This is a genomic window from Aeromonas sp. MR7, from assembly GCF_963899385.1.
GTDB lineage: Bacteria > Pseudomonadota > Gammaproteobacteria > Enterobacterales > Aeromonadaceae > Aeromonas > Aeromonas bestiarum.
Window position 1 is genome coordinate 112,368 of record NZ_CAWQXH010000043.1, and the last position, 56,821, is coordinate 169,188.

The following is a 56,821-nucleotide window of genomic DNA, read 5'->3' on the forward strand; positions in this document are numbered from 1 at the left end:
GCCGCTGCCGATACCAAACGGGATGCGGTAGTCGCTGCTCTGCTCACCCAGGCTCACGGTCAGGTTGCCCTGAGCGCGGCTTGGAATGCGAACCTGCTGGGTACCCGCCAGATTGGCGTGGACTGAGGCCACGACATCGCCAGACTCGTCACGCACTTCCAGCATGGGGTTGGCCTTGCCATCCACGGCGGCAGTCGCATGCCAGTTTACAAACAGCACGCCCGGCGCGGCATTGAAGTCAGCGGGGACGGAAGCCTGAGCAAAACCGGCGGTCATCAGGCCTGCAACGGCCAGCATCTTGATTACGTTTTTCATGTTCATTCACTCTCTTGGTTTTTATGTCATTGCCAAGGCCGTGTCGGCCTGAATCAATGCATCCGTGCAAGAGGTTATTCAAATAGTATGTTGTTCTTTCACCGACATCCGACACCCTGTTTGATGGTGTCACAGCCTGGAACGACCTGTTATTTGGCCGCTTGGCGTTCCTGCCTAAGCGTTGAGTGAATATTAAACACCTCTGCCCACCTTTGTTAGCGAGATAAACTGGCCTAGATGTTCAAAAAATCTGAAGTGGATGTACATCCCGAGTTCAGCGAACGACGGCCAAGAAAAAGGGCAGAAGAGCCTGCCCTTGGTGTTGGAAAGTACACGCTGACGGAAGCGCTAGCAGCCCGCCAGCTCCTCTGCCGTCATGGGCCGCAGCACCTTGCAGGGATTGCCGACGGCAACCACGTTGGCCGGAATATCCCTGGTGACCACAGAGCCCGCACCTATGACGCTGTTATCCCCTATGGTGACGCCCGGGCAGATGACTGTGCTGCCACCGATCCAGACGTTGTGACCGATGCGCACCGGCTTGCCGAACTCGACTCCGGCCACCCGCGGCACTACCGCCACCGGGTGGGCGGCGGTGTAGATCTGCACCCCGGGCGCCAGCAGCACGTTGTCACCGATATGCACCTCGCAAACATCGAGGATGGTGCAGTTGACATTGGCGTAGAAGTTCTCCCCCACGAAGATGTTGGCACCATAGTCGCAGAAGAAGGGCGGGTTGATGGCACAGGAAGCGCCGCGGCTGCCGAGCAGTTCCCGCAGCAGGGCATCCCGCGCCGGTTTCTCCTGCCAGCTGGTATTGAAGCTGTGATAGAGCCGGCGACAGCGCTCGCGCGCCACCTTGAGCTCGGGGTCGCCCGCATCATAGGGCTGACCCGCCACCATCTTCTGCCACTCGGGGCCAGGTACGGCTTGCCGAGCCTCTGTTGCCGCCATGGGCGTTGCCTGTGTCATCGTCTATTCCACCAGCCAGATAAGGGATTCATAAGGGCGCAGCATACAGGACTGCGGCCGAGCCGGGCTATCGGGGTAGTTGCCAAGCAGCAGACGCCCCTCGCCAGTCGGCATCTGCGCAGGCAGCACGAACTCCGTCGACTCGCCGTAGAAGTTGCTCACCACCAGCAGGGTTTGGCCGTTGGCACTGCGGGTATAGGCCCAGATCCGCTGATGACCCGCCAGCAGCTCCCGATAATCTCCCCTGGTGAAGATGGGGTAGCTCTTGCGAAGGGCAATCAAATCACGGTAGTGCCAGAACACCGAGTTCTGGTCGGCCAGCGCCGCCTCGGCGTTGATCTCGGGGTAATTGGCAGCAGGTTTGAGCCAGGGCGAACCTTGGGTGAAACCGGCGTTGGGAGCGGCGCTCCACTGCATGGGGGTACGGGAGTTGTCGCGGGACTTGGCGCCGAGAATGGCGAGGATCTCGGCCTCTGCCATGCCTTCGGCCTGCTTGATGGCGAAGATGTTGCGGCTCTCCACATCCTGATAGTCGTCGATGCACTGATAGCCGGGATTGGTCATGCCGATCTCCTCCCCCTGATAGATGTAGGGGGTGCCCTGCAACCCGTGCAGCGTGCTGGCCAGCATCTTGGCGGCGACCACCCTATGTTCGCCCTCGTCGCCAAAGCGGGAGACAATGCGCGGCTGATCGTGGTTGCACCAGAACAGCGCCGACCAGCCCTTGCCGTGCATGCCGCTCTGCCAGTGGTTGAAGATGTGCTTGAGCTCTAGGAAATCGAACGGCGCCTTGGTCCACTTGTCGCCGTTGGGGTAATCCACCTTCAGATGGTGGAAGTTGAACACCATGGAGAGTTCGGATCCATCGAGGGCGCCGTAGCGCTGGCAATGTTCCAGACTGGTCGATGACATCTCCCCCACCGTCATGGCCCCTACGGGGGCAAAGACATCGCGACTAACGTCTTGCAGGAATTCGTGGATGCGCGGCCCGTCTGTGTAGAAGCGGCGGCCATCGCCAATCTCGTCATTCGGGAACGCCTGATCCTTGGAGATGAGGTTGATGACGTCGAGCCGGAAACCGTCCACCCCCTTCTGCGCCCAGAAGTGGATGATGTTTTTCACCTCGGCGCGAACCGCCGGATTTTCCCAGTTGAGATCCGCCTGCTCGCGGGCAAACAGGTGCAGGTAGTACTGACCTGTGATTTCATCCAGCTCCCAGGTGCTGCCGCCAAACTTGGACTGCCAGTTGTTGGGCACGCCGCCGTCCACCGGATCGCGCCAGATGTAGTAGTCGCGGTAGGGGCTGTTCTTATCCCCCAGCGCCGACTTGAACCAGGCGTGCTCGGTGGAGGTGTGGTTGACCACTATGTCCATCACGATGCGGATGTCGCGCTCGTGGGCGGCAGCCAGCAGCGCATCGAAATCGGCCATGGTGCCGTAGACGGGGTCGATGGCCAGGTAGTCTGCGATGTCGTAGCCGTTGTCCACCTGCGGAGAGACGTAAACCGGGGTCAGCCAGAGGGCATCGACCCCCAGGGTCTTGAGATAGTCGAGGCGGGCCATGATCCCCTTGAGATCGCCGGTGCCACGGGCAGTGGAATCCTGAAAGCTCTTGGGGTAGATCTGGTAAATCACGGCGCTCTGCCACCAGGGTGTTTGGCTCATGGGTCTTTCTCTTGTCTCGAATATGAAATGGAGAGGGCGACCCGCTGGTCGCCCTGATGCGTTGAGTCAGGCGCTGGCCTGGGCCAGCTTGCCAGCCGCTTGCTGGCGCTTGTAGAGCAGCAGGGTCAGCACCACCGGCACCACTATGGCCACCAGCATGGCGACTGAGTAGACGGCCCAATACTGGGGCTGGATGGAGAGGATGCCCGGCAGGCCGCCCACCCCTATGCCGTTGGCCATCACACCGGCGAAGCCGCAGATGAGGGCCGCGAGGCTCGAGCCCACCATGGCGCACAGCATGGGGAACTTGTATTTGAGGTTGATGCCGTACATGGCCGGTTCGGTCACGCCCAGGTAGGCGGAGATGGCGGCAGGCACGGAAATCTCCCGCTCGTTCTCCTTGCGGCTGATAAGTATGATGCCCACCACGGCAGACGCTTGTGCGATGTTGGAGAGTGCGATCAGCGGCCAGATCGGGGTGCCACCCATGCTCTGCATCAACTGCAGATCCACAGCGTTGGTGGTGTGGTGGATACCCGTGATGACCAGGGGCGCATAGAAGAAGCCGAACAGGGCAGCGCCTATGGGAGCGAAGGAACCGGTCATGGCCGCCTTGGCGGCGAAGCCGACGCCTTCACCAATCCAGCGACCGAACGGGCCGATAAAGGCGTGGGCCACGATCACCGCCAGCAGCAGGGAAATGAAGGGCACGATCACAAGATAGAGATAGGCCGGAATGATGCGCTTGAGGTTGGTCTCCACCCAGGCCAGGAATACCCCCGCCAGCAGGGCCGGAATGACCTGGGCCTGATAACCCACCTTCTGGATGACGAACAGACCGAAGTCCCACACCTCGGGGGTCTGCTGGCCGATGCCGTAGGCGTTCATCAGTTGCGGGGAGACTAGGGTGATACCGAGCACGATACCCAGGATCTCGGAGCCGCCCATCTTCTTGACCGCAGACCAGCAGACACCCACCGGCAGGAAGTGGAAGATGGCCTCGCCCAGCAACCAGAGGAAGGCGTGGACCTGAGCCCAGAACTGGCTGATCTCGGTGAGGGAATGAGTGCCATCGTCGAACATCTTGATGTCGCCGATGACGTTGCGAAAGCCCAGGATCAGACCGCCGGTGATGATGGCGGGCAGCAGGGGCACGAAGATCTCCGCCAGATGGGAGATGCCCCGCTCCAGCGGGTTCATGTTCTGGCGCGCCGCCTGCTTGGCGGCCTCCTTGCTGCCACCACTGACACCTATCTCCTCGGTCAGCGCCTTGTACCACTGCTCCACCTCGTTGCCGATCACCACCTGGAACTGGCCGCCCTGAGTGAAGCTCCCCTTCACCGCAGGTATGGTTTCGATGGCCTTGCTGTCGGCTTTGGCCGGATCGTTCAGGACGAAGCGCAATCGGGTCAGGCAGTGACTGACGGTGGCGATGTTCTCCTTGCCGCCGATCTTGTCGATCAGGGTGGCAAGCTGCTGTGTGTTGATCTTGGACATGAGTCTTCCCTCTGTGACTCCATTGATATTGGTCTGCATCGCCCTTTTGAACCAGTCTGCTGGTCTGAGCGTTTTTGGTATCGTTCCCATTTAGCATGCAGCCAATTTGAACGGATCAAAATGGGAACGTTCCCATTTCGTGGTCAACATCACAAAAAGCGCGTTTTTTGTGCAGGACTAAGTGATGGGGCTCACAGTGTGTGGCAGGGGGCTATGGTCGCCAGCGGGCGGTGATCCTGCTCGATCTGGCTGAGCAGCTGACGGGCCGCCTGCTCCCCCGCTCCCTTGTAGCCAAGATCCAGGCTGAGGGCGTTGGGAAAGAGGAAACTGAGCATGGGGTTGTTGCCAAGGCCTGTCACCAGTACCTCGCTACGCCCTTGTTCCTGAAGGTATTTTGCAGCACCTATGGCGAGGGTGTCACTGGCGCAGACCAGCGCCTGGGTGGCGGGGGTGAGCAGCTCGGCCGCCAGCCGGTAGCCGCTCTGCAGGCTGAGATCGCCGAGGGCACTGCGCGCCGTCAATCCCTGTTCGACGCAGTAGCCGAGATAGGCATCAAGCCGGCGCTGACCCGTGGTGAGATCCGAAGTATCCACCCCCAGATAGGCGATGTCGCCTACTCCGCGGGTCGTCAGCTCGGCCAGCATGGTGCGCACAGCCCCGGCATCGTCGAAGCAGACAGAGGAGAACCCGGGATGGTCCCGGGCCACCAGCACCAGCTTCTCTTTCAGCGGCACCATGGCGTCGTAGTCCAGATCGTTGAAGGCAAACAGGATAATGCCATCCACCCCGCGCCGCTCCAGCACAGCCAGATGCTCCTGCACCTTGGCGGGGGAGAACTTGCTCTCCATCAGCACGGCGTCATAGCCACGCTGATAGAGGGTCTCCAGCATGCCCCGCACCGCCTGATTCTCCGAGCTGGAGTCGAGCCGGGAGACGATGATCCCCACCACCTGCTGGCTCTGGCTGCGCATGGCCCGCGCCGACTTGCTCGGCACGAAGCCGTGTTCGGCGATGACCTGCTCCACCCGCTCGCGGGTCGCCTGTTTCACCTTGGGATCCTGATTGAGCACCCGGGAGACGGTCGACTTGCCGACGCCCGAGAGGCGGGCGATATCGAGGATGGTCAGTTTCTTGTCCATGAATTGGCTCACAGGAGGCTCGGCGGTGGAATTGCCCACATTGTTGTGATTAAGCCCTGTGAATACAAGCCCATGGCGTTAGAATGCCTTTTTTGCCCCGGCGAACGTCGTGCCGCTCGTCATCGCACAGGATGCGCATCATGGGTCTGTTGGTCAGTCTGCTTCTATCCCTCTCCGTCACGGGCCCCGTCTATCACACAGGACATCCATCATGAGTCTGCTGGCCAGTCTGATCTTCCTCCTCTCCATCACCGGCCCCGTCTATCGCACAGGACATCTATCATGAGTCTGCTGGCCAGCCTGCACTTCTCCCTCTCCATCACGGGCCCCATCTGCGTGGTGCTGCTGCTCGGCATCTGGCTCAAGCAACTGGGCCTGCTGCCCGACAGCTTCGTCGAGTCCGCATCCCGTCTGGTGTTTCAGGTCACACTGCCGGCCCTCTTGTTCCTCAGCATGGTGCGCACCGATTTTTCCACCATGCCGAGCCCCTGGCTCATCCTCTACGGCTTGCTCGGCACCCTCGCCGGCTTTCTGATCCTTGAGGTACTGGCGGCCCGCTTCATCCCGGAGCGGCATCAGCGCGGCATCTTCGTGCAGGGCAGCTTTCGCGGCAACATGGGGATCATGGGGCTGGCCTACGTGCAAAACGCCTATGGCGCCGAGGGGATAGGCGCCGCCGCCCTGCTGGTGGGCTCGGTGACCGTGCTCTACAACATACTCGCCGTGATCACCCTGACCCGCAGTCTGGGAGGCAGCAAGGGGATCAAGCCGATCCTCAAGGGGATCGCCAAAAATCCGCTGATCATCGCCATTCTTTCCGCCCTGCCGTTCGGCCTGCTCGGTATCGAACTGCCCCAGCTGGTGATCACCACGGGCAACTACTTCGCCAACATGACGTTGCCGCTGGCCCTGCTCTGCACCGGCGCCAGCCTCAACCTCAAAGCCCTGCGCGGCGGCGCCATGCTGACCGGCTGGGCCACCGCCAACCGGCTGTTCTTTATCCCTGTGCTGCTGGTAACGGGGGCCTGGGCGCTCGGCTTCAGCCCGCAGGCCCTCGGCATACTGTTTCTCATCAGCTCCACCCCCACAGCCGCCGCCAGCTATGTGATGACCCGCGCCATGGGCGGCGACAGCGTGCTGGCAGCCAACATCATAGCCACCACCACGCTGGGTTCTCTGGTCAGCACCAGCCTGGGCGCCGCCCTGATGAACTACCTGGGGCTGATGGGCTAGTGGAGAGCGTGCTGGCCGTCCACACTCTCATCGCCACCACCACGCTGGGCTCATTGATCAGTACCAGCCTGGGTGCCGCCCTGATGAACTACCTGGGGTTGATGGGATAACCAGCAGAAAACCTGCTGCCCCTCATCCCCTCATCACCCCCTTGACCTTGCCGCGGGCGGCAGCTTTAGGCTGACAACACATCAACAGAGGAGATATCCCATGACCATCGAACTCACTGTGTCCGGCATGTCCTGTGGTGGCTGTGCCGCCAGCCTGCAAAAAGCCCTGCTGGCCCAGAGTGCAGTAACCCAGGCTCAGGTGGATTTTGCCAGCAGCAAGGCCGTCATCGAGAGCGAACTGAGCAAGGCGGAGCTGATCGCCCTGATTGAAGCCAAGGGCTTCTCGGCAAGTTAAATTATCTCTATAGAGGTATAAAACAGGTTAAGGTTCTGTATCCAGCTGTTTTTTGGTGAGAGTCATCACAGACCCCCTCAACAGAAAGCGCAAACTTGCTGCAATTTTTATCACTCAGAAGGATTTGCAGCATGACTCTCCCTATCCGCAAGACACTGCTCGCCGCCGTCGTTGGCCTGACCCTCTCCCCCCTGGCCATGGCACTGCCGCAGGTTCATATCCTGGCGACCGGTGGCACCATAGCCGGTGCGGGACAGTCCGCCACCCAATCCAACTATGAAGCGGGCAAGGTGGCCATCGAGACCCTGATCGCCGCCGTGCCCGAGATGAATAACGTGGCCGAGGTGCAGGGGGAGCAGGTGGTCAAGATCGGCTCCCAGGACATGAACGACGAGGTGTGGCTCAAGCTGGCCAAGCGGGTCAACGAGCTGCTGGCCAAGGATGACGTGGACGGCATCGTCATCACCCACGGCACCGACACCATGGAAGAGACCGCCTACTTCCTCAACCTGACCGTCAAGAGCGACAAGCCCGTGGTGCTGGTCGGCGCCATGCGCCCCTCCACCGCCATGAGTGCCGATGGCCCGCTCAACCTCTACAACGCCGTGGTTACCGCCTCCGACCCCAGCTCCAAGGGCCGTGGCGTCATGGTCGCCATGAACGATACCGTGCTGGATGCCCGCGACGTCACCAAGACCAACACCACAGGGGTGCAGACCTTTGCCGCCCCGAACTTCGGCCCGCTCGGTTACATCCACAACGGCAAGATAGACTACCAGCGCAGCCCGGCCCGCCTGCACACCAGCAAGACGCCGTTTGACGTGAGCAAGCTCGACAAGCTGCCGCAAGTGGGCATCGTCTACAACTATGCCAACGCCACCGATCTGCCGGCCAAGGCCATGGTGGATGCCAAGTTTGACGGCATCGTCAGCGCCGGGGTGGGCAACGGCAACCTCTACCACACACTGTTCGACACCCTGGCCAAGGCGAGCAAGGATGGCATCCGCGTGGTGCGCTCCGCCCGCGTGCCGACCGGCGCCACCACCCTGGATGCCGAGATCGATGACGCCAAGTACGGCTTCGTGGCCGCCGGCACCCTGAACCCGCAGAAGGCGCGCATCCTGCTGATGCTCTCCCTGACCCAGAGCAAGGATCCGGCCCAGATCCAGCGCTGGTTCCAGCAGTTCTGATCCCGGGGTTCAACCCGCTAACGTAAATCCATGAAAAAAGGGCAGGATTGGATCCTGCCCTTGCTCATGGAGTCATCTTCACATAGAGCGCGCCGTCAGCTCACCATCAACCAGCCGCAGAAGCCCAGGTACACCAGTCCCACGCAGGCCAGCCTGCCCGCCGTCATCCGCCCACGGCTGAAGCCCCACCACAGCAGTACCACCGCCAGCAGGGTCACCAGCGAGGAGACCATCATGGTGCTGTCGAGCAACCAGGGGGTGAACAGCAGGCAGAATGCCTTGGGTATGGTGCCCTGGATCATCATGGCACCGGAGATGTTGGCCAGCGCCAGCCGGTTCTTGCCCTGACGCACCCAGATCAGCACGTTCATCAGCTCCGGCATTTCGGTCGCCACCGGGCTCAGCAGCAGGGCCGCCAGCACGGGAGAGAGGCCGAACAGCTCGCCCATGCTCTCCAGCTGATGAACGAACAGCTGCGCCGCCAGCGCGACCACCACCAATGCCACCAGGGTCTGCAGCAGCACCTTGCCGAGCGCCGGGATCTCGGCCTTGGGATCCAGCTTGAGGGGCTCTGGCAACTCGACCTCGTGGCTGTCGGTCTGTTTCAGCTCGCGCCGCACATAGACCAGATAAACCAGCACGAACAGTGGAGCCAGCCAGGTTTTGCCGGTGAAGGCCACCATGCCGAGGGCCACCGCCACCAGGAAGATACCGACAAACCAGGCCTGATCCCGGCCTATCTCGCGCTGCACCTCGCCATCTATGACCCTGTGCTCACGGCTCATGCACAGCAGCAGGGTCACGCCTACGGCGGCATAGCCTATGGTGGAGAGCACCAGGGGGCCACCGAGGGCGGCGCCTATCCCAATCTGTTGCTGGGCGGGGGCATCCCCCATCAGCAGCGCGGTCAGGGTAACTATGCATTCGGGCAGGGCAGTGCCGAGGGCCGCCAGCAGGGAGCCGGTGGCACTCTGGGAGAACTTGAAGTGATGGCCGGTCCATTCGATACCGTTGACGAAATATTCGCAGGCCAGGTATATGGTGACGGCAGAGAGCAGAAATAACAGCAGGGTGATCAACATAATAGGCAACCGCCAGGCGAGCAGAACAACCGATGGACCCGATACGGCTCGCCCGGCTGGCTTGCATATCGAGGCCAAAGGTCTTGCAGAGCGATAGATGCTATCGCCGCTCATGCCATGGATCGACAGATCCAAGAATGTTGACATGAGCCCTGCCCGGATCACGGGCGGGTTGCTACTCCCCAATGACAGTGCGGGCTTTTTACCAAGTTGACCGCCGCCTCACAAGGCAAATTAATGATCACCCACTCAATAAGTTGTAAGAGAATGTAACTCCCTCTCGGTCAGCGCCCCCGGTTTCTCCGTCCGGATCCCCACTCTTTCCCCCGGCATCCACGCCTTGGCACAACGATTGCTATGAGTTGTCTACTGTCCACAATAGTTTGGGAAGGATGAACGATGAAACGGTGGATCCAACATTTCTATCAACTGAACCGCCTCAACTGGCTCATGGTCTGGTTGCTACTCTGCTGCAGCATCATATTGCTGTTTCCGGCCGGCCTGATGAAGGGAGCCGTCAGCCAGTGGGCCACGACCCACGCCGCCTGGCTCGGGGTCGGCATGCTGATCGCCATCTCCTACTTCTGCAGCCAGGGCTTCCTGATCGCCTGGGAGTGGGCCTGTGACGAATGGCAATCCCGCCGCCAGCAGGATCAGCTGGCCCAGATGATCGCCTTCCTCGATTTCAACGAGAAGGCGGTGTTGCGCGAGTTCGTGCTGCAACGCAAAAGCGTCATAAACTTGCCGATCACCGAGCCTGCCGTCAAAAACCTGATGGACGCCGGCGTACTCACCTACGCCTACGGCAAGCCGGTGCGGGAGAAAGAGGACGAGAACCAGATCCGGGCGCTGATGATAGCGCTGCCCGCGCGGCCGCTGCTCACCTACAAGGTGCTGGGCCTCTCCCGTGGCAAGATGAGCGACGAACAGGTGGAGCAGATCATGAGCGCCAGACCCAAGTTCGCCCAGAAGGGCTTCCAGCGCTAACTTGCTGCCATCCTTCAAATAAAAGAGCCGGACTGTGTCCGGCTCTTTGCTATCTGGCTGTTTTTATTCGGTTCTGTCCTTGAGACAGCCGGTACAGACCGGTGGATCTGCCGTTAGTCGGTTCTGGCTTTCAAGTAACCGGCGCAGATTGGCGGATCTGCCCTTATTCGGTTCTGGCCTTCAAATAGCCGGCATAATCCGGGATCTGCACGCTGAACGCCTGATGCATGTGAGGGCTGTCCATGATGAAGTCCGCGGTGGCCTCGTTGGTGGCAACCGGTATGTTCCACACAGCCGCCAGGCGCAGCAGCGCCTTCACATCCGGATCGTGGGGCACCGCATTGAGGGGATCCCAGAAGAAGATCAGCACGTCTATCTTGCCCTCGGCAATCAGGGCACCGAGCTGCTGGTCACCCCCCATGGGGCCGGAGAAGAGGCAGGTGATGGGCAGTTGTGCCTTCTTGCCGAGCATGGTGCCTGTGGTGCCGGTCGCGTAGAGATGGTGGAGCTTGAGCTCCTCCTTGCGGCGCATCACCCAGTTCAGCAGAGGGGTCTTCATGTTGTCGTGAGCCACCAGCGCCACCCGCTTGTGGGGCGCCATCTCACGTGCAATCAGTTCCATGGAATTCATCCGTAGCATTGTGATGGGAAGAGAGCCGTATCCTAATCGAAAGCGGCGCCCGCTGCCTTGCCGGGCGCCGTAACTGTGATCACTTCGACTGTTCAATCCACTGCTGGTTCTTCTGCTCCAGCACGGAGATGGGCAACATGCCGTATTCCAGCACATGGTGGTGGAACGCCTTGAGGTCAAACCGGCCGCCAAGGGCCTGCTCGGCAGACTCCCGCATCCGGATCAGCGCCAGCTGGCCCGCCTTGTAGGAGGTTGCCTGACCGGTATAGGCCATGTAGCGCGGCACCTCGGAGCTGATGTCCCCCACCCCCAGTGCCGAGTTCTCCTTCATGTAGCCGACGGCCCTGTCGTGGCTCCAGCCGTACCAGTGAATGCCGGTATCCACCACCAGCCGCATGGCCCTGAGCATCTCCTCGTTGAGGCGGCCGAAGTACTGCAGCTGGTTGTTGAAGGCGGACGAGCCCTCGACCTTCACATCCCCCACGGCGGGATCATAGAAGCCGCGCCCCTGATAGAGCCCCATGTCGTGATCCGCCAGGTATTCGGTGTAGAGCGCCCAGCCCTCCGCATAGGCGGTATAGGAAGCGTTCGCCACGTACTGCGGGAAGTCGGGATCCTTGGCCGCCAGCTCCTGGGCTATGGTGATCTGGAAGTGGTGGCCCGGCGCCGCCTCGTGGGCCAGCAGGGTGCTGATGTTCCAGCTCTGCAGGCCATAGGGGTAGTAGGTGTTGAGGACGAACTGCCCCTTGCGACCGGTCTGCGGGTTGCCATCCTGATACCAGGCGACCCCGCCATACGGCGCCTCGTCATAGGAGACGGGCACCACCTCGTAATCCAGTTTGGGAATGGTGCGCTCGGCATCGAAGAAGTCCGGCAACACCAGCGCCGCCTTGCTCTTGAAGCCGTTGTACTCCCGCAACGCCCGCTCATGCTCGGCCAGCGCCTGCTGCTGCGGCTCGCTCAGGGCCGCGCCGGCCGCATTGCCCGGGTTGAGATTGGCGGACCAGACAGCCAGCGGATTCTGGTAAAAGAAGGCCGGCTCGTTCAGATAGCGGAAGAAGTCATAGATCTGGCCGCTCTGCTTGCTCTGTGCCACCTCATCGCTGTCGCACTTGCCGACGGTATGGCACACCTTGACCATGGCACCGAAGATCCGCTCCACCTCGCTCAGCCCCAGCTCATGCACCTGCTCCGGCGTCATATTGGTGGTGGTGTGCTTCTTCAGCAGCCAGCGATACCAGTCGCGGCCATTGGTCATGCCGCAGAAACCGTCGTCACACTCGCCGCTGCCAAGGCGCACCGCGTAGGCGCCGCCATGCTGGTAATCCAGATAGTCCCGCAGTGCCAGATAGCGGCCGTTGATGCTGTCCAGCACCCCCTTGTACTCGGTGCGCAACGCCTCGTCGGCCTCTCCCGGCAACTGCTGCCAGCCGAGGTAAGCCCCGGCGATCGCCTCGCCATCCAGCTTGCTGTTGAGCTGGGCCAGCAGCCGGTCCACCAGCTCGTCCGGCAAGGTGTTGCCCTGGGCGCTGCCCAGCTCGAACTGGTGCTTCACCTCGGCCAGGTAGCCATCATAGGCCTTGAGCCAGACAAGGTGCTCCTGATACCAGGCCAACGGAGCCGTCGTTGCCCTGGCCTGAGTGGCCAGCGCCGGGGCCTTGGCCGGGTGGTCGAGATCCCGCCGCCAGGCGGCATCCCCTGGCGCGACCCGCTCGGCCGAGCTCTGCTCGAAGTAATCGAAGCCGCTGCTGACGGTGCGGGCGGCCTTGCCGCTAGCGGGAGCCATCCCCACGTCATCGGCCAGATCCACCACCCGGTTGCGGAAGTGGTGGATCGGGATCTGGGACTGGGGCAGCTCGTAACCCGCCAGATTGATCTGCAGATCCCAGCGGATCATGTCGTAGAACAACCGGTCCCGCTCGCTCAGCACGCTCGGGTCCAGGGCATCCAGCCGGCTGAGCAGCGCACTGTCGAGCGCCTTGCGTTTGGCAATGCTGGACGCATCGATGGCAAAACCGTAAGGGTCCAGCGCCTGGCTCTCGCGCAGGGCCTCATCCATGGTTTGCATCAGGGAGGCCTTGGTCGCGGCGGGATCCGCCGGCGCGTTGGAGCTGTTGTCGTTGCAGGCAGCGAGGGAGAGTGCAATGGCGCAGGCAAGCGCCAGCTTGTTGGGCAAGAAATGCATGGTGTAGTCCTTTAACCGTTGTTATTGTTTGTCCCCAATAAGGGGTTCCAATAGTGCATCTCTCTCGCGTACTTTTTTGCGACCTGATTAACAAAAATAAGCTTACTTTTCATGATGATAAGAATCATGAAAAGCTATGCAGCCGGACATAAAAAAACCCGCCTGAGCGGGTTTTTGAATCGGCTTTTCATGCCATAACTATTCAGGATGAGCCGTGATGCAGCTGGGACTGCTGGTAGTTCTCCAGCCCGATGCGATCGATGAGGTCGAGCTGGGTTTCCAGCCAGTCCACGTGCTCCTCTTCATCTTCCAGAATGTCCTGGAACAGGTCGCGACTGATGTAGTCCTGCACCGACTCTGCGTAGGCGATGGCCACTTTCAGGTCCGGGATGGCATCCATCTCCAGCGACAGATCGCAACGCAGCATCTCCTCCACCGTTTCACCGATGCGCAGCTTGCCCAGATCCTGCAAGTTGGGCAGCCCCTCCAGAAACAGCACCCGTTTGACCAGTTCGTCGGCGTGTTTCATCTCATCGATGGACTCGTGATACTCCTTGTGCCCGAGCGCCTTGAGGCCCCAGTCGTCGTAGATGCGGGCGTGCAGGAAGTATTGGTTGATGGCAATCAGCTCATTGGCCAGCACCTTGTTGAGGTGGGCAATGATCTTGGGATCTCCTTTCATCGACAGTGCTCCTTGGTTCGTGCCTGAGGCCTCGATCGTTAGAGCTTAGTCCAGAAAAGTGACAACAAGAGGTCTGGCGAGCCAGCTCGCCTGAGAGGAAAGGTAACCCTGTTGGCGGGTCGAGTCAGCAAAAGATCGGTCCGGGTCAGGCCACCTCGTAGTAGAGCGGGGCCTGTTCCAGCTCGACCTTGTCGAGTTCGGCGGCGATGATCTCCATGGTCATGCGCACACACTTGCCACACTGGGCCCCCACCTCCAGCGACTGCTTGAGCTGACGGAACTCGGTCTTGCCTGCCTGTACCGCCTTGCGGATCTGGGTATCTGTGATGCCGCGGCACAAACAGACGTACATAGTGTTTACCTCGTGCTGGAATGCCATGAAATCTAAATGAGAATGGTTCGTAGTGCAAATAACAATTAGTAATAAGATCCCCTGCTTGCCAGCCATCAACCCCTTGGTGACAATGTCCCGTCACAGAGGAAAACATCATGCTCAAGAAACTGTTCACAGCCCTGTTCGCAAGCAAGCCAGCCCCTGTCGTTGAGGTGACTCCCACCGAGTACGCCGGTTATCTCATCTACCCCGAGCCCATGGCGGAAGGGGGCCAGTACCGGCTGGCGGGCCGCATCACCAAAGAGATGGATGGCGCGCTGCAAACCCATATCTTCATTCGCTCCGATCTGTTCGCCAATCCGGCCGATGCGGAGCGTTTCATGGTGCAGAAGGCGCACACCTTCATCGATCAGATGGGGGATCGCATGTTTGAACCCTGCGTCAAAGCGGGCAACAGTTCAGCCTCATGAGCCCTGCCGAGGTGAAAGCCCTGCGCCAGGCCCTGGCCCGGGCAGGTGAACGGCGCCTGGTCTGGCTGGAAGGGAACGAGGCCGATTGCATCGCCCGTGCCGAAGCGCTGCTGGGCGGCGTCATCTATTGGCTAGGAGAAGGTCCGGCCTGCCATGGGCCCGTTCCCGCCGCCAAGGCGCTGCAACGGCTCGGTCAGGAGTGCGACACCCTTGTCTTCAACGCTTTCAGCGGCTTTCATCCCGACGCCTTCGGCGCGCTGGCGGGCACACTGCGGGCGGGCGGCCTGCTGCTGCTGCTGACGCCCCCCGGAGCGCAATGGCCCGAGTATCCGGATCCGGACAGGGTGCGGCTGGTAGCCCAGCCAGAAGAGGCGAACCGGGCCGGCCACGGTTTCATCGCCCGACTGGTGCACCTGCTGGCGGGGGATCCTGCGCTCTCCCTGCTCCCGCCCACCAGCACAGAGCCCTGGCAGCCGATCGGTGAGCAGCGGCGGCTGAGTCATGATCAGGCCGGCGCCCTGCCCGCCATTCACAGGGTGTTGCACGGCCATCGTCGCCGCCCCCTGGTGCTGAGTGCCGATCGGGGACGCGGCAAGAGCAGCCTGCTGGGCCTCGCCGCCGCCGAGCTGCTGCGCCAGCAACCCGACCTCAAGATAGTGGTGACGGCCCCCTCCCAGGCCACGGTTGCCACCCTGTTTGCCCACGCGGCACAGTCGCTGGGTACAGAGGTGGACCGGCTGGTTGGCCTCGAGTTCTGCTCACCGGCCCGACTGCTACAGGAAGCCCTGCAACCCGATCTGTTGCTGGTGGATGAAGCCGCCGCCATCCCCACGCCGCTGCTGGAGGCCATGCTGGTCCGCCACAGCCGTATCGTCTTCGCCACCACGGAGCACGGCTACGAGGGCACGGGACGCGGTTTTCACCTGCGTTTCAAGCGAGTGCTGGACCGTCAGACGCCGGATTGGCAGGAGATCCACCTAGCCGAACCGATCCGCTGGAGCCTTGGCGATCCGCTGGAGCCGCTGGTATTCCGGCTGCTTGGCCTCAATGCCGAGGTGGATCCGCCCCTGCCACCGACCAGCCCGGGCTGGCGGCTGATCGGGCAGGATGCGCTGGTGAACGACGAGGGACTGCTCAATCAGCTGTTCGGCCTGCTGGTGCTGGCTCACTACCAGACCACGCCGAGCGATCTCAGGTCTTTGCTGGAGAGCCCGGATCTCGACATCCACCTGCTGGAGCAGGAGCAGAGCCTGCTCGGGGTGGCGCTGGTGGCACGGGAGGGCAACATAGATCCCGAGCTGGCCGAGCAGATCTGGGCGGGCCGACGGCGCCCGCGCGGCCATCTGCTGCCCCAGTCCCTGCTGGCCCACGCCGGTTTCAAAACCGCAGGGGCGCGCAGCTACGCCCGGGTGATGCGCATCGCCATCCACCCGGCGCTGCATCGCCACGGGCTCGGCTCGCGACTGCTCGGCCAGCTGGAGGACTACTACCGGGAGGAAGGGCTCGACTATCTGGGCTCGGCCTTCTCGGCCAGCGCCGATCTGCTGCCCTTCTGGCGCAGGGCCGGGCTGCGGGTGCTGCGCATCGGCCTGCAACGGGATGCCGCCAGCGGCAGCCATGCCGCCCTGCTGCTCAAGGCGCTGAAACCCGAGTGGGAAGCCGAGCTGGCCCGGTGGCACCAGCACTTCGCGTGCCAGCTGCCGACCCTGCTGGCAGGCGAGTTGAAAGGGCTGGAACCCGAACTGGTGTGGCAATCTCTGGAGGGGAGCCCTGCCCTGCCGATGCAGGATGAGTTTGAGCGCGATGAGCTGGTGTGCTTCGCTCACCACCACAAACCGTTCGAGCTGTGCCAAGCCAGCCTGCAGCGCTGGCTGGCCGGCAATCTGCCACGACTGACATCGCTCACCCCCGCCGAGCGTCAGCTGCTGATCGCCACCATCTGGCAATATGCGGACTGGGGGCATCTGGCCTATCGGCTGCAACTGGCGGGCAAGCCGGCCATCATCAAGGCGCTGCGCACCCTGCTGGCTCGCCTGCTGGATACCCCTACCACTCGATAGGCTCGCCTCGCCAATCGAGATAGCCGAGTTCGCCGTCGGGCATCAGCCTCGCCATCAGACTCACCAGCTGACGGGCTACCTGCTCTGGCGTCTGCAAGCTGCCGGCCGGCAGATTGGCGTGAAACGGGCGCGAGAGCTGGGTATCCACTGTGCCCGGATGAAACGCCAGCAGCTTGACGCCCGGGGCTCGCCGGGCAAGCTCGATGGCGGCGCACTTGAGCAGCATGTTGAGGGCCGCCTTGGAGGCGCGATAGCCATACCAGCCCCCCGCCCGATTGTCGCCTATGCTGCCGACCCGTGCGCTGAGCACCGCCAGAATGCAGGGCGAGGCGCCAAGCAACGGGAGCAGCTGCTTGATCCAGCGCAGCGGCAGCAAGGCATTGATCTGGTAGAGGTGGGTCATGGTTTCGACATCGAGTGCTTCCAGCCGCTTTTCCGGCTTGATCTCCCCCTGATGCAGGATGCCATTGCAGATCACCAGCCGCTGCGGTCTCGGGGCCAAAGTGGCGATACGGGCCACCACGTCAGCCATCTGCTGATCGCTGTAATCACAAGCCAGCCAATGCAGGCGGGGATCCTCACACCCGACTGGGGCCGGCTGCCTGCTGACCGCCATGACGGAACCGGCCCCTGTCGCCAGCCAGTGGGCCACCAGCGCCTGACCTATAGCGCCCCCGGCTCCTATCACCACTATGCCCTCGTTCATGCTCGGCTCCTGTTTGCGGTGAGTGTGATGCCCTTCTCCATCACCTCTTTCTTTCCCTGTTAAGCTGTTACGCGCCTTCCTGTCTGCCGGATCAAGCAGTTATGAGGGCCATCTTGTGTGGATCTCCCCGGTGTGGGCGGATCCATTCCTATACTGAGGGAAAACCGCAGCCGGTGCTGCCAGCGCAACCAGAAGCACGAGAGTCGCCATGATGTCCAAAGACGGGGAAGAGCGTAAATCCATCCTGACCGAGAGCGGTACCAACGAGCTCGAGATCATCGAATTTCACCTCAAGAAGCAGCTACCCGATGGCAGGGAAAAGATCGCCTATTACGGCATCAACGTCGCCAAGGTGCGCGAGGTGATCCGGGTACCTGACACCACAGACTACCCCAACGCCCAGCGCCACATGGTGGGTGTCTTCTCCCTGCGCGAGCGGCTGATCCCGCTGGTGGATCTCGCGGGTTGGCTTGGCATCAAGACCAACCCGGACCCCAACAACAAGGTGGTCATAGTCACCGACTTCAACAAGATGGCGAACGGCTTCCTCATCGACAGCGTCAGCAGGATCCACCGGGTCTCCTGGGAGGATGTGGAGTCCCCTAGCCAGTTTCTGGAGGCGGGCGAGAATGATTGCGTGGTGGCCGTGGTCAGGCGCGATGGCAACCTCATCATGATCCTCGACTTCGAGAAGATCATCGCCGACATCAACCCAGAGCTGAGCATGGAGAAGTACGATGTGACCCAGGATCGCAAGGTCCTCATAGACGATCGCATGATGGCACTGCGCCAGGCCAAGACGGTGCTGGTGGTCGACGACTCCGCCTTCATCCGCAAGATGATAGAAACCACGCTGCGCACCGCTGGCTACAACGTGGTGACCGCCAAGGATGGGGGCGACGGGCTGGAGATGCTGATGGAGTTCGACCGCCTGTCGCAGGAGGAGAAGATCCCGGTGGCCGAGTTTGTCAGCGGCATCATCACAGACGTCGAGATGCCCCGCATGGACGGCATGCACCTGCTCAAACGGCTGCGGGATACCCCTGCCTTCAAGACCACCCCCATCGTCATGTTCTCGTCGCTGATGAGTGATGACAACCGCCAGAAGGCGCTGCAGCTGGGGGCCAACGACACCATCACCAAACCCGAGCTGGGACGCATGGTCGGCATGATGGACAACTTCCTGCTCGGCATCCCCATCCCCAAACCGGGCAATCTGTAATGCCGTCAGCCTGACACTCAAGCAAACGGGCGCCTCGGCGCCCTTGTTGTTGATGTTTTTTAGCAGCATCAGAGATAGCGCTCCTGAGCCGTTCATCCCATTTCGCAAGAGATCAACGAAAAGGCAGAGCTTCTTTCTGGATCGAGCTCCCATGCCAATCCTTCACTGACAGGCTGCTTGTCATTCCAAATCCTTATTGACCTTAAGATTTTGTAAATTTTCTTATTGCCATCGCCCAAGCAAGATAGCTCTCAAATTGAGTGTGATGTGGCTGATGCCATGCGCTATCGAGACATCAAATGTCGTCTCTATCAATGAATTTCCTGGAGTCGCTATGCCGTTGTTCAAGCCGTTAATCACCCCTGAAGTCACCGATATGGCTCCCGGATTCCGGGCCTTGAGCATCACTGTCCAGGCGGCTGCCATTGCAGACCCCACAGTGGGGATGCGGGCCCTGGAACAAGCCTCCCTTGCCATGGCCAGAGAAGATGCACCCTGGGCCGATGCACACCTCTCCGCCTGGGCGGATCTCTTTAGAAAGTTTGGCGCCAAACCACAGCGCACTCCCTGCTCCGCCGAAGCCCTGCGAAAACGGGTTGCCCGTGATGGCAGCCTGCCGAGTATCGATCCTGTCGTTGACCTCTATAACGCCATCAGCATTGAGTACGCCATACCGGTAGGGGGCGAAAACCTGACCACCTATGAAGGGACGCCGAGGTTGGTGGTTGCCGATGGCAGCGAGCTATTCGACACAATGAAGGGCGGCGAAGTGGTTCATGAATCTCCAGAACCCGGTGAAGTGGTATGGCGGGATGACAAGGGGGTGACATGTCGACGCTGGAACTGGAGACAGGGAGTCAGGACTCGGCTCAATGTGGAATCGAGCATGATGTGGTTCATTCTGGAGAGCTTGCCCGAAATGCCCCTGGAAGCTTTGCAAGCAGCCGGGAACAAGCTGATTGAAGGCATACAGCAGATGATGCCCGGCGCCGTGATAGAGCAAACCGTCATTGGCCATGTCGAGTGACCACAACGCCGGACTGGCCGTCTCTATGCTGTCCGCGTGATCGCAACGAGCAATGCAAAGAGGCTCCGAAGAGCCTCTTTTGTTGTCAGAACCCGACTCAGCCCAGCAGCAGGTAGAGCTGATGGGCCGCCACCCCGGCGCACAGGCCACCTATGGTGTGGGCCACTATGGCGCGGGAGGTGAGATGGCGATAGCCGAGCGCATCCAGCATGGCAGTATGAGTGCTGAGAAAACCGCTCCAGCACATGCCCATGGCGGTGAATACCGCGACCTCGTTGCCGGTGATCCAGCCCTTGCCGATGAAGGGCGGCACCAGCGACATGGCCGCCCCGACCGCTCCCAGCGAGGTCACGGGGAAGGCCACCAGCTCGGCATGGGTGAAGCCGAACAGCAGCTCGAACAACCAGCCCACCTTGGCCGCCAGCACGGGCAGCAGCGCCACCCCCTGAAAGGCCTCGCCACTGTAACCCTGCTCGCCCGGGCCGAAGGTCAGCAGCATCACGAAGGTGCTGATGATGAGTACCCCCGGGATCACCGCCATCCCCAGCTCCACCCCGGACTTGCCGCCATCGAGCAGGGCATTGAGCACCCGCAGCCAGGTGGGGGCCGCTTCCTGACTCAGACCCGGCTTGGCGCCCACGCTCACGACCTCGTCATCAATCAGGGTTTCCCCCACCAGCGGGCGGATCATGCGCTGCATCAGCCGGGTCGAGATCACTGAGCCGATGAGGGCACCGAGCAGGCCGATCAGGGCCGCACTGGCGGTCGATTCACCGCTCGGCAGTTGCAGGGTGGCCATGAAGGTCACCACTATCAGCCCCATGCCGAAGGCGGTGCCGAAGTTGGTGAGCGAGACCAGCTGCCAGGGGGTGAAGCCCTTGCGAAAACGGCTGTCCTTGGCGAGGCTGATCACCGCCGGATTGTCGGAGAAGAAGGTCATCAGGGCCGCCAGGGCGGTGCGGCCGGGCAGGCGGAAGATTGGCTTCATCAAGGGTGCCAGCAGCACCTCCAGCAGGCGGATCACCCCGAACTCGCTGAGCAGCTGGCTCAGCGCCCCCGACAGCACAGTAATCCCCATGATGAAGAGCACTGTATTGAGCAGCAGCTGATGGGCGGTGTTGAACAGGGTATTGACCAGGGCGGAGAGCCCCATCTGGCTGCCGAGGTAGCCGAACAGGCTGCCCAGAATGGCCAGCACCAGTACCGGCTCCAGCCAGCTGCGAAGGGAGGTGATACCCTGGTGAGAATCTTTAACTACTTGATTTTCCATACCAATCCTGAAGTCTGTCGCTGTGTGGTGAGTATTGTTGTTATGGCACCCATAAAGCAGGAGCCCTTGTCTCGCGACAAGGGCTCCTTGAATGGCTCCTCCTGCTGGGCTCGAACCCGTGGCATACGGATTGACGGGCCGCCGTTCTGCCGGCTGAAGCTGGGAGGAAAAAATGGGTTGCCGGACGATCCTGTCCAGTCTGCCTGTCTCGCACCGGCCCACGGCCTGCCCGGCGAGGGGACGGGGCGGCAGTATAACAACTGGGACTTGTCAGTGAAACAATGCGGGTCGGCCTGACCCAAGGCCAGACGCGCCATCGGCGCTCAAAGGCGGGAGCTACGGCTTCACACCCGCCCCCTTCAACCACTTGCGCAGCCGCCCGTTGGCATTGTGGTAGGGAGAGGCGGTGTTGAACTAGATCATCCGCCCCAGGGTCCACTGCTCATACCAGGGGTGACCATACAGCTGGTCATCGCCGCGCTCCGCGATCAGCTCGACGATGCGGTCCCTGGCCACCATCAGCCGGGCCAGCAGTGCCGAATAGGCCAGCCCCTCATGATCCCGATAGAACGTTTGGGCCAGCCTGCCCAGCTCGTTCCACTTAAAGCCAGTCTCGGGAAAATCCACCGGCAGGCCCGCCGCGTCCCGCTCGATCCACTTGATCACCAGTTCATTCCAGCCGATAAGATAGGCCACCAGATTGGCCACGCTCATGCGGGTGCCCTTGCTGTGCCCCTCCATACCCAACTCCTGCACCCGGCTCTCGGGTACCGCCTGCAAGGCCTTGAGCAGCTTGCCAAAATGCGTGTCGATGGCGAGCAGCAGCTCGGCCTTGTTGCTGGGGATCCCCATCACTGTCCTCCTTCATGCCTGTCACCCTGCCGCCCGCTCGGGATTGCCGCCAGCGGCGCCGAGCGCTAAGCTCGCGACATCTGCGGCCGGTGTCCAAACGCCACCGCTCCCATCACAAGCAAGAACGGCGATGAATCAGCTCATTACCTATATCAAGGCCATCCATCGGCAACCTGGGCCGGCGACCATCACACGCCAGCAGAGTGAACACTATAGCGAGCATGACGAGAGTGGCACCCTGATCCAGCACCAGCAAACCCGCTATTGGTTCACCAATGGGGTCGTCATCTGTCATCAGAGAGAGCAGGACCAGGTCCCCTCGCCGCAGCTGTGCGCCGAATGCTGGATAAGCTATCGGGTCGACAGCAGCCCCATCCCCATCACACCGCCACGCAAGCTGTTCCACAACCCCTGTCAGGAGGTGTTCTGGCTGAAGATGCAGGGCATCACGCCGGCAAGATGACAAGATGCTGACCTGGGGGTGGGGCCGATACGGGCGATTGCGGCGGCTTGCTCGGCAAGATCCAGCCCTCTGTGGCGGTGCTGAGGGAGCACCGCCTGTCGGAGCTTGGCAGCACCGACAGGTCGGCAGCGTCATCAATACTGCTTGGTTTTAGACGCAAAACCCGCGAGGAACAGACCGGTCAGAAACATGCCGCTGAAGGCTTCGATGGCCGACAGCAGCTGCAGTGGGGAAGAGGTCTGGGAAATATCCCCATAACCGAGCGTCACGAAGGTCACGATGCTGAAGTAGAGCGAACGCCCCAGATGGTGATAGGTGACCGAGGCGGGCGCCAGAAAATAGGTCAGGGTCGCCAGCAGTATGACCCCCATCGACATCAGCAAGCTTCTTATGGGCCGCTCGCCAAAGCCCCAGGTGATGAAGCTGACAAACTTGGAGCCGCACTTCAAATAGCAGAGCAGGGAGAGCCACCCCTTTCTCAGCGGGCCGCTGCGCAGCCAGCGCTCCTTGAACAGCTCCCTCGGGCTGGCCAGGGACTTCATCTCATGCAGCTTCTCCTGGTAATAGCACTCACCGGCATCGACGGTATCCCCCACGCTGGAGAAGAGGCGCTTGGCGTTGCGGTAGAGCTTGCTGGCCTCGCTGTGATCGATCCGGCCATTCTCGTTGTAAGCCACCTGCACCTTGTCCAGATTGGTGTGCTCCATGGTGGCGTCGAAGTTCTTGGCGCGCACGTTGAAGTTTTTCAGCACGGCCCGGGAGGAGTGAAAACGGATCTCCTCGCACTCTATGGTGAAGTCCTGAAATACCCCGTCCTCCAGCGCCAGCTCCCGCTTCTTGGCCCAGGCCCTGTGATCCCACAGCAGGGAATCGAACAGATCGAGCCCGATCACGCCGCCATTGACCCGCACCCCCTTGGCCGAGCAGTGCCACAGATAGACCTTGGAGTTGTTGACGGCGCCATCCAGCGAGAGCTCGTCGAGGCAGGTGAAATCGAGCAATCTGCCGGAGATGATGGGGCTCTTCAGCTCGACGCCGCCGATGTTGAGCAGGCGATGCTTGCCCAGCACCTGCGCCTCCCCCTTGTTGTTCTCGGAGACAGAGAGCAGGCTCTGCACCCGCTTCACCTCATCTTTGCCATGCTTGCCGGCCAGCCACATGCTGTAGGGTTCAAAACGCGTCTCCGAGCGGATGAGGCCGCTCTTGCGCAGGGACTCCAGCGCGCTCGAGGCGGTTTCATACAGCCTTGTCTTGTCGTCGCTCATGTAAACGCAGAGGCTGAGCACGGATCGCGAGCTGATGAAACGAGCTATGCCGATCTGGAAGATGACACTTTTCTCTATTTTCTGCTCCGTCATCCAGTCGCCGAAATAGGGCAGCGAGGCCACCAGCAGATCCCAAATCAGGGGATAGTCATTCTCCCGGCGCCACTCGTTGAACTGCTCGGGAGAAAGCTGCCAAAGCTCGGTTGCATTCATACATTACCTCGATCACAAAGATGTCCCGCCCTCGCCAGATAGAGAGTCATGGTGCACAAAGCCCTGGCGGATACGGCGGGTCAGACGCAGGAAAAGCGGCGCGGCAAAACGCCCGTCACGTCACCATACTAGGCGAGAAACAGAAGGCAAGTCACTGACAGGGAAGGAATAAGGGGGATGGATGCGACAGCTTGCCCCTCAGGCGCACACTTATTGCGCAACGCTTGGGTGGCAATGGCCGTGGCAAACAGGCAAAAAAAAAGCCCAGCATTGCTGCTGGGCTTTTGTGTTGGCTCCTCCTGCTGGACTTGAACCAGCGACATACGGATTAACAGTCCGCCGTTCTACCGACTGAACTAAGGAGGAATTGTACTTGGTGCCCAGAGACGGAATCGAACCGCCGACACGGGGATTTTCAATCCCCTGCTCTACCGACTGAGCTATCTGGGCAATATATAAATGGTGCCGGCTACCGGAATCGAACTGGTGACCTACTGATTACAAGTCAGTTGCTCTACCTACTGAGCTAAGCCGGCACACTTTAAACCTTTGTGCATGAACACATTTTTATTTCATGGCACCAAATTTTGGTGCCCAGAGACGGAATCGAACCGCCGACACGGGGATTTTCAATCCCCTGCTCTACCGACTGAGCTATCTGGGCGTGGGCGCTATTAAACGGATTTTAAGGCAGGTGGTCAACGGGAAATTTCACTTTTTGTCTCGTTCGTCTCTTTTTTGCGCAAGTTGCCCAACTATGAGCACTTTTCGGCATTCTCCCGAGCGTGGGGCCGCCAGAGATCAATAAGAGAGGTCGTCAGAACGGCTGGCTACGGACAAGATCAGTAGAGAGCATCTCCCTTATATTGGCAGCAGTCATGACTGAACATTTGACGCTGCACAAAGCCCCACCAGCCACCCAACGCCAGTGGGCAAGCTCGCCATCTCCCCTCATAGCAGAAAGAGGGCTGCCCCATTATGAGTGGTCACGGGGTTGGCTCAGCAGCGACTGCCCCGACATCCCGAGACACACCTGTATCGGCTATGGGACCTGTCCCCTCCTACAGGCGACGCAGCCACACTGAGTCAGCCAGTTTGGGGAGTATCATCACCATCCACCACGCGACAATAGATCCGCCTCGGATGACCAATCTTGCCATACAGCATATCAACCCGCAGAAAACCGCTCTCGACACAGTGTTCGAGATAACGACGGGTGGTGGTTTTACTTAGGCCTGTTGCACTGACTACATCATCCACTGAAAAGAATTGGCAATCCGCATCGTTGAACAGCTTTTGTACCAAGGCCAGCGTACTCTCTTCGATCCCCTTGGCACTGTTATCCAGACGATAATTTTTGGCCTGCAACAGGTAGAGTGAATCGACACTCTTCTGGTCAACAATCTTCCAAAGCCGCTGTTGCTCGGTAAATTGAACAAAACGCTCAAGAGACTGGTCAAGGCGCCGCCATGATACAGGCTTCAGGATGTAGTCAAAGGCCCCGTTACGGATCGCCTGACTGCACGTATTCATATCGCTGGCGGCGGTAATAAAAATGACCGAGGTATTGGCCAGCAGATCCGGGTGATTGATGAGCGTGATGCCTTTCCCATCAGGTAAATAGTTATCCAGCAAAATCAGCTGTGGCTGCTTGCTGGCGATCTGTGCCTGTGCATCAGCCAGTGATGACGCGATACCCACCAGCCGTAAACGGGGATGCTTCTGGATCGACTCCGAATGCAACTGTGCCAGCTCATTCTCATCTTCAACAATAAGGACGTCTATCGGTTCATATCGCATGATAATGTTTTTCCAGCCCTGAATTATTAATATGTTCAGTCACGGGTATAAAGATGGAAAATATTGTTCCACGGGGTATGTTATTCGTCACCTCGATGGAGCCGCCCACCTGCGTCACATAACTATCGACCAAATACAGACCTATACCATGGTCACCACTAATCTTGGTTGTCACCCCTCGTTGGAAAATATGCTCTCTAATGTCATTATTAATTCCAACCCCTTGATCGGCCACCTCAACAATCAATTCTCGCTGTGTTAGCTTAATCAATATCTCTACCGGGGCATGAGGTAATGGCGCACGTTGGGTTGCCTCAATGGCATTATCCAGAAGGTTGCCAACAATCGATATCAGTTCAGATTCCGCAAGTATGCCAAACTCATTCGTCATCGAGCAAGCCGGGTCAAATTGTAACACCACCCCTTTCTCGGTGGCGCGTGAAACCTTGCCCAGCAGCAAACCGCATACTGTCGGTGAACTGAAATTCGACGAGATAAAATCAAGCAACTCCTGTGCATATTCAGAGTGAGCCTGGATATAACGAATTGCTTCATCATAGCGCCCCATATGAAGCATTCCTGACAAGGCAGCCATCCTATTCAGTTGTTCATGTCGCATAATCCTGAGATTATCAACATATCGTTTCACCTGGCTTAATTGGGCACTTAATGAATCAATTTCTTTACGATCTCTGAATGTTATCACCCACCCCTGCAAATCATCTCCCAGCATAATCCTGACTCTACTGGCGATCACCGTTAAATGATTAAAAGTACAGATTTCATCATGCGTATCATTTGCCAGCATAATATTTTCATCAAAAAATGACACTGGGCTTATCACATTACCAATCGGTTGACCACGTAAAGAGTGGGCAGATTGAGGCAAATCAAGCAATGTCCGTGCGGCATGGTTAATAACCTCAATATGCAATTGGCTATCAATAGCGATCACCCCTTCAAATATCGACTCCATCAATGCTTTTTGTTGCCGCACCAGAAAGCCAATTTCTCGTGGCTCCAACGCAAACATCTGTTTTTTGATACTTCGGGTGAAATACCATGAAAATACAAATAGCGCAGCAAGGAAAGAGAGCGCAACCATCAATATATTCACCACCTTGCTGATGGTAATATCATCAAGATAACTCGTCAGATACCCCACCGAGACAATCCCGACAACGCGCCCAGCATCATCTCTAATTGGGACCTTGCTGCGCAGGGACACGCCCAAACCGCCACGACGCAGGGTCACGATGCTTTTTCCAGCCAACACTTCCGCATTATCACCGCCGATCAGAGCGGTACCTACCCGATCATCAAACACCGAATGGTACAAATGACGCCCTTGTGTATCGCCGATGACGATAAAACTGGCATCGCTTCGTGCAGCCAGTTTCTCCATTAACAATTTAATCGCTTCAGTGTCATTCTTCAGCACATCAAGGCGTAATGTCGGAATCAAGGCAATCTCTTCTGCCTGTATTTTTGCCCGTTCCCCCATATGCTCATACAACTGGCGACTAAAACTTGTGTAATACATGCCCCCCAATACCAGAGAGAGTACCAGAGAAAACAACGCCAACGAGACAAACAATCTGATTTGGAACGACATTTTCATAAAATTATATGCAACAATAAAAACCAGCATTTAGCTTATCAGCTTTTATGCAATATGGTGGCTCACAATAAAAATGTTGTGAGCTATTCCACAACATACCTGCAGCCCTAAGGCGACAATGCACGGGAAAATTAATAAGGTTAGGACTCTCTGTTACAGAATCTGCTGTGATTGAAAAGAAACCATAAAAACCACACCATAAAAAATGACCTCGATCACGCAGGATAAAAAGAAACCATAAAATCTATAGCCACCATTAAAATCATGATTTTATCATGCGGCCACTCACACAACGCAATCAAGGATGTCTATATCTTGGCGATGACAAATAACTGAAAGGATGGCTTGACTATGAGTGCAATAGACAACTTGGATGCACCAGGAGCACTGAATACCAAATCGGTCTCTCTCAAGGAGCGGTGGTGGTACATCATGGACACCTGGAAGGTAGGCATTATACCACTGCCTCTTTTTATATTGGCTGGGGTACTGATTGCTATTGATTGTCTGGGCGGTAAATTACCCAGTGATATAGTTGTTATGGTTGCCACACTGGCATTTTTCGGTTTTGCCTGTGGTGAATTTGGCAAACGACTCCCAATTGTTGGTAAACTTGGTGCAGCTGCGATTTGTGCGACCTTTATTCCGTCTGCGCTGGTCTACTACGGTCTACTACCTGACTCAGTCGTCGAATCAACAATAAAATTCTACAAGTCCACCAACATTCTTTACCTCTATATCTGCTGCATTATTGTTGGCAGTATTATGAGCATGAATCGCCAGGTACTAATCCAGGGCTTTTTGCGTATTTTCTTCCCGATGCTGTGTGGCGAAATTGTTGGCATGATCGTTGGCATGGGTGTCGGCCTGGCATTAGGTCTTGAACCATTCCAGATTTTCTTCTTCATTATTTTGCCAATCATGGCAGGGGGGGTAGGAGAAGGCGCAATTCCACTATCTATCGGCTATGCCACGCTCCTCCACATGGATCAGGGGGTTGCCCTTGGCCGCATTCTGCCAATGGTCATGCTGGGCAGTTTGACCGCAATTATTATTGCAGGTTGCCTGAACCAACTTGGCAAACGCTACCCACATTTGACCGGCGAAGGCCAGTTAATGCCCAACAGCAATAGCCGCGATGACAAAATCGCCAATTTGTCCGGCGCATTTACCGGCAAGACCGATGTTACAACCTTGGCTTCAGGGGTATTGCTGGCAGTCCTGCTTTATATGCTCGGCATGCTTGGTCATGAACTGATTGGTCTGCCTGCACCGGTCGGCATGCTGTTTATCGCCGTACTGGTGAAACTGACCCATGGTGTCTCACCGCGAATTCTGGAAGGTTCTCAGGTTGTTTATAAATTCTTCCAAACATCCGTGACCTACCCCGTGCTATTTGCGGTAGGTGTCGCCATCACCCCATGGCAAGAACTGGTGAATGCCTTCACTCTGACCAACCTGCTGGTGATTATCTGTACGGTATCAGCACTGGTTGTGACCGGTTTCTTCGTCGGTAAAAAAATCGGTATGCACCCTATTGATGTCGCCATTGTCTCATGCTGCCAAAGCGGCCAGGGCGGAACGGGTGACGTGGCCATTCTGACTGCCGGCAACCGCATGAGCTTGATGCCTTTTGCCCAGATTGCAACCCGTATTGGCGGTGCAATCAATGTCTCCATTGCGCTGCTGGTATTGGGCAATTTCCTCATTTGATTGAATAGACGTAGTAAGGAAGACGCGATGAAACTCGCAAGTTTTATGTATCAAGGTATGAGTAGCTACGGCATTGTCCGCGCACAAGGCGTGGTCGATTTAGGACGCCGCCTTGGCCACCGTTATAACGATCTGAAGTCACTGCTTGATGCCAATGCCCTCAGCGAAGCGGCAAACTATCAACATGATCCTGTTGATCTGGACATTGCTGAAATTACCTTTTTACCGGTCATTGAACAGCCTGGAAAAATTCTTTGCGTCGGCATGAATTATGCCGCCAAACGTCAGGAGTTTGATCAACATAATCCGGCGCCCACGCTGTTTGTCCGATTTGCTGATTCCCAGACTGGCCACAACAACCCCGTCATCAAGCCATACCACTCCAGCGAATTCGATTATGAAGGCGAGCTGGCGGTCATTATCGGCAAAGGCGGCGAGCATATCGCCAAACAGGATGCCCTCAGCCATGTCGCCGGGTATAGCTGCTATATGGATGGTTCGGCTCGGGACTGGCAACACACCTGGTTTACCGCAGGTAAAAACTGGCGGCAAACCGGTGCCTTCGGCCCGTGGCTGACCACCGCTGACGAGATCCCCGACCCGCATCAACTGGCCATTCGCACCTGGTTAAATGGGAGCATGGTGCAAGAGGACAACACCAGCAGCATGATCCACAAAGTTGCTGACCTGATCGAGTACATCAGTACCTTCACTCGCCTCAGCCCGGGGGATGTCATCATCACCGGTTCACCCGGTGGTGTTGGCAAAAAACGCAACCCACCACTGTTCATGAAAGCCGGAGATCGCATCGAGGTCGAGATTGAACATGTTGGCCGCCTGAGCAATGTGATCGTCGAATCACCCGCCGATGTGCAAAGTGCGGCGTAAGAGAGCGCGGACAAGACTATGCAGTCACTACCCACAATTGACTTCAGATTGACCGACGTTGCCAAACAGCCGGAGCGCCTTGAGCGGCTTCGTAGCCTGCTCGCGGACAATGGTCTGGGGCTGGATGCCGACATCACCCTTTTTGTCGAGGCCTGGTCAGGCTTCAAATTGGTGGGATGCGCCGGTCTGGCACACAACGTCATTAAATGCGTGGCGGTCGACAAGCAGTTGCGCGGTGCCAACCTGAGCACCCGGCTGCTGGCAGAAGTAGAACATCTGGCCCTGGAACAGGGCCATTTTCACCTGTTCCTCTGTACCAAACCGGCTAACCGGGAGCGTTTTGAACAGTGTGGATTCTGGCCCATTGCCCAAAGTGGCGATGATGCCATTTTGATGGAAAACACCCCCGGTGGCGTTGACCGTTACTGTCGTTCGCTCCTCCCTTACCGGCATGAAGGCAAACAGGTCGGGGCGATTGTGATGAATGCCAATCCGTTCACCCTTGGCCATTATCACCTGATCACCCTAGCGGCCAAACAGTGCGACTGGGTTCATCTGTTTGTCGTACGGGAAGATGCCTCCTTTTTCCCGTTCCACGCCCGGCTGCAAATGGTGCGTGCCGGTGTGGCGAACCTGGCGAATGTGACCGTTCATGAAGGTTCGCAATACATCATCTCCCGCGCCACATTTCCGACCTACTTCCTGAAAGAGAGCGGCAAGGTGCAGCAAGCCTGGAGCGAAATAGACGTGATTACCTTTCGCGACTACATCGCCCCCGCACTGGGCATTACCCATCGCTTCATCGGCACTGAACCGTTTTGCCAGATTTCCCGGCAATACAATCAGACGCTGCATGACCTGCTGGCTGGCACAATTGATGTGGTGGAAATACCGCGTATCAAGGATGCCGATAAAGCGATTTCAGCCTCAGAAGTCCGTCGCTTGCTTCAGCAGCAGCTCTTTTCCCGGATCAGGAAGATCGTCCCCGAGAGCACCCTTGCCTATCTCGAAACCCATTACAGCGCGGAAGTCGCATAGCAGTTAAGGAATTCACCATGAACATAGTAAGAGAGGCGCTGGCAGGAACTCAGGAGTCCAGCGACCTGATGGTAAAAATTGCCCCCTCTGATCAGGGGTTGGAGATCAAAATCTACAGCGAAGTGATGAAACAGTTTGGCGAACAGATCCGCCAGGTCGTGGAGAGCACGCTCGATGCCATGGGCATCACCCGGGGATTGATCATCATCGAGGATAAAGGGGCGCTGGACTGCGTCATTCGTGCCCGCCTGCAAAGCGCAATATTGCGTGCCACCGATGTGCAGCAGATTGCTTGGGAGAAACTGCAATGAAAAAACTTCGCCGCAGCATGCTGTTCCTGCCGGGGGCCAATGCCGCCATGCTCTCGACCGCCTTTATCTACACTCCCGACTCCATCATGTTTGATCTGGAGGATGCCGTCGCACTGCGGGAGAAAGACTCGGCCAGATTGCTGGTCTTCCACGCCTTGCAGCACCCCATGTATCGGGATATCGAAACCGTGGTCCGCATCAATCCACTGAACACCCCCTTTGGCCTGCTCGATCTGGAAGCGGCAGTCCGGGGTGGCGTGGACGTGATCCGCCTGCCGAAAACCGATACCCCCGATGATATCCATGAGCTTGAAGGCCATCTGGAACGAATCGAGCGGGAATGTGGCCGGGAGGTTGGCTCGACCAAGGTGATGGCAGCCATCGAATCCGCTGTTGGCGTGATCAATGCAGTCGCCATCGCCCGCAGCTCACCGCGCCTGATCGGGATCGCCCTCGCGGCCTTTGACTACGTCATGGACATGCAAACCGAACGGGGAGATGGCACCGAGCTGTTTTACGCCCGCTGCGCCGTGTTGCATGCGGCACGTGCCGCAGGCATCGATGCCTTTGACGTCGTATGGTCGGATGTGAATGACGAGGCCGGCTTTTTACGGGAAGTCGAGCTGATCCGTCGCATGGGCTTTAACGGCAAATCCCTGATCAACCCGCGCCAAATCGACCTGTTGCATAACGCTTATGCCCCGACGCAACAGGACGTCGAACACGCGCTGCGGATCATTGAGGCCGCCGAAGAGGGTGAGCGCAACGGATTGGGGGTGGTCTCCCTCAACGGGAAAATGGTGGATGCCCCCATTATCAATCACGCCCAAGTAGTGCTGGAGCGCGCCGCAGCCTCCGGCGTGCGCCGTTAAGGATTCAACCATGAAACAGACTGAACAACTCCATATCAATTTTCCTCACCTGCGGGCACTGACCCCGTTCGCCGGAGCCTACAACGCAACCCCCTGGCTGGGAGATCAGGCAGCCAAGCACAATCGCAAACTGTGTGAATCCCTGGAGCAGGCGGTTGCACGTTGCGGCCTGCAAGATGGCATGACCATCTCGTTCCACCACGCTTTTCGCGAAGGGGACAAGGTGATCAATCAGGTCGTAGCTACGCTGGCCAAACTGGGCTTCAAAAATCTGACCCTGGCCTCCAGCTCCCTGATGACCTGTAATGACGCGCTGATTGAGCACATCAAAAACGGGGTGATCACCCGGATTTACACCTCCGGCATGCGCGGCAAGCTGGCCGACGCCATCTCCCATGGTCTGATGGATGAACCGGTCCAGATCCACTCCCATGGCGGACGGGTCAAACTGCTGCAAGATGGCGAACTGAAGATCGACGTGGCGTTTCTTGGCGTCCCCTGCAGCGACGAGTTTGGCAATGCCAATGGCACCCACGGCACATCCTGCTGTGGTTCGCTCGGCTACGCGATGGTCGATGCCCACTTCGCCCGTCATGTGGTGTTGATGACCGAAGAGCTGGTGCCCTTCCCCAATATGCCTGCCAGCCTGGTCCAGGATCAGGTCGATTACATCGTCAAAGTGGAGAGCGTTGGGGATCCGGCAAAAATCAGCGTGGGCGCAGCCCGCGTCACCAGCAACCCGCGCGAACTGCTGATTGCCCGCTTTGCCGCCGATGTGATTGAACACTCGGGTTACTTCAAGAACGGCTTCTCGATGCAGACCGGCTCCGGCGCGGCATCAACAACCTGTACCCGCTTCATGGCAGAAAAAATGGAGCGCAATGGCGTCAAAGCCCGTTTTGCTCTGGGTGGCATCACTGGCAGCCTGGTCGACCTGCATGAAAAAGGGTTGATTGAAAAGCTGCTTGATACCCAATGCTTTGATGGGCAAGCGGCAGCCTCTCTGGCTCGCAACCCCAATCACATAGAGATCTCCACCAACGTCTATGCCAATCCGGGCAGCAAGGCGACCTGCTGCGACCAACTGGACATCGTCATTCTGAGCGCACTGGAAATTGACGTCGATTTTAACGTCAACGTGATCACCGGCTCGGACGGGGTGATGCGTGGTGCATCCGGCGGTCACTGCGATGTCGCCGCGGCCGCCAATCTCACCATTGTGGTGGCTCCCTTGCTGCGCAGCCGCATCCCGACCGTAGTGAAGCAGGTCACCACCCGACTGACACCGGGCGAGAGCATTGATGTACTGGTCACCGATCACGGGATCGCGGTGAATCCGGCACGTCCGGAAATTCGTGCGCGACTGGCCGCGGCGGGGCTGAAACTGGTCGATATCGAGGCGCTTTATGAGAAAGCCATCTCACTGACGGGTAAACCGAAAGCGATCGAATTTACCGACAAGATTGTCGGCGTGATCCGCTATCGCGACGGGAGTGTTATCGATACGGTACGAGAGGTGAAAGAGAGTTGATAAGTGATAAAGAGTCCCCCGCTCTGACGGGGGTCAACCTGAAGCAACTGCTGGCGGCAAAGGAGTGCCGCGCAGCACGCCAGCAAGAGTGGCTGACACGTTACCAGCACCCCATCATTTCACTCACTTTGGTCACGCCGGGGGTCATAAAAGATAACCCCCGTTACCGCCAATGCATGCAGACCGCCATCACACAATGCCATCAACTGCTGCTAGCACAGCAATGGCAGGTCATAGACCACCAGGTTCTGTGGCTACCCACAGGCCCGGAAGGGCTATGGTCCATTGCCCACTCCGCCACCGACATTAAAACCGCCTGTGTCGCGCTGGAACGAACCCACCCCCTTGGCAGACTATGGGATCTCGATGTCGTTTGTCATCAGTCCGGCCAGATTGGACGACGCGCCCTGGGCGAACCTCTCCGTCGATGCCTGATATGTGATGAACCGGCGCACGGTTGTGCCCGCTCACGCCGCCACCCGCTCCCAGAGCTAGTCAAACGAATCGAGGAGTTAATCGATGACTGCTTCACTCGCCCTTAAACGCCATGCCATCGATGTCCCGGCTATCGCTGCCCGGGCACTGCTTCAGGAGCTGGATTTGACCCCCAAACCGGGTTTGGTGGATCAAGCAAACTCGGGCTCGCACTCCGATATGGATTACCCGCTGTTCTTGCGCAGCATTGCCGCAATCACCCCTTGGCTGACCATCTTTGAAGAGATGGGCAGAGCAAATGCCCTGCAGGCACCGGATAGACAACTGGCGCTGGTACGCCCGGCAGGGATGGCCTGCGAGCAGGATATGCTCAACGCAACGGGCGGGGTGAATACCCATAAAGGCGGGATCTTTTCACTGGGTCTGCTCTGCTTTGCCGCCGGTCGTCTGCAGGGACAAAGCAGGCCCGTGACGAGCGACAATGTCTGCCGGACGGTCAGTGAAATCTGTCAGGGACTGGTCAGTCGAGAGTTGCACCACACACCCCATCCCAGCACGGCAGGTGAGCGTCAATTTCAGCAATTTGCCCTGACGGGAGCGCGAGGTGAAGTGGAAAGCGGTTTTGCTACGATAAGGCGCTTCGTCCTGCCACATTGGCATGCCGAGCAGGGGGAGCGACAGTTGCACCATGCCTTGTTAAGGCTGATGGCGACCAATAACGACAGTAACCTGGTCTCCCGAGGCGGTATTGCTGGCCTGCGCTACGTTCAGAGTTATGCGCAAAACCTGCTGAACAATGGGTGGGACCTGGCAAGGCTGCAAGAGATGGACAGAGCCTTGATCGCCAAGCATCTGAGCCCTGGCGGCAGCGCCGACTTGCTGGCCGTCGCCTGCGTTCTGGCCGAACTGGTCCCATAACTGACCGGCACAACTAGTCATGATGAACCCAGCCCCCCAAGGGGTTGCCTGCAGAGTCGCTACGACTCCTCTTTTTGCTTTTCTCCCCCCTTTCGCCCCCAGACTCTGGGCTCCTCCCCTTTCAACAGGCGGGCAATGTTCTCATGATGGCGGATCAGAATGAGGCAGGAGAGCAACGAGACTGGCAGCGTGTATTCGGGTTTGAGCAGGTAGGTAAAGAGCGGCGTCAACAGCACGGTAATGATGGAGGCCAGCGACGAGTAGCCGCTCACCAGCAGCACGACCAGCCAGGTACCGATGACGGCCCCGCCCATGGTGAAACCGATGGGCATCATGGTGCCGAGTGCCGTCGCCACCCCCTTGCCGCCCCGGAAGTGGAAGAAGATGGGGTACATGTGGCCGAGGCAGGCTGCCACCCCGATGAAGCCGAGGTAGACGGGTTTGATTTGCAGATACCAGGCGAGATAGACGGGGGCCGTGCCCTTGAGCACGTCGAGCAGCAACACCACAACGGCAGCCACACGGCCACCGAGGCGCAACACATTGGTCGCACCCGGATTGTGGGAGCCATGATCGCGAGGATCCGGCAGACCCGTGATGCGGGAAACCAGCACGGCACTGGACAGCGAGCCGCCCAGGTAGGCCAGAATAATCATCAAAATCGTCAGGGCCGTCATCTTGGTCGTTTTTACCACGATATGAATGGGGTATGATGCGGGCCACATTCTCTGGCTTGGCGTTGCCCAAAAGCGTGTCGTCCAAACCGACCGCGCGGCAAACTGGTTGCCAGGCCTGCATCCCTGCGCTGTTATCACAGCCCATCAAGAGTAAAGAAGAAGTACTGTCATGGACAAGGTGTTTATTCGCGGACTCGAGGTTTTGACCACTATTGGTGTCTATGAGTGGGAGAAAGGCATTCGCCAGAAGCTCTGTTTCGACCTCGAAATGGGCTTTGACAACCGTCCCGCCGCAGCAACCGACGATATCAATCTGGCACTGGATTACGCCACCCTCTCGCGCAAGATTTGTGATCACGCCTCCAGCAAGGTGGTGGAGCTGGTCGAAACCATGGCCGAGCAGGTCGCCATGCTGGTGCTGGCCGATGAGCGGGTGCAATGGGTCAAGGTCACCCTGACCAAACCGGGCGCCGTGCCCAATGCCGCCGGCGTCGGGGTCGAGATCCTGCGCCACCGGACTCCGGCCACGAGCGCCAACTGATGACCCGTATCTATATCAGCCTGGGCTCCAACATAGAGCGGGAGCACCATATCCGCGCCGGCCTCGATGCCCTGCAGGCGGAGTTTGGCGAGCTGGCTGTCTCCCGGGTATTCGAGAGCGAGGCGGTGGGCTTCAATGGACGCCCATTCTACAACCTGGTGGTCGGTGCCGACACAGACCTGCCGCTGGCAACCCTGTGCCAACGGCTGCGTGCCATGGAGTTCGCCCACGGCCGCGAGCCGGATGCCAAGAAATTCGCTCCGCGCACTCTGGATCTGGATCTGCTGCTCTATGGCGATCTGGTCTGCGAGACGCCGGTCGCCCTGCCCCGCGGCGAGATCCTCACCAACGCCTTCGTGCTCTGGCCGCTGGCCGAACTGGCACCGAGCCTGCGTCACCCGCTCGATGGTCGCACGCTGGGCCAGCTGTGGCAGGGTTACGACAAGGCCTCCCAGCAACTCTGCCCCATCCCCTTTCACTGGGAAGCGTGCGAGCTGCAACATCACTGAATCAACAAGGGCACCCGAGGGTGCCCTTGTTGCATCTTGCAAGGCGGCTTATCCGCCATCAGAAAGTGTGATTGGGCCCGTCCCGCCACGACTGGCAGGATAAGGCTCGCCACAGGAGACCCCCATGCCGCTCGACACCATTCACGACTTCAACTGCCGGCTGCTGGCCGGGCTGCCCCATCAGCGCTACCAGCATGAACCCATTCTGGATTACGCCACCGACGAACAGGTGAAAGCCCGCCTCGGCTGGCAGGCCGAATTCAGCAAGACCCTGTTTCTCAAGTTCAAGGATGGCCGCTTCGCCCTGCTGCTGACCCACAGGGACGGGCGGCTCGACAACAAGGCGGTCAAGGCCGCACTCGGTGCCAAGCCCTCCATCTGCACCGCCGAGGAGATGCAGGCCGAGATTGGCTGCCTGCCGGGCGCCGTCTGCCCCTTCCTGCCCCGCGCCGATATCCCGCTGCTGGTAGACCTTCAACTGATGGGTCATCACGCCTTCACCTGGACGCCGGGCCACCCGGAGCAGACCTTTCTGCTGGAGACGGCCCATCTGGCCCACGTGCTGGAGCAACTGCCCTGTCAGGTCAGCTACCTGCCTGCGCCATCAGCCTGACTGCCGACGGCACAACCCCGCTCACCCCTTGTCCCGCGCCAGCTGGGCAAAGATCAGCGCCGCCAGCATGGACATGAGACCTATGCAGAGATAGGTGAGGTGAAAGCCTCCCAGCCATTGGCCATCCGCCGCCGATGAACCGGCCGAGAAGAGCCCCAGCAGGCTGGCGGCAATCGCCACCCCAAGACTCATGGAGAGCTGCATCACCACCGACAGCAGGCCGTTGCCGCTGCTGGCATGCTCGGCGCTCAAGTCTTGCAGCGTGAGCGTGTTCATGGCGGAGAACTGCAGCGAGTTGATGGCGCCAAACACCATCAGCCAGCCCAGCAGCACCCCGTAGGGCAGCTGGTTGTCGATGAAGTAGAAGCTGGCGATCATGGCCCCCAGCGCCAGGGTATTGCCGATCAGGATGCGCCGATAACCCACCTTCGGAATGAGCTTGTTCACCAGCGTCTTGGTCAGCATGGCGCCGAGCACTGTGGGGATCATGGTCATCCCCGCCTTGCTCGGCGAAAAACCGAGCCCCAGCTGCAGGAAGAGCGGGGTGAGGAAGGGCATGGCACCGCTGCCGAGGCGGGCAAACAGGTTGCCCCAGACGCCGATGGCGAAGGTGCTGGTCTTGAACAGCGCCAGACTGAACAGCGGCTCCTCGGCATTGGCGGCATAGAGCCAGTAACTCGCCATGACGGCCAGCCCGAACAGCAGGGCAAACAGTGCCCAGCCGGTGGAGATGCTGTGCTCGCCCAGCCCCTGCAAGCCCACCGACACCAGCACCATGCCGGCGCTGAACATCACGAAACCCTGCCAGTCGAACTTGGCCGTGCCCTGCCGCAGGTCGGGCATGAAGTGCCAGCTGGCGATAAAGCCGAGTATGCCCACCGGCAGATTGATGAGAAACACCCAGTGCCAGCTCGCCACCTCCACCAGCCAGCCGCCCAGTGCCGGGCCGATCAAGGGCCCCACCAGGCCGGGGATGGTGACGAACGACATCACCCGCAACAGCTCGTGCTTGCTGTAGACCCGCAGCACGGCGAGGCGTCCCACCGGCATCAGCAGGGCGCCGCCTATGCCTTGCAGCACACGGGCCGCCACCAGCATGGAGAGGGAGTTGGAGGCGGCGCAGGCCAGCGATCCCAGGGTGAACAGCAGTATGGCGGCCAGATAGATGCGGCGGGTGCCGAATCTGTCCGCCAGCCAGCCGGAGGCGGGAATGAGCAGTGCCACCGTCAGCATGTAGGCGATGATCACCGACTGCATCTGCAGCGGGCTCTCACCCAGGGTCTCGGCCATGCTGGGCAGGGCGGTGTTGAGTATGGTGCCATCCAGGGTCTGCATGAAGAAGCCGACCGCCGTCAGCGGCGGCAGCCACTTGCGTTGGGCAGGCGTAACCATGTGTGTGCTATCGGGCATGAGCAGCCACCTCCTCTTCAGATAAAAAAAGACCCGCACGAAAGCGAGTCATCTCATTACATCAAGCATCAGGCTGGCCGAGCATGGCTCTGAGCTGCTCTTCCAGACTGGGCTCGGGGGCCTTGAGCGTATCCAGGAACAGCCGCTCTATCCCCGCCTTGTCCTGACTTTTCACGATAAACACCAGCCGGGACTGGGCCTTGCCCTCCGGCCAATCTCCCAATGCCTGCAACGGATAGAGCTGGCCGTGTACGCCGTGGATCACCACGGGCTGGCTCTCCCCTTCCAGTTGCAAGATCCCCTTGAGCCGCAGCAGGGCATCGCCGTATTGGACCTGCACCGCATCGATGGCGGCCAGCAGACGGGCCGGCTTGAGCGGCTCGCCGATACGCAGAGAGAAACTTTCAATGTTGCCGTGCTCGAAATGAGTCGGCGTGGCCGTGCCCACCTTGGCGGCGAACGGCTTCATCTTGGGCTGCATCGGCGAAGCCAGCCCCTGCTTCGGGGATTCGGTGCGCAACCAGGCCAGCAGCTGGAGCACGTCGCGCCCGGCCGCCTCGTTGTAGGCACCCAGCTTATCCAGCACCGCAGGCGACAGCTCGCCATTGCTGACCCGCTCGATGGGGGCCGCCGGATTGAGGGCCGCCAGCTGGGCCTCGACCCGCTCCAGCTGCTCGCCATCCACCAGATCCCCCTTACTCACCACCAACAGATCCGCCAGCGCCACCTGTTTCACCGCTTCATACTGAGCCGCCAGCTGCTGCTCGATATGGCCGGCATCCACTACTGTGACTGTGCCGTCGAAACGGTAACGCTGGGCAATAAAGCCCTCTTCGCGCAGGGTAAACAGCACGGGGGCCGGATCGGCCAGACCTGTGGTTTCGATAATCAACCGCTTGAACGGTTTGATCTTGCGCTGAATGGCCTTCATAAACAGCCCTTGCAACGCCTCCACCAGGGAGCCCTGTACCGAGCAGCAGATGCAGCCGGAATCGAGCAGCACCACCTGCTCGTCCACCTGCTGTACCAGATGGTGATCCAGTCCCACAGAGCCGAACTCGTTGATCAGCACGGCGCACTCGCCGAGCTCCGGCTGCTTGACCCAGTGGTTGAGCAGTGTGGTCTTGCCGCTGCCGAGGAAGCCGGTCAGCAGGGTCACGGGAATTCGGGTGTCTTGCATGTCTGTCATATGGATGACTCCCCTCTGGTCGGCAGGGTGATGGGTACGCGGGTATCTTGCATATGGGTCATGTTCAATCCTTACCGGTTGGCGAACAGATCGCTGAGCCAGCGGTTCTCGAAGCGGCCATGGGGATCGAGCTCGCCCTTGAGGGCCAGGAAGTCATTCCAGCGCGGCAGCAGGGCCGGGAAGTCGTAGAGATCCATCGCCAGGTGCTTGCCGAAATGGGGAATGCCGCCGAGCGGCACCAGCAGTTGCTGCAGCTCGCGCATCTGCTCCATGGAGCCGTTGACGAAGGTGCCGTCTGCCGCCAGATAGACCAGAAAACCGACCCAGCAGACCGACTGATCATAGGCGGCGCTGAGCCAGGCCTCGGAGGGACCGGTACAGCGCAGGATAAAGGGATAGTGCAGCACACCGGGGTTGGCCTGCTGCCAGGCCTGCAGGATCGCCAGCGCCTCGTTCATGCGATGCAGCGGCACCGCCACCTCGCAATTGATCTGGGGTGCAGGTATCCCCTTGCAGAGGATCTGGTAGACGTTGCCCACCAGATCGGAGGCATCCTTGAAACGGCGCACCGTCTCGAAGTGCTCCCCGGCCAGAGCCTCGTCCTTGGTGTCTTTCGCCATCTTCTGCAGGGTGGCATCTATGGTGGCGTTCATGCGGGCGTCAATATCCCCCTCCAGCAGCAGCGGCTCGCTGCCGGCGGCGCGGTAGCGGGCCACCTCCTCCTCGGAGGCGGGATCCACCAGCCAGATGTGGCTCTCGCCGGTCCAGGCGAACCACCAGCTCTTCACGAAGCCGTGCTCGCGGTTGAGCCGCTCGTTGTGTTCCAGCAGGAAGGGATAGTCGGTGGTGAACTTGGTGCAGCGCATGATGCGGTTGGGCACTGTGCGCAGGGTGACGTCGAGCAGTATGCCGAGCATGCCCATGCCCATCACGAAGGCGCCGAAGCGCGGATCGGTGCGATCCACCCGGATGATGTCGCCATTGGCCAGCATCACAGTCATCGCCTCCACGGTATCGCACAGGGCGGACTGGTGCAGCCCCTGACCATGGGTGCCTGTGCTGAGCGCACCGCCCAGCGTCTGGATGCCAATGACGCCCGGGGATGCCGGCAGCATCCGCTCCATGGCGATGAGATCGGCGTAGACGGTATCGAGCGGCGTGCCCGCCTGATAGGTGACGGTATCCGCGGTCTGCGCCAGCTGGCCGCGCAGGTGGTACAGGTCCACCAGCAGCGCCTGACTGCCCTCGGCATAGACGCTGTGGATGGGTTCGAAGGAGAGGCCTGAGCCGATCAGCCGCAGCTTGCGCTCGGGGTGTTCACGCAGCAGCGCCTGCAGCTCGTCGCTATGGGTCGGGCGCCACACCTGATCCAGGGCGCCGAGGGGGTTGGTCCTGGACCAGTTGAACAGCACCTCCCGATTGTTGATCGCCTTGATGCTGTGAAATGCCTGGAACTTGACCGTCATACCGCGCCTCATCTGACTTCAAAATGAGCGGCAATTCTACCGAAAAGCGGACCACAAGGCATGAAAAACAAGCCCCTACAGTCGGGGGTGGATAAGGGGGATGACTCCCCCACTCCCTCAGCGCGATTGCTGGGTCAGTGCCAGCAGCATGCCGAATCCCACCAGCAGGCCGCCAAACACCCGGTCGATCCAGTGGCGCACCGCCAGCAAGCGGGCTCGAACCGACGCGGTGGAAAAGAAGATCGCCATAGCGCTGAACCAGAGGGCGTGGGCCAGCACTATGAAGGCGCCATAGCCGAGCTGGACCGCCAGCGCCGTCTGCGGCTGCACCACCTGCATGAACAGGCTGACGATGAAGATGGTGGTCTTGGGGTTGAGCACATTGGTCAGAAACCCGGTGCGCAGCGCCCCCAGGCTGGAGAGGGTTGGCTGGCTGACCGCCTCCTCAAGGGTCACAGGCCTGGCGCGCAGCATCTTGATGCCGAGGAAGATGAGGTAGGCGGCCCCCGCCAGCTTGATGAGGTTGAACAGCCAGAGCGACTGCTGGATCAACAGGCCGACCCCCAGCAGGGTGTAGGTCACATGGACGCAGACCCCGGCCGCTATGCCGAGCGCCGTCAGCACGCCGGTGCGACGGGAGAGCAGCAGGCTGTTGCGCGACACCATGGCAAAATCGGGCCCCGGGCTGATGACGGCAAAGAAGGTAATGGCCACTACGGCTAACAGTTCGGTCATGAAAAGAGTCCTGATGCTGAGAGATATCGGCTATTTTATTTGGCATCCGCACCAATAACGAACGATAACTTCTGACATGAATGGTGATAATAACTCACAGAAAGACCTCTCCCTCCCCTCCCTGACGGCCCTGCGCTGTTTCGAGGTGGCTGCCCGCACCGAAAACTTCAGCCGCGCCGCCGATGAGCTGCATCTCACCCATGGCGCCATCAGCCGGGCGGTGCGCCTGCTGGAGGAGGATCTGGGGATCCCGCTGTTCGAGCGTCGCCAGCGCCGGGTCTTTCTGACCGAGGCGGGCAGCAGGCTCCATGAGGCCGTCAGGGAGGGGCTGAGCAGGATCCGGCAGACGGCGCAGGCGCTGCGCCAGCAGAGCAAGCCCCAGTCGCTGGTCATCTCCTGCGAGCCCACCCTGCTGATGCGCTGGCTGATCCCGCGCTGGCCCGCCTTCCAGGCCCTGCACCCCGAGCTGGACGTGCATCTGATGGCGGGGGGCGGCGCCCTCAGCTTTGGCAACGGCATAGATCTCGCCATTCGGCGCAACGACTTTCACTGGCCTGATGACCTTTACAGCCAGCTGCTGTTCGAGGAGCTGACCGGGCCCGTCTGTCAGCCGGGCAAGGTGGCGCAGTTTTTCGAGCCAGGAGGAGAGCTGCCGGCTCTGCGCGCCTCGGCCCCCCGCCTGCACACCAGGACCCGTCCCGCCGCCTGGCAAAGCTGGCAGGCGCAGGCCGGACAGACTGCGAGCGACGAGGCGCCGACCCAGACCTTCGAACACTTCTACTTCAGCCTGCAGGCCGCCGTGGCGGGCCTTGGCGTCGCCATAGGCCCCTACCGGCTGGTGTGCGACGATGTCGCCGCCGGCCTGCTGGTCGCCCCGCTCGGATTCATCCCGGATGGCACCGGCTATCACCTGCTCGCCCCCGCGCCACCGATTCCCGGCAGCCCCCATGAGAAGCTGGCGAACTGGCTGCAATCCCTCACCTGATGGCTCAGGCCGAGACCGCCAACGTCGCGGGCTCGGCCTGCGGCTGGCCCAACGCAGCCTGAAAGTCGCGCAGCGGCAGCGGACGGCCAAACAGATAGCCCTGCAGGTAGTCGACGCCTTTGCTTTTCAGGTAGTCGGCCTGCTGGCGCGTCTCCACCCCCTCGGCAACCAGCGCGAGGCCGAGCCGGGTCCCCAGATCGATCACGTTGTCAACTATGTGCTCGGACAGGGATTCGGTGCCGATCCTGCCGATAAACGACTGATCTATCTTGAGATAGTCCACATGGAACTGCTGCAGGTAGTGCAGACTGGAGTGGCCGGTGCCAAAATCGTCCATGGCCAACCTGACCCCCATTTCGTCGAGCTGGCGAAACAGCGCCAGGGTCTGGGGATCCGCCACCAGCAGCTCCCGTTCGGTCAGCTCCAGCACCAGTACCACCTGGCCCGGCGCGAAGTGATCGAGGAAGCGCCGGCACTCGGCAAGCAGCACCATGTCGCGGCAGTGGGCGGCACTGATGTTGAAGCTGATGTGAAACCCGTCGGGCACCAGATCGCGCTCCATGCTCAGCTCGCGGGCCACCTCTTCCATCAGCAGGGTGGTCATCGGCACGATCAGACCGCTAGCTTCCGCCTGGGGAATAAAGAGATCGGGGCAGATCAGCCCGGCCGTCGGGTGCTGCCAGCGCATCAACACCTCGGCCCCCATCACCCGCTCGCTCCCCGCCGCCACCAGCGGTTGCAAATAGGGCACAAACTCCCGATTGCGCAGGGCGCGGGCCAGCTCCACCACGGGAGAGCGGGGCCGTCCCAGCAACCACCAGATGAGCAGGGCAAAGCCGAAGCAGAGCCCAAACAACACCATAATGGCCCACTGCCGGGCCTGCCACAGGGAGGACCAGAGCGAGGGGATCTCGTGTCCGGCATATATCGAGAGCGGGTAGCGGTCGGAACGGACCTCATGACTGGCCAGGGTTGGCAACGGCTGCCCCCCTTCGCTCAGTACGCCCCGTTCATCCAGCCACTGCTTGCCCACGTGCAGCAGCAGGGTACAGGGCCGCCCGCTCAGCACCAGCATGAAGCGCAGATAATCGCCGTCTATGGTGCTGAAGGCGGCCCCCCTGCCCTCGCTATCACGCAGCGCCAGCAGGGGGTGATCGGCCCGCACCTGATTGCCCGCCAGCAGCCGCAGCCGTCCGTCGCTGTAACTTTCGGCCCGATCCGGCCACTGGATGGCGCCAAACAGCGAGTTGCAGTAGATCCCCTGCTCCCTCACCAGGTTGACGGTACGCACGAAGGGCACCAGCGCCACCTGCTGACGCAGGGTGAACAGGGCCTGTTCGCACGGCTGTTCGACGAAGGGCAACAAGGTACGGTTGGCGCTCTCGGCGTGGGCCAGCATGGTCTCCATCAGGGTGACCGCCTGCCGGGCCGAACGCTCTGACTGACGATCCAGCATCTGCAGGTGGCCGTTGTAGAGCACCCACAGCCCGAGTGCGAGGGGCAGCGTGAACAGCAGCAGGGTACACCCCAGACGCAGCCAGGGACGGGAGAAATCCAGGTTGGGCAGTGACATCGACATAGCGGGACCAGACAGCAAACATGGCCGCCCACCTTAACAGCCGATGCTGAATCGGGCCCTAATGAGAGCAAAAAACGAGCAGCAGCTGATGAGGATGAAAACAAAAGCCCCGGCATGAGCCGGGGCTTTTTAGTGGACTGTCTGCGCCATACCGGCGCCAATCCTTATACCGCTTGCTGCAGGATCACCGCATCGGCCTTCTTGGTGTAGGAGGCGATCTCGTTGAAGTTGAGGTAGCGATAGGTGTCGGCCGCAGTGGCGTCCAGCGTCTTGGCGTACTGCAGGTACTCGGCCACGGTCGGGATCTTGCCGATAATGGCGGCAACCGCAGCCAGCTCGGCAGAGGCCAGATAGACGTTGGCACCCTTGCCCAGACGGTTCGGGAAGTTGCGGGTGGAGGTGGAGACCACCGAGGCCCCTTCCGCCACGCGCGCCTGGTTGCCCATGCACAGGGAGCAGCCCGGGATCTCGATGCGGGCACCGACCCGGCCGAAGATGCCGTAGTAGCCCTCTTCGGTCAGCTGATCCTTGTCCATCTTGGTGGGCGGGGCTATCCACATGCGGGTCGGCAGCTCGCCCTGGAACTTCTCGAGCAGTTTGCCGGCGGCGCGGAAGTGGCCGATGTTGGTCATGCAGGAACCGAGGAACACCTCGTCGATCTTGTCACCCGCCACAGTGCTGAGCAGACGGGCATCATCCGGATCGTTCGGCGCGCACAGGATGGGCTCCTTGATGGTGGCCAGATCGATCTCGATGATTTCGGCATACTCGGCATCCTTGTCCGCTTCCATCAGCACAGGGTTGGCCAGCCACTCTTCCATCCCCTTGATGCGACGGGTGATGGTGCGCGGGTCGCCGTAGCCTTCGGACAGCATCCATTTCAGCATCACGATGTTGGACTTCAGATACTCGATGATTGGTGCCTGATCCAGCTTGATGGTGCAACCGGCGGCGGAGCGCTCGGCGCTGGCATCGGCCAGCTCGAACGCCTGCTCCACCTTCAGGGTCGGCAAGCCTTCGATCTCGAGGATGCGGCCGGAGAAGATGTTCTTCTTGCCCGCTTTCTCGACGGTCAGCAGCCCTTTCTGGATGGCGGCGTAGGGGATGGCATGAACCAGATCACGCAAGGTGATGCCAGGTTGCAGTTCGCCCTTGAAGCGCACCAGCACGGACTCCGGCATGTCCAGCGGCATGACGCCGGTGGCGGCGGCAAAGGCCACCAGACCGGAACCCGCCGGGAAGGAGATGCCAATGGGGAAACGGGTGTGGGAGTCACCACCGGTACCCACGGTATCCGGCAGCAACATGCGGTTCAGCCAGGAGTGGATGACGCCGTCACCCGGACGCAGGGAGACGCCACCGCGGTTCATGATGAAGTCCGGCAAGGTGTGGTGAGTCTGCACGTCTATGGGCTTGGGATAGGCGGCGGTGTGGCAGAAGGACTGCATAGTCAGATCGGCGGAGAAGCCGAGGCAGGCCAGGTCTTTCAGCTCGTCGCGGGTCATGGGACCCGTGGTGTCCTGGGAGCCGACCGTGGTCATGCGCGGCTCGCAGTAGGTGCCGGGGCGAATGCCCTTCACGCCGCACGCCTTGCCGACCATCTTCTGGGCCAGGGTGTAACCCTTGCCGGTATCGGCCACGGGCACAGGACGGCGGAACACGGTGGAGAACGGCAGACCCATGACTTCCCGCGCCTTGTCGGTCAGGCCACGGCCTATGATCAGCGGAATACGGCCACCGGCACGCACCTCGTCGATCAGCACCTCTGTCTTGAGTTCAAACTGGGCCAGCACCTGCTCGGTGCCGTGCTTGCAGATCTTGCCGGCATAGGGGTAGATGTCGATCACATCGCCCATCGCAAGCGCAGAGACGTCCACCTCGATGGGCAGGGCGCCGGCATCTTCCATGGTGTTGAAGAAGATGGGGGCAATCTTGCCGCCGAGGCAGACACCGCCGGCGCGCTTGTTCGGCACGAACGGAATGTCGTCGCCCATGAACCAGAGCACAGAGTTGGTGGCGGATTTGCGGGAAGAGCCGGTACCGACCACGTCGCCCACATAGGCCAGCGGGAAGCCTTTCTCTTTCAGGGCGTCAATGGTCTTGATGGGACCTATGGTGCCGTCATTGTCCGGAGTGATGCCGGGACGGGCGTTTTTCAGCATGGCCAGGGCATGCAGCGGAATGTCGGGACGGGACCAGGCATCCGGCGCCGGTGACAAATCATCCGTGTTGGTTTCGCCGGTCACCTTGAACACGGTAACCGTGATCTTCTCGGCCAGCTCGGGACGGGAGAGGAACCACTCGGCATCGGCCCAGGATTGCATCACCCGCTTGGCGTGAGCATTGCCCGCCTTGGCCTTCTCTTCCACGTCGTGGAAGGAGTCAAACATCAGCAGGGTGTGGGAGAGGCCCTTGGCGGCAAGAGGGGCCAGGGTGCCGTGGTCCAGCAGGTCGATCAGCGGCTGAATGTTGTAACCACCCTGCATGGTGCCCAGCAGCTCAACAGCTTCGGCAGCGGTCAGGATGGGAGAGTGGGCTTCGCCCTTGGCGATGGCGGTGAGGAAACCGGCTTTGACATAGGCCGCTTCATCAACACCAGGGGGAATACGGGAGGACAACAGCTCTTTCAGAAAGTCTTGTTCGCCAGCGGGCGGGTTCTTGAGAAGCTCAACCAGGGCGGCGACCTGCTCTGCATCCAGAGGTTTGGCGACCACGCCCTCGGCGGCACGTTCTGCGACGTGTTTACGGTATGTTTCAAGCACGACTAATTCCTCTTTGGTCTTTTTTTGGGGTTCGCCCACGCTCGCGGCGATCGTCCTTGCGGGACACCCGTAGGGTGCCCCCCACTATATAAGTTTTAACGACTAATTAAAATCCAAACCCTGTACACATATTCATCAAAACAACATAACCATTTAAACTTGCTCAGGTTTTGTCGGCAGATAAAAGACACGCCAGAAATAAGTTAACAAAAAGGCATCATTTTGCCGTTATTCGAATGTGGTGCCCAATTGCAGATAGAACATGTTGTTTCCCCCCTCCGCCATGCCATAACCGAGGAAGATGGGGCCGAGGAAGCTCTCCACCCCCACGTAGACGGAGCCGGCGGTGAAGGAGCTCTCCATGTTGATGTCCTCCCCCTTGTCCCATACCCCGCCCTGCTCCAGGGAGCCCCCCAGGTAGAGCGGGGCCCGCAGCGCGCCAAAGTCGTTGTCCGCCACCCGGTAGATGTAGCGCAGGCCGCCAAACAGGCTGTAGCGACCGCTGAGCTGGTAGTGCTGGAAGCCGGACAGCCGGAACAAGCCACCCAGATCCTGCACGAACAGCGGGTACTCTTCCTGCGAGGTGGAGCCGCCCCCTTCCAGCATCAGGTTCAGGCTGTGCCTGTCCCAGGACCAGGGCTTGATCATCGTCAGGTGGTAGTTGACCCCCTCGGCGTTCTCCGTCGGCTCGCCGGTCGGCTCTATCTTGACGTGGGAGTAGCCGCTCTTGACGTCCCAGTAGACCCCCTGATAGGGGAAGTAGCGACTATCCAGGGTGTCGTGCTCGAAGCGGACATAAGGGCCCCAAGAGGAGGCATCCACCTTGGCATCCGCCACGTTGCGAATGTCGATGGCGCCCACTTTTCCCTCCAGCCCCAGCGAGAGGCGGCTCCAGGGCTGGCGATTCCAGCCCACCGCCAAGTCGGCGCTGGTGAAGCTGTATTCGGAATCGATATAGCTCACCCCATCTTCCGTCCTCGTCGCCTCGGGAGTGAAGATGCGGCGCTGGGTCTTGTCATAGGCCAGACTCGCCTCGCCGTAGAAGGTCTGGGAAGGCTCCAGCGGCGTGTAGAAGTCGGTCTTGAGGTGCTTGGCAGTGCCGAGCGACGCCTCGGTCAGCCACTCGGCCCCCCAGTCATTGACGTTGGTGAGGGTGTAGGACATGCCGACGTTGTAGTTGGAGCTGCTCTCGAAATCGTCGGAGAAGCCGAACTGGAAGTTGAGGTAGCCCGGTCCCCAGTTCTTCTCGCTGGCATCCACCACCAGCACGTTCTCGCCTTCACGCTCCTCCACCTCATAGGTGATGCGATCGAACGACTCCAGCGCGTAGAGACGGCGAATGCCCGCCTCCAGGCTCTCGTTGGTCTGCACCTTGTCCGGTCGCACCTTCAGCATGGCGCGCACCGTCTCGTCGGAGAGGCGTGACTTGTTGAGGATCTCCACCTTGTCGATGTAGTAGGCGGGCTGACCGCTGCGCTCGGCGCGCCGGCTCAGCTTCTGATTGCGATAGGCGGTGTAGGCGGCGGGCGAGAGGGAGAGCCCGTCGAGCTGGGCGGAGGCGCGATTGGCCACCGCTTCCCCCCGCTTGATCCCTTCCGGCATCAGGGCAAAATCGGCTATGCCCATGCCGCCGAATTCAGGGGTGAGCAGTATGTCTTTCGGCCCCAGCAGCGCCTTCTGCTTGTCGGTACCGACCTGGGTCATGTAGGTGGTGAGCTGATCTATCATGGCGAGGCCGGACTTGAGGGATTCCCTGGTACGCAGCTTGGCGCTGATATCCACCGCGATCACCACGTCGGCCCCCATCGCCTTGGCCACGTCCACCGGCATGTTGTTGACTGTGCCGCCGTCGGCCAGGATATGCCCCTCCCACTCCACCGGCTTGAGGGCGCCGGGAATGGACATGGAGGCCTGCATCGCCTTGGCGAGGCTGCCGCTATCCAGCACGAAGGGGGTCACTGTCTCCATGTCGGTCGCCACGGCGCGATAGGGAATAGGCAGGTCGTCGAAGCTCTTCTGCGCCGGCAGGTTGGAAGTGGCGTGGCGCAACAGGCTGGCCATGGACTGCCCCTGGAAGAAACCATCCGGGAACTGGACCGAGTCACCGTTGATGCCAATATCGGTGCGCAGCTGGTACTTCTCGCTCTGCTGCTTCTTGCGCAGGGAGAGCTCGTCACGACCGACCTTGTCCTGATAGCCCTTGTTCCAGTCGATGGCGAGCGTGGTGCGCTCCACCTCCTCGGCACTGAGCCCCATGGCGTACATGCCCGCCACGTAGGAGCCCATGCTGGTGCCCACTATGATGTCGACCGGAATGCGCTTCTCCTCCAGCACCTTGAGGATGCCGATATGGGCCGCCCCCTTGGCGCCGCCGCCACTCAGTACCAGAGCAATCCTGGGCCGATCGGACTGGGCCGCCGCCATGAACGGCAGGCAAGCCAGCAAAACCAGAACCAGGTGGGTCCACCCCCGACGAAAGATGCGCATATGATTTTCCATTGAATCCAGTACGAGCCAAGTGAGCAATGAAGCCTACTATAAGGTGCGAAAAAGGAACCGCAACCGCCACGACAGCGATATGGCGCACTCGCCGAGCCGCCAATGAGGCTGAACAATCCGGCACCGCCCTGTGAGCGCAAACGCAATCTGCCAATAAAACCGGCAAGCCTCTCAAGGGCACCCCGGCGCTGCCGCTAATATGGGCTCAATCCCGTGTCCACACTCCTGAGTCACTCCTATGCTTGCAAGCCTGACACTCAAACAGAAAATTCTGGCCACAGTCACCCTGGCCGTGGTGCTCTCCTGCCTGCTGGTGGGCTATTTCAGCCAGCGCTCGGCCCAGCAGCTGATCGAAACCCGCATGTTCGAGCAGGAGCTGCCCAACCTGACCCAGCGCATCGGCAAGGAGATCGAGAAGGATCTCACCTCGGTCGCGAGCGCCGCCAAGCAGCTGGCCAATGATCGCTTCGTGCTGGACTGGGTCGCCCGCGGCATGCCCAAGGAGCAGGAGTCCATCCTCATCGATCAGCTCAAGGACATGACGACCCAGTACGGACTGGTCACCGCCTCCTTCGCCGACCGGCAGAGTGCCGCCTACTACAACCAGGACGGCTTCCTGCGCAACCTGACCCCGGAGCAGGACGCCTGGTTCTACGGCTATACCAAGAGCCCGCAAGACCTGATGCTCAGCATCTTTCGCGAGACCAACGGCGAGGTGAAGCTGTTCGTCAACTTCCAGCAGCTCAACGGCCGTGGGCTGGCGGGGCTCGCCAAATCCCTCGACAGCATGGTCAGCATGCTCGCCAACTTCCGCATCGGCGACAGCGGCTTCGTGTTCATGACGGATGGCAGCGGCAAGGTGAAGCTGCACCCGGATGCCGCCCGCATCGACCGGGACAACCTAGCCCAGCTGGCCAGCGGCAGCAGTACCAATCTGCTGAGCAAGCAGGCGTTCGCCGCCACCCATGCAGAGGTCGATGGCCAGGCCGTGGTGCTGGCCACCAGCTACATCCCCCTGCTCGACTGGTATCTGGTGGCCCAGGTGCCGGAAGCCGAGATCTATGCCGAGCTGGACAAGGCGCGGCTGCACATACTGCTGGTCAGTCTGGCCATCGCCGCCGGCATGGGGCTGCTCGGCATGCTGCTGGCAGGCTCGGTCAGCCGCCCGCTCAACGAACTGGCCCGCCTGTTCCGTGAACTGGGCAGTGGCGACGGGGATCTGACCCAGCGTCTCAAGGTGGAAGGTCGCGATGAACTGACCCAGGTCGCCACCGGTTTCAACAACTTCGTCGCCAAGATCCACGCCTCCATCGAGCAGGTGGCCAGCAACTCCCGCCAGCTGGCCGCCACCGCCAACGAGGTGGCCAGCAAGGCGCAGCTGACCCAGCACAACTGTACCGCCCAGCGCGACCGCACAGTGCAGGTGGCGACCGCCATCCACGAGATGGGGGCCACAGTCGGCGAGATAGCCGGCAACGCCTCGCTGGCGGCCGACGTGGCCAGGCAGGCCAACGATCAGGCCGATGCCGGCGCCCTGGTGGTAGCCCAGGCCCGCCACGGCATAGTCGGGCTCTCCGGCGAAATAGAGCAGGTGGCGGGCGTTATCGAGTCGCTGGCCAGCCAGACCGACTCCATCGGCAGTATACTCGACACCATTCGCAGCATCTCGGAACAGACCAATCTGCTGGCACTGAACGCCGCCATCGAGGCCGCCCGCGCCGGTGAACAGGGCCGCGGCTTCGCCGTGGTGGCCGACGAGGTGCGCAACCTGGCGAGCCGATCCGCTGCCTCCACCGCCGAGATCCAGGGCATGATCAACCGCTTGCAAGAGCAGAGCGCCCGCGCCGTCAGCGCCATGGCCCAGGGCCGCAGCCAGAGTCTGGAAGTGGTGGCTCAGGCTGACGAGGCCAATGCCGCCCTCGGCCATATCACGGCCCACATCACCCAGATCAGCGACATGAACATCCAGGTCGCCACCGCCACCGAGGAGCAATCCAGCGTGGTAGGCGAGATCAACCGCAACGTGGAGGACATCAACCAGCTCACCATGGAGACGGCCGACATAGCCCACCAGCTGACCGAGTCCAGCCGCAGCCTGCAACAGCTCTCCGGCGAGCTCGACAAGCTGGTCGGCAACTTCCGGCTCTGACCGGCATCGGCAGCCAGTGATCAACAAGGGAGCGCCATGGCGCTCCCTTTCGCTATCCGCTCTGCCGTTCTGCCCTTTGCCAGGGAGTCGGCCAATTCATATCTATACTGGCAACAAACCATCTGGACCACATCATGGCCAGCCATGAAGGAGCACTCCCTTGCTAGAAGGTAAACTGACGCTCAAATTGCAGCTGATCCTGGCTGTCACAGTACCCTGCCTCGCCCTCTTGCTTGTGGGGGGTGCCAGCCTGCGAAGCATGGGCTCCATCCAGCAGCAATCCACCGAGCTCTACCAGAACACAGCCACCCCCATGCGCGCCATGGCGGAGGTGGTGTCGCGCATTCCCCGCATGCGGGTCGGCATCGACATGATGCTGTTGCAGGATACCTCCCTCAAGGATGCGAAAGGGGTGATCACCCGGGTCAAGGAGAGTCGGGAGGAGGACATTCCCGAAATGCGCCAAGCCATGCAGCAGGCGGTGACCGCCCAGACGGATCCGGCGGCCAGGGCCAATGCCCAGCAACTGCTGAGCCAGTTCGAGGGCATGGCGAGCAACGAGCTGGCTCCCATGCTGCAGGCGCTGGAGCAGGGGGACATGGAAGCGGCCAGAGGTATCTATCGGGATCGCTACACAGTCACCTATGGCACCATGCGCAAGGATGCCAACGCCCTGCTCGACGGCCTGATCCAGCAGGCCCAGCAGCGCCACCAGCTGGGTGAGCAGAGCTATGCCAGCGGGCGGATGCAGATGATCACCATCATCAGTGGCGCCATCCTCATCTCGCTGCTGGTCTCGGTACTCATTCTGATGAACCTCAAGCGCCGGGTCGGCTTCCTGCAGCAATACATAGGCTATGCCGCCGAGCATCTGGCGCTGGACTCCCGCGCCCAGCTGAGCGGCAACGACGAACTGGCGGAGATCACCGTGAGCTTCAATCACTTCGTCGGCAAGATCCACAGCGCCATCGAGCAGGTGGCCCGCAACTCCCACCAGCTGGCGGCCACCGCCGACCAGGTCGCCAACAAGGCCCAGCTGACCCAGCAAAACTGCACCGCCCAGCGCGATCGCACCGTGCAGGTGGCCACCGCCATCCACGAGATGGGGGCAACGGTGAGCGAGATTGCAGGCAATGCCTCGCAGGCGGCCGAAGTAGCCAGGCAGGCCAACGATCAGGCCGAAACGGGCGCCGGCGTGGTGGCTCAGGCCCGCCACGGCATAGTCGGCCTCTCCGACGAGATCGCGCAGGTAGCCGGGGTGATAGAGTCGCTGGCCACCCAGACCGACTCCATCGGCAGCATTCTGGAGACCATCCGCAGCATCTCGGAGCAGACCAACCTGCTGGCGCTCAACGCCGCCATCGAGGCGGCCCGCGCCGGTGAACAGGGCCGCGGCTTCGCCGTGGTGGCCGACGAGGTGCGCAACCTCGCCAACCGCTCCGCCGCCTCCACCGCCGAGATCCAGGGCATGATCCATCGGTTGCAGGAGCAGAGCGCCCGCGCGGTCAGCGCCATGACCCAGGGCCGCAGCCAGAGTCTGGCGGTGGTGACCCAGGCCGATGAGGCCAACGGCGCGCTCGGCCAGATCACCGCCTACATCACCCAGATCAACGACATGAACATCCAGGTCGCCACCGCCACCGAGGAGCAGTCCAGCGTGGTGGGCGAGCTCAATCGCAACGTGGAGGACATAAACCAGCTCACCATGGAAACCGCCGACATAGCCCACCAGCTGACCGACGCCAGTCGCGGCCTGCAACAGCTCTCCGGCGAGCTCGACAAGCTGGTCGGCCATTTCCGTCTGTAACCCTTTCCAGTCCTTTCTCCCCCAACTCAGGGAGCGCAGCCGCGCTCCCTGTCATATCAGCGGCAAGCCGTGACGCATACTCGCAAACTCGCCTCCGCCCCAATCTGGAAATGCCCCATAATCAGGGAAATAACAGGAGGCATTATGGGCAAGCTGGTTGTGACTATGTTGCTGGGGAGTCTGCTCTGCGCCTGCAGCAGCGGGCCTGTGCGAGTGCACGGGGCCGATGTCAGCGTGGACGATACCCGGATCCGGGTCAGTGATGGCGATCGCGGAGGGTATGGCACCTTCTGTCCGCCGGGACAAGCCAAGAAAGGGCGCTGCTAGCGCCCTTTTTTACAATCGTACATCTGCTTGTCCGCCTGTTGCAGCAGCAGATCCAGCGCCGGTGGCGAAAGCGCATCATAGTGCCCCACCCCGGTCGAGCAGGTCAGTCGATAGGGTTTTCCGCTCTCCCGATTGAACCCGGCCAGGGCCTCATCTAGCCGTGCCAGCACCCGTGGCACCTCTGCCGGCCCCGTGCCCGGCAGCAATACCGCAAACTCATCCCCACCCAGTCGGGCAAAGATGTCCGCATCCCGAAAAACGCCACACATCAGACACGCCATCTGCTGCAGGGCATCGTCACCGACGTCGTGCCCCAGCCGGTCGTTGATCTCCTTGAACCGGTTGAGGTCGAGAAACAACAGAGTTGCCGCTCGCCCCTGACGATGAGCGAGCTGCAGACACTTGTGTGCCAGCAGCATGAAACCGCGCCGGTTGGTGATGCCGGTCAGCTCATCCATGGTAGCCAGCTGGATAGCCGCCAGTTCGCGCTCCACCATGCCGGCCAGATCCGTCAGCAAGTCCCGCTGCCGTTCATCCAGCAGGCGTGGCTTGCGATCTATGATGCACAGGGTCCCCAGCTTGTACCCCTCCGCAATCTGCAGCGGGCTGCCCGCATAGAAACGTATATGGGGATCCCCGGATACCAGCGGGTTGTCGGCGAAGCGCAGATCCCGGGTCGCATCTTCCACCACGAAGAGGCCATCGCCAAGAATGGCATGACCGCAGAAGGAGATGTCCCGCGGCGTCTCCAGCACGGGCAAACCACAGCAGGATTTGAACCACTGCCGATCCTTATCCACCAGCGACACCAGCGAAATGGGCACATCGAACATGTTGCGGGCCATGCGGGTGATCCGGTCGAATCTTTCTTCGGCGGAGGTATCCAGAATGGTGATGCGGCGCAGCGCATCGAGGCGCAGGTGCTCGTTGTCAGGGGTGGCCGGTGTTTGCATGGCTGACTCCAGCAAGTGATATTGAAGTCACTAGCATAGCAACCAGCTCCGAACAAATCTCAGCTATATACAAAAAGCCGCTCGAGTGAGCGGCTTTTTCAATGTTGGCTGCGAGAAGAAAATTACTTCTTCTTTTTGGCCTTGGCGTTCGGCAGGTCGGTGATGGAGCCTTCGAACACTTCGGCAGCCAGACCCACGGACTCGTGCAGAGTCGGGTGAGCGTGTATGGTCAGCGCGATATCTTCGGCGTCGGCACCCATTTCGATGGCCAGACCGATTTCACCCAGCAGTTCACCACCGTTGGTACCCACGATGGCACCACCGATGACGCGGCCGCTCTCCTTGTCGAAGATCAGCTTGGTCATGCCGTCGGAGCAATCGGAGGCGATGGCACGGCCGGAAGCCGCCCACGGGAAGGTGGCGACTTCGAAGTTCAGCCCTTGTTGCTTGGCTTCCTTCTCGGTCAGGCCAACCCAGGCCATCTCCGGCTCGGTATAGGCGATGGACGGGATCACTTTCGGGTCGAAGTAGTGCTTCTTGCCGGCGATGACTTCGGCGGCCACGTGGCCTTCGTGGACACCCTTGTGGGCCAGCATAGGCTGACCGACTATGTCACCGATGGCGTGGATGTGGGCCACGTTGGTACGCAGCTGCTTGTCCACCTCGATGAAACCGCGCTCGGTCACGGCAACGCCGGCCTTCTCGGCATCCATCAGCTTGCCGTTCGGCACACGACCTACCGCCACCAGCACGTTGTCGTAACGTACCGGCTCGGCCGGGGCGTGCTTGCCTTCGTAGGAGACGTACAGGCCGTCTGCACGGGCTTCAACTGCGGTGACCTTGGTCTCCAGCATGATGTTGAATTTCTTGGCAACGCGCTTGGTGTAGATCTTGACGATGTCTTTGTCGGCAGCCGGTACCAGCTGGTCAGCAAATTCCACCACGTCGATCTCGGAACCCAGGGAGGAGTACACTGTCCCCATCTCCAGACCTATGATGCCACCACCGATCACCAGCAGCTTGCCCGGTACGGAAGTCAGTTCCAGCGCATCGGTTGAATCCCATACGCGCGGGTCATCATGGGGGATGAAGGGCAGTTTCACCGGACGGGAGCCGGCCGCTATGATGGCGTTGTCGAAGGTCACGGTCGTCTTGCCGTCGGCACCTTCCACTTCCAGCGTGTTCGGGCCGGTAAACTTGCCAAAGCCGTTAACAACCTGAACCTTGCGCATCTTGGCCATGCCGGCCAGGCCGCCGGTCAGCTGGTTGATGACCTTCTCTTTCCACAGGCGCACCTTGTCGATGTCGGTCTGCGGGGCACCGAAGATGATGCCGTGTTCGGACAGCGCCTTGGCTTCTTCAATGACTTTGGCGACGTGCAGCAGTGCCTTGGACGGGATACAACCCACGTTCAGGCAGACGCCACCCAGGGTGGAGTAACGCTCGACGATAATGGTATCCAGACCCAGATCAGCGGCACGGAAAGCAGCGGAATAACCGGCAGGGCCAGCACCCAGTACTACGACCTGAGTTTTGATTTCTTTACTCATCATGACCTCTTTGTCGTTCTTATATATCCCCGGACGGCGCAGTCTTATGCCAACTCAATGCCAAACAAGGCGGCTGCA

The 56,821-nt window shown here is 60.2% G+C and carries 50 protein-coding genes, 4 tRNA genes and 1 riboswitch (1 of these 55 running past the window's edge); of the genes, 24 read left to right on the forward strand and 30 right to left on the reverse strand.

Going from position 1 to position 56,821, the window contains the following annotated elements:
- From AACW87_RS16580 to treR, 5 genes are all read right to left on the reverse strand, one after another.
- A protein-coding gene (locus AACW87_RS16580) for a hypothetical protein (RefSeq protein WP_241325577.1) crosses the window boundary here: on the reverse strand, positions 1–321 show its 5' portion. It extends 12 nt beyond the left edge of the window; the window shows 321 of its 333 coding nt (coding positions 1–321); it begins with the start codon at positions 319–321; its stop codon lies off the left edge, out of view.
- Positions 322–663: 342 nt separating this feature from the next.
- Positions 664–1,287, reverse strand: coding sequence for a sugar O-acetyltransferase (locus AACW87_RS16585; RefSeq protein ID WP_277606808.1), 624 nt, complete (start codon positions 1,285–1,287; stop codon positions 664–666).
- Positions 1,288–1,290: 3 nt separating this feature from the next.
- Complete coding sequence (gene treC / locus AACW87_RS16590; protein WP_241325578.1) at positions 1,291–2,952, reverse strand: alpha,alpha-phosphotrehalase; 1,662 nt, start codon at positions 2,950–2,952, stop codon at positions 1,291–1,293.
- A 66-nt stretch (positions 2,953–3,018) separates the two neighbouring features.
- The gene (treB, locus tag AACW87_RS16595) at positions 3,019–4,449 is read right to left on the reverse strand and encodes a PTS trehalose transporter subunit IIBC (protein WP_241325579.1); all 1,431 of its coding nucleotides are present in this window, start codon (positions 4,447–4,449) and stop codon (positions 3,019–3,021) included.
- A gap of 191 nt (positions 4,450–4,640) precedes the next feature.
- Positions 4,641–5,588: a trehalose operon repressor TreR gene (gene treR, locus AACW87_RS16600; protein WP_241325580.1), complete on the reverse strand. Its 948-nt coding sequence runs from the start codon at positions 5,586–5,588 to the stop codon at positions 4,641–4,643.
- A gap of 282 nt (positions 5,589–5,870) precedes the next feature.
- Here treR and AACW87_RS16605 point away from each other — a divergent pair, with 282 nt between their 5' ends.
- From AACW87_RS16605 to ansB, 3 genes are all read left to right on the forward strand, one after another.
- Positions 5,871–6,821, forward strand: a complete 951-nt coding sequence (locus tag AACW87_RS16605) for an AEC family transporter (protein ID WP_241325581.1) — start codon at positions 5,871–5,873, stop codon at positions 6,819–6,821.
- 210 nt (positions 6,822–7,031) lie between these two features.
- Entirely contained in the window at positions 7,032–7,226 is a 195-nt protein-coding gene (locus AACW87_RS16615) for a heavy-metal-associated domain-containing protein (RefSeq protein WP_043137256.1), read from the forward strand.
- 131 nt (positions 7,227–7,357) lie between these two features.
- Positions 7,358–8,416: an L-asparaginase 2 gene (ansB, locus tag AACW87_RS16620; protein WP_241325582.1), complete on the forward strand. Its 1,059-nt coding sequence runs from the start codon at positions 7,358–7,360 to the stop codon at positions 8,414–8,416.
- A gap of 95 nt (positions 8,417–8,511) precedes the next feature.
- Here the strand turns inward: ansB and AACW87_RS16625 are convergent, their stop codons facing one another.
- Positions 8,512–9,498, reverse strand: a complete 987-nt coding sequence (locus AACW87_RS16625; RefSeq protein ID WP_043554385.1) for a sodium:calcium antiporter — start codon at positions 9,496–9,498, stop codon at positions 8,512–8,514.
- 88 nt (positions 9,499–9,586) lie between these two features.
- Positions 9,587–9,694: riboswitch (yybP-ykoY riboswitch) on the reverse strand.
- A 203-nt stretch (positions 9,695–9,897) separates the two neighbouring features.
- Between AACW87_RS16625 and AACW87_RS16630 the strand changes: the two genes are divergently transcribed.
- Positions 9,898–10,485: a superinfection exclusion B family protein gene (locus tag AACW87_RS16630; protein WP_042868087.1), complete on the forward strand. Its 588-nt coding sequence runs from the start codon at positions 9,898–9,900 to the stop codon at positions 10,483–10,485.
- Positions 10,486–10,648: 163 nt separating this feature from the next.
- Here AACW87_RS16630 and AACW87_RS16635 read toward each other — a convergent pair whose 3' ends face one another.
- The 4 genes from AACW87_RS16635 to AACW87_RS16650 form a co-directional block, all read right to left on the reverse strand.
- On the reverse strand, positions 10,649–11,107 hold the full coding sequence (locus AACW87_RS16635; protein ID WP_241325583.1) for a methylglyoxal synthase: 459 nt from the start codon (positions 11,105–11,107) through the stop codon (positions 10,649–10,651).
- An 88-nt stretch (positions 11,108–11,195) separates the two neighbouring features.
- Positions 11,196–13,301, reverse strand: a complete 2,106-nt coding sequence (locus AACW87_RS16640; RefSeq protein ID WP_241325584.1) for a DUF885 domain-containing protein — start codon at positions 13,299–13,301, stop codon at positions 11,196–11,198.
- A gap of 202 nt (positions 13,302–13,503) precedes the next feature.
- Positions 13,504–13,983 carry a bacterioferritin gene (gene bfr, locus AACW87_RS16645; RefSeq protein ID WP_005314068.1) on the reverse strand — a complete coding sequence of 160 codons (480 nt, stop codon included), beginning with the start codon at positions 13,981–13,983 and terminating at the stop codon, positions 13,504–13,506.
- Positions 13,984–14,128: 145 nt separating this feature from the next.
- Positions 14,129–14,335, reverse strand: coding sequence for a bacterioferritin-associated ferredoxin (locus AACW87_RS16650; RefSeq protein ID WP_172955265.1), 207 nt, complete (start codon positions 14,333–14,335; stop codon positions 14,129–14,131).
- A 137-nt stretch (positions 14,336–14,472) separates the two neighbouring features.
- Here AACW87_RS16650 and AACW87_RS16655 point away from each other — a divergent pair, with 137 nt between their 5' ends.
- The gene (locus tag AACW87_RS16655; protein ID WP_241325585.1) at positions 14,473–14,787 is read left to right on the forward strand and encodes an HlyU family transcriptional regulator; all 315 of its coding nucleotides are present in this window, start codon (positions 14,473–14,475) and stop codon (positions 14,785–14,787) included.
- Entirely contained in the window at positions 14,784–16,847 is a 2,064-nt protein-coding gene (locus AACW87_RS16660; protein ID WP_241325586.1) for a tRNA(Met) cytidine acetyltransferase TmcA, read from the forward strand. The genes AACW87_RS16655 and AACW87_RS16660 overlap by 4 nt, the downstream gene beginning before the upstream one ends.
- Here the strand turns inward: AACW87_RS16660 and AACW87_RS16665 are convergent.
- Positions 16,834–17,553, reverse strand: coding sequence for an SDR family NAD(P)-dependent oxidoreductase (locus AACW87_RS16665; RefSeq protein ID WP_241325587.1), 720 nt, complete (start codon positions 17,551–17,553; stop codon positions 16,834–16,836). The genes AACW87_RS16660 and AACW87_RS16665 overlap by 14 nt on opposite strands.
- A gap of 208 nt (positions 17,554–17,761) precedes the next feature.
- Here AACW87_RS16665 and AACW87_RS16670 point away from each other — a divergent pair, with 208 nt between their 5' ends.
- Both AACW87_RS16670 and AACW87_RS16675 read left to right on the forward strand, forming a co-directional pair.
- On the forward strand, positions 17,762–18,775 hold the full coding sequence (locus AACW87_RS16670) for a chemotaxis protein (RefSeq protein ID WP_043554378.1): 1,014 nt from the start codon (positions 17,762–17,764) through the stop codon (positions 18,773–18,775).
- 334 nt (positions 18,776–19,109) lie between these two features.
- Positions 19,110–19,802, forward strand: coding sequence for a B3/B4 domain-containing protein (locus tag AACW87_RS16675; protein WP_241325588.1), 693 nt, complete (start codon positions 19,110–19,112; stop codon positions 19,800–19,802).
- Positions 19,803–19,899: 97 nt separating this feature from the next.
- Here the strand turns inward: AACW87_RS16675 and AACW87_RS16680 are convergent, their stop codons facing one another.
- Positions 19,900–21,072 (reverse strand): CD0519/CD1768 family membrane protein, encoded by a 1,173-nt coding sequence (locus AACW87_RS16680; protein WP_241325589.1) that lies wholly within the window; start codon positions 21,070–21,072, stop codon positions 19,900–19,902.
- Between the two features lie 414 nt (positions 21,073–21,486).
- Positions 21,487–21,924 (reverse strand): ClbS/DfsB family four-helix bundle protein, encoded by a 438-nt coding sequence (locus AACW87_RS16685; RefSeq protein ID WP_277606809.1) that lies wholly within the window; start codon positions 21,922–21,924, stop codon positions 21,487–21,489.
- A 130-nt stretch (positions 21,925–22,054) separates the two neighbouring features.
- Between AACW87_RS16685 and AACW87_RS16690 the strand changes: the two genes are divergently transcribed.
- Positions 22,055–22,387, forward strand: a complete 333-nt coding sequence (locus tag AACW87_RS16690; protein WP_241325590.1) for a hypothetical protein — start codon at positions 22,055–22,057, stop codon at positions 22,385–22,387.
- 134 nt (positions 22,388–22,521) lie between these two features.
- Here the strand turns inward: AACW87_RS16690 and AACW87_RS16695 are convergent, their stop codons facing one another.
- From AACW87_RS16695 to AACW87_RS16725, 7 genes are all read right to left on the reverse strand, one after another.
- The gene (locus AACW87_RS16695; RefSeq protein ID WP_241325591.1) at positions 22,522–23,865 is read right to left on the reverse strand and encodes a potassium channel family protein; all 1,344 of its coding nucleotides are present in this window, start codon (positions 23,863–23,865) and stop codon (positions 22,522–22,524) included.
- Positions 23,866–24,155: 290 nt separating this feature from the next.
- Positions 24,156–24,231: transfer RNA gene (locus tag AACW87_RS16700), tRNA-Asn, on the reverse strand.
- An 8-nt stretch (positions 24,232–24,239) separates the two neighbouring features.
- Positions 24,240–24,315 (reverse strand) — tRNA-Phe (locus tag AACW87_RS16705).
- A gap of 10 nt (positions 24,316–24,325) precedes the next feature.
- Positions 24,326–24,401, reverse strand: a tRNA-Thr gene (locus tag AACW87_RS16710).
- A gap of 52 nt (positions 24,402–24,453) precedes the next feature.
- Positions 24,454–24,529: transfer RNA gene (locus tag AACW87_RS16715), tRNA-Phe, on the reverse strand.
- A gap of 422 nt (positions 24,530–24,951) precedes the next feature.
- Positions 24,952–25,665 carry a response regulator gene (locus AACW87_RS16720; protein ID WP_241325592.1) on the reverse strand — a complete coding sequence of 238 codons (714 nt, stop codon included), beginning with the start codon at positions 25,663–25,665 and terminating at the stop codon, positions 24,952–24,954.
- Complete coding sequence (locus tag AACW87_RS16725; RefSeq protein ID WP_241325593.1) at positions 25,655–27,316, reverse strand: ATP-binding protein; 1,662 nt, start codon at positions 27,314–27,316, stop codon at positions 25,655–25,657. Before AACW87_RS16725 ends, AACW87_RS16720 begins: the two co-directional genes overlap by 11 nt.
- Positions 27,317–27,637: 321 nt before the next feature.
- On the opposite strand from AACW87_RS16725, the gene AACW87_RS16730 reads away from it, so the two are divergent.
- From AACW87_RS16730 to citG, 8 genes are read left to right on the forward strand one after another with little or no spacing between them, the layout of a single operon-like run.
- Entirely contained in the window at positions 27,638–28,999 is a 1,362-nt protein-coding gene (locus AACW87_RS16730; protein ID WP_241325594.1) for a 2-hydroxycarboxylate transporter family protein, read from the forward strand.
- 27 nt (positions 29,000–29,026) lie between these two features.
- On the forward strand, positions 29,027–29,887 hold the full coding sequence (locus AACW87_RS16735) for a fumarylacetoacetate hydrolase family protein (RefSeq protein ID WP_241325595.1): 861 nt from the start codon (positions 29,027–29,029) through the stop codon (positions 29,885–29,887).
- An 18-nt stretch (positions 29,888–29,905) separates the two neighbouring features.
- The gene (gene citC, locus AACW87_RS16740) at positions 29,906–30,925 is read left to right on the forward strand and encodes a [citrate (pro-3S)-lyase] ligase (protein ID WP_241325596.1); all 1,020 of its coding nucleotides are present in this window, start codon (positions 29,906–29,908) and stop codon (positions 30,923–30,925) included.
- Between the two features lie 17 nt (positions 30,926–30,942).
- Positions 30,943–31,236: a citrate lyase acyl carrier protein gene (gene citD, locus AACW87_RS16745; RefSeq protein ID WP_241325597.1), complete on the forward strand. Its 294-nt coding sequence runs from the start codon at positions 30,943–30,945 to the stop codon at positions 31,234–31,236.
- Entirely contained in the window at positions 31,233–32,108 is an 876-nt protein-coding gene (gene citE / locus AACW87_RS16750) for a citrate (pro-3S)-lyase subunit beta (RefSeq protein WP_241325598.1), read from the forward strand. Before citD ends, citE begins: the two co-directional genes overlap by 4 nt.
- Positions 32,109–32,118: 10 nt before the next feature.
- Positions 32,119–33,639, forward strand: a complete 1,521-nt coding sequence (gene citF, locus AACW87_RS16755; protein ID WP_241325599.1) for a citrate lyase subunit alpha — start codon at positions 32,119–32,121, stop codon at positions 33,637–33,639.
- Positions 33,636–34,181, forward strand: a complete 546-nt coding sequence (gene citX, locus AACW87_RS22645; protein WP_445206858.1) for a citrate lyase holo-[acyl-carrier protein] synthase — start codon at positions 33,636–33,638, stop codon at positions 34,179–34,181. Before citF ends, citX begins: the two co-directional genes overlap by 4 nt.
- The gene (gene citG / locus AACW87_RS16760) at positions 34,159–34,992 is read left to right on the forward strand and encodes a triphosphoribosyl-dephospho-CoA synthase CitG (RefSeq protein WP_241325600.1); all 834 of its coding nucleotides are present in this window, start codon (positions 34,159–34,161) and stop codon (positions 34,990–34,992) included. Before citX ends, citG begins: the two co-directional genes overlap by 23 nt.
- 59 nt (positions 34,993–35,051) lie before the next feature.
- Here citG and plsY read toward each other — a convergent pair whose 3' ends face one another.
- The gene (gene plsY, locus AACW87_RS16765; protein WP_241325601.1) at positions 35,052–35,669 is read right to left on the reverse strand and encodes a glycerol-3-phosphate 1-O-acyltransferase PlsY; all 618 of its coding nucleotides are present in this window, start codon (positions 35,667–35,669) and stop codon (positions 35,052–35,054) included.
- Between the two features lie 169 nt (positions 35,670–35,838).
- Between plsY and folB the strand changes: the two genes are divergently transcribed.
- The 3 genes from folB to AACW87_RS16780 all read left to right on the forward strand — a co-directional run bounded on the left by folB (position 35,839) and on the right by AACW87_RS16780 (position 37,332).
- Positions 35,839–36,210, forward strand: a complete 372-nt coding sequence (folB, locus tag AACW87_RS16770) for a dihydroneopterin aldolase (RefSeq protein WP_043137290.1) — start codon at positions 35,839–35,841, stop codon at positions 36,208–36,210.
- On the forward strand, positions 36,210–36,719 hold the full coding sequence (gene folK / locus AACW87_RS16775; RefSeq protein WP_241325602.1) for a 2-amino-4-hydroxy-6-hydroxymethyldihydropteridine diphosphokinase: 510 nt from the start codon (positions 36,210–36,212) through the stop codon (positions 36,717–36,719). Before folB ends, folK begins: the two co-directional genes overlap by 1 nt.
- A gap of 124 nt (positions 36,720–36,843) precedes the next feature.
- Positions 36,844–37,332 (forward strand): YbaK/EbsC family protein, encoded by a 489-nt coding sequence (locus AACW87_RS16780; protein ID WP_241325603.1) that lies wholly within the window; start codon positions 36,844–36,846, stop codon positions 37,330–37,332.
- Between the two features lie 21 nt (positions 37,333–37,353).
- Here AACW87_RS16780 and mdtD read toward each other — a convergent pair whose 3' ends face one another.
- From mdtD to AACW87_RS16800, 4 genes are all read right to left on the reverse strand, one after another.
- On the reverse strand, positions 37,354–38,742 hold the full coding sequence (gene mdtD / locus AACW87_RS16785) for a multidrug transporter subunit MdtD (protein ID WP_241325604.1): 1,389 nt from the start codon (positions 38,740–38,742) through the stop codon (positions 37,354–37,356).
- Positions 38,743–38,803: 61 nt separating this feature from the next.
- On the reverse strand, positions 38,804–39,931 hold the full coding sequence (locus AACW87_RS16790) for a CobW family GTP-binding protein (RefSeq protein ID WP_241325605.1): 1,128 nt from the start codon (positions 39,929–39,931) through the stop codon (positions 38,804–38,806).
- Positions 39,932–40,002: 71 nt separating this feature from the next.
- On the reverse strand, positions 40,003–41,397 hold the full coding sequence (locus AACW87_RS16795; RefSeq protein ID WP_241325606.1) for a D-arabinono-1,4-lactone oxidase: 1,395 nt from the start codon (positions 41,395–41,397) through the stop codon (positions 40,003–40,005).
- A 117-nt stretch (positions 41,398–41,514) separates the two neighbouring features.
- A complete protein-coding gene (locus AACW87_RS16800; protein WP_241325607.1) occupies positions 41,515–42,132 on the reverse strand; it encodes a LysE family transporter in 618 nt (205 codons plus the stop codon).
- Positions 42,133–42,208: 76 nt separating this feature from the next.
- Here AACW87_RS16800 and AACW87_RS16805 point away from each other — a divergent pair, with 76 nt between their 5' ends.
- Positions 42,209–43,117, forward strand: coding sequence for a LysR family transcriptional regulator (locus tag AACW87_RS16805; protein WP_241325608.1), 909 nt, complete (start codon positions 42,209–42,211; stop codon positions 43,115–43,117).
- A 4-nt stretch (positions 43,118–43,121) separates the two neighbouring features.
- Here the strand turns inward: AACW87_RS16805 and AACW87_RS16810 are convergent, their stop codons facing one another.
- The 3 genes from AACW87_RS16810 to AACW87_RS16820 form a co-directional block, all read right to left on the reverse strand.
- Positions 43,122–44,696: an EAL domain-containing protein gene (locus AACW87_RS16810; protein WP_241325609.1), complete on the reverse strand. Its 1,575-nt coding sequence runs from the start codon at positions 44,694–44,696 to the stop codon at positions 43,122–43,124.
- 164 nt (positions 44,697–44,860) lie between these two features.
- Entirely contained in the window at positions 44,861–47,458 is a 2,598-nt protein-coding gene (gene acnB, locus AACW87_RS16815; RefSeq protein WP_241325610.1) for a bifunctional aconitate hydratase 2/2-methylisocitrate dehydratase, read from the reverse strand.
- A 228-nt stretch (positions 47,459–47,686) separates the two neighbouring features.
- Positions 47,687–49,945: a patatin-like phospholipase family protein gene (locus tag AACW87_RS16820; RefSeq protein WP_241325611.1), complete on the reverse strand. Its 2,259-nt coding sequence runs from the start codon at positions 49,943–49,945 to the stop codon at positions 47,687–47,689.
- A gap of 250 nt (positions 49,946–50,195) precedes the next feature.
- Here AACW87_RS16820 and AACW87_RS16825 point away from each other — a divergent pair, with 250 nt between their 5' ends.
- From AACW87_RS16825 to AACW87_RS16835, 3 genes are all read left to right on the forward strand, one after another.
- Positions 50,196–52,106, forward strand: a complete 1,911-nt coding sequence (locus AACW87_RS16825; RefSeq protein WP_241325612.1) for a methyl-accepting chemotaxis protein — start codon at positions 50,196–50,198, stop codon at positions 52,104–52,106.
- A gap of 160 nt (positions 52,107–52,266) precedes the next feature.
- The gene (locus tag AACW87_RS16830; RefSeq protein ID WP_241325613.1) at positions 52,267–53,913 is read left to right on the forward strand and encodes a methyl-accepting chemotaxis protein; all 1,647 of its coding nucleotides are present in this window, start codon (positions 52,267–52,269) and stop codon (positions 53,911–53,913) included.
- A gap of 144 nt (positions 53,914–54,057) precedes the next feature.
- Complete coding sequence (locus tag AACW87_RS16835; RefSeq protein WP_043137314.1) at positions 54,058–54,240, forward strand: hypothetical protein; 183 nt, start codon at positions 54,058–54,060, stop codon at positions 54,238–54,240.
- Here AACW87_RS16835 and AACW87_RS16840 read toward each other — a convergent pair.
- Both AACW87_RS16840 and lpdA read right to left on the reverse strand, forming a co-directional pair.
- The gene (locus AACW87_RS16840) at positions 54,237–55,193 is read right to left on the reverse strand and encodes a GGDEF domain-containing protein (protein ID WP_098981898.1); all 957 of its coding nucleotides are present in this window, start codon (positions 55,191–55,193) and stop codon (positions 54,237–54,239) included. The two genes, AACW87_RS16835 and AACW87_RS16840, sit on opposite strands and share 4 nt — an antisense overlap.
- A gap of 122 nt (positions 55,194–55,315) precedes the next feature.
- A complete protein-coding gene (gene lpdA, locus AACW87_RS16845) occupies positions 55,316–56,743 on the reverse strand; it encodes a dihydrolipoyl dehydrogenase (RefSeq protein WP_059113464.1) in 1,428 nt (475 codons plus the stop codon).
- Between the last annotated feature and the right edge of the window lie 78 nt (positions 56,744–56,821).

What these genes read in the sequence shown, in the direction of transcription:
- AACW87_RS16735 (WP_241325595.1), top strand. Translation starts at nt 29,027, where the DNA reads ATGAAACTCGCAAGTTTTATGTATCAAGGTATGAGTAGCTACGGCATT.
- treR (WP_241325580.1), bottom strand. Translation starts at nt 5,588, where the DNA reads ATGGACAAGAAACTGACCATCCTCGATATCGCCCGCCTCTCGGGCGTC.
- AACW87_RS16585 (WP_277606808.1), bottom strand. Translation starts at nt 1,287, where the DNA reads ATGACACAGGCAACGCCCATGGCGGCAACAGAGGCTCGGCAAGCCGTA.
- AACW87_RS16605 (WP_241325581.1), top strand. Translation starts at nt 5,871, where the DNA reads ATGAGTCTGCTGGCCAGCCTGCACTTCTCCCTCTCCATCACGGGCCCC.
- AACW87_RS16685 (WP_277606809.1), bottom strand. Translation starts at nt 21,924, where the DNA reads ATGGGGATCCCCAGCAACAAGGCCGAGCTGCTGCTCGCCATCGACACG.
- citG (WP_241325600.1), top strand. Translation starts at nt 34,159, where the DNA reads ATGACTGCTTCACTCGCCCTTAAACGCCATGCCATCGATGTCCCGGCT.
- bfr (WP_005314068.1), bottom strand. Translation starts at nt 13,983, where the DNA reads ATGAAAGGAGATCCCAAGATCATTGCCCACCTCAACAAGGTGCTGGCC.
- AACW87_RS16665 (WP_241325587.1), bottom strand. Translation starts at nt 17,553, where the DNA reads ATGAACGAGGGCATAGTGGTGATAGGAGCCGGGGGCGCTATAGGTCAG.
- ansB (WP_241325582.1), top strand. Translation starts at nt 7,358, where the DNA reads ATGACTCTCCCTATCCGCAAGACACTGCTCGCCGCCGTCGTTGGCCTG.
- AACW87_RS16720 (WP_241325592.1), bottom strand. Translation starts at nt 25,665, where the DNA reads ATGCGATATGAACCGATAGACGTCCTTATTGTTGAAGATGAGAATGAG.
- citF (WP_241325599.1), top strand. Translation starts at nt 32,119, where the DNA reads ATGAAACAGACTGAACAACTCCATATCAATTTTCCTCACCTGCGGGCA.
- AACW87_RS16675 (WP_241325588.1), top strand. Translation starts at nt 19,110, where the DNA reads ATGCCGTTGTTCAAGCCGTTAATCACCCCTGAAGTCACCGATATGGCT.
- AACW87_RS16635 (WP_241325583.1), bottom strand. Translation starts at nt 11,107, where the DNA reads ATGGAACTGATTGCACGTGAGATGGCGCCCCACAAGCGGGTGGCGCTG.
- AACW87_RS16690 (WP_241325590.1), top strand. Translation starts at nt 22,055, where the DNA reads ATGAATCAGCTCATTACCTATATCAAGGCCATCCATCGGCAACCTGGG.
- AACW87_RS16840 (WP_098981898.1), bottom strand. Translation starts at nt 55,193, where the DNA reads ATGCAAACACCGGCCACCCCTGACAACGAGCACCTGCGCCTCGATGCG.
- AACW87_RS16650 (WP_172955265.1), bottom strand. Translation starts at nt 14,335, where the DNA reads ATGTACGTCTGTTTGTGCCGCGGCATCACAGATACCCAGATCCGCAAG.
- AACW87_RS16680 (WP_241325589.1), bottom strand. Translation starts at nt 21,072, where the DNA reads ATGGAAAATCAAGTAGTTAAAGATTCTCACCAGGGTATCACCTCCCTT.
- AACW87_RS16640 (WP_241325584.1), bottom strand. Translation starts at nt 13,301, where the DNA reads ATGCATTTCTTGCCCAACAAGCTGGCGCTTGCCTGCGCCATTGCACTC.
- AACW87_RS16630 (WP_042868087.1), top strand. Translation starts at nt 9,898, where the DNA reads ATGAAACGGTGGATCCAACATTTCTATCAACTGAACCGCCTCAACTGG.
- AACW87_RS16835 (WP_043137314.1), top strand. Translation starts at nt 54,058, where the DNA reads ATGGGCAAGCTGGTTGTGACTATGTTGCTGGGGAGTCTGCTCTGCGCC.
- treC (WP_241325578.1), bottom strand. Translation starts at nt 2,952, where the DNA reads ATGAGCCAAACACCCTGGTGGCAGAGCGCCGTGATTTACCAGATCTAC.
- AACW87_RS16795 (WP_241325606.1), bottom strand. Translation starts at nt 41,397, where the DNA reads ATGACGGTCAAGTTCCAGGCATTTCACAGCATCAAGGCGATCAACAAT.
- AACW87_RS16670 (WP_043554378.1), top strand. Translation starts at nt 17,762, where the DNA reads ATGATGTCCAAAGACGGGGAAGAGCGTAAATCCATCCTGACCGAGAGC.
- AACW87_RS16790 (WP_241325605.1), bottom strand. Translation starts at nt 39,931, where the DNA reads ATGACAGACATGCAAGACACCCGAATTCCCGTGACCCTGCTGACCGGC.
- citD (WP_241325597.1), top strand. Translation starts at nt 30,943, where the DNA reads ATGAACATAGTAAGAGAGGCGCTGGCAGGAACTCAGGAGTCCAGCGAC.
- AACW87_RS16820 (WP_241325611.1), bottom strand. Translation starts at nt 49,945, where the DNA reads ATGCGCATCTTTCGTCGGGGGTGGACCCACCTGGTTCTGGTTTTGCTG.
- AACW87_RS16655 (WP_241325585.1), top strand. Translation starts at nt 14,473, where the DNA reads ATGCTCAAGAAACTGTTCACAGCCCTGTTCGCAAGCAAGCCAGCCCCT.
- AACW87_RS16660 (WP_241325586.1), top strand. Translation starts at nt 14,784, where the DNA reads ATGAGCCCTGCCGAGGTGAAAGCCCTGCGCCAGGCCCTGGCCCGGGCA.
- lpdA (WP_059113464.1), bottom strand. Translation starts at nt 56,743, where the DNA reads ATGAGTAAAGAAATCAAAACTCAGGTCGTAGTACTGGGTGCTGGCCCT.
- plsY (WP_241325601.1), bottom strand. Translation starts at nt 35,669, where the DNA reads ATGACGGCCCTGACGATTTTGATGATTATTCTGGCCTACCTGGGCGGC.
- citE (WP_241325598.1), top strand. Translation starts at nt 31,233, where the DNA reads ATGAAAAAACTTCGCCGCAGCATGCTGTTCCTGCCGGGGGCCAATGCC.
- AACW87_RS16825 (WP_241325612.1), top strand. Translation starts at nt 50,196, where the DNA reads ATGCTTGCAAGCCTGACACTCAAACAGAAAATTCTGGCCACAGTCACC.
- folK (WP_241325602.1), top strand. Translation starts at nt 36,210, where the DNA reads ATGACCCGTATCTATATCAGCCTGGGCTCCAACATAGAGCGGGAGCAC.
- AACW87_RS16615 (WP_043137256.1), top strand. Translation starts at nt 7,032, where the DNA reads ATGACCATCGAACTCACTGTGTCCGGCATGTCCTGTGGTGGCTGTGCC.
- AACW87_RS16725 (WP_241325593.1), bottom strand. Translation starts at nt 27,316, where the DNA reads ATGCTGGTTTTTATTGTTGCATATAATTTTATGAAAATGTCGTTCCAA.
- folB (WP_043137290.1), top strand. Translation starts at nt 35,839, where the DNA reads ATGGACAAGGTGTTTATTCGCGGACTCGAGGTTTTGACCACTATTGGT.
- treB (WP_241325579.1), bottom strand. Translation starts at nt 4,449, where the DNA reads ATGTCCAAGATCAACACACAGCAGCTTGCCACCCTGATCGACAAGATC.
- AACW87_RS16780 (WP_241325603.1), top strand. Translation starts at nt 36,844, where the DNA reads ATGCCGCTCGACACCATTCACGACTTCAACTGCCGGCTGCTGGCCGGG.
- mdtD (WP_241325604.1), bottom strand. Translation starts at nt 38,742, where the DNA reads ATGCCCGATAGCACACACATGGTTACGCCTGCCCAACGCAAGTGGCTG.
- AACW87_RS16810 (WP_241325609.1), bottom strand. Translation starts at nt 44,696, where the DNA reads ATGTCGATGTCACTGCCCAACCTGGATTTCTCCCGTCCCTGGCTGCGT.
- AACW87_RS16625 (WP_043554385.1), bottom strand. Translation starts at nt 9,498, where the DNA reads ATGTTGATCACCCTGCTGTTATTTCTGCTCTCTGCCGTCACCATATAC.
- citC (WP_241325596.1), top strand. Translation starts at nt 29,906, where the DNA reads ATGCAGTCACTACCCACAATTGACTTCAGATTGACCGACGTTGCCAAA.
- AACW87_RS16800 (WP_241325607.1), bottom strand. Translation starts at nt 42,132, where the DNA reads ATGACCGAACTGTTAGCCGTAGTGGCCATTACCTTCTTTGCCGTCATC.
- AACW87_RS16695 (WP_241325591.1), bottom strand. Translation starts at nt 23,865, where the DNA reads ATGAATGCAACCGAGCTTTGGCAGCTTTCTCCCGAGCAGTTCAACGAG.
- AACW87_RS16805 (WP_241325608.1), top strand. Translation starts at nt 42,209, where the DNA reads ATGAATGGTGATAATAACTCACAGAAAGACCTCTCCCTCCCCTCCCTG.
- AACW87_RS16730 (WP_241325594.1), top strand. Translation starts at nt 27,638, where the DNA reads ATGAGTGCAATAGACAACTTGGATGCACCAGGAGCACTGAATACCAAA.